Here is a 46,991-nt window from a genome sequence, read left to right on the forward strand (position 1 = left end):
CTTCGCCTTCTTGGCACACTACAACTCACAACTTGGAACTCGGAACTGATTCTTTGTTCTTTCCAACCCCCTGCCTGCTGCCACGTTCAAGCAGCACTACGCCGCGTGGGAGCTATCCCCAAAGATCGGTGTGGTAGTTCTCCCTCTTGAGCCTGAATTTAATCTGGAAGTCAACGATTTCTTGCCACTTGAGAGCACTGGTTGTTGAAACGAAGCTTACCATTTCGCTTCCGATTCCGAAGACGGGCTCTATGCTTTTTTCTATACTGGAGTTTTTTATCACGTTGTAGTCAAGCCTGTAGTCGCCAATTATGGCATGGTCTTCGTACATCTTTGCCTTCACACTCTTTCCGTTAAAGACTACTTCATCTTCAATCGGGAAGGAAAGACCCATGTTTCCCGGCATTATCTTGTCGTGCAGCTGAATGACTTCATTCACAGTTGGTTTCGTCCAGCTCTTTCCACAAGAGGAACAGGAGAACCCCGATCTGAAGCTCTTAATTGATGCGATTGCTCCACAACTAGGGCAGCGCCAGATTAACTTCTCTATGTGCTTGTAGTTTCTGTATGGCAGTTTGAAGGTGGGATCTTCTTTGCCCAAGAAGTTCATGACCTTCTCTTCAAGTTGAGGATCATCTGCTTCAATGGGGTTTCCAAATTCAACAGTCGAAGTACCAATAGAGAATGTTTTCGACCATCTTGGCCAAAGCCGCTGAACTCCGAAGAACTTCACAGGGATTATGGGTATTTTCAACATCCTGAAGAGTTTCCATATCTCCTTTTTTGTATGAAGAGGCCTCCCATCCCACGATCTTGCCGCCTCCGGTGCAATTCCGAGAGGGACTCCCTGTCTTATGGTGGAAAGCATCTGTCGAATTGCAGACGTATCGACGGCGTATCGCCTTACCGGAATTACTGCCAGCCAACCCAGCAAGCCCAATCTGTCGACATAGATTGCAGTGGCGACGAATCTAATGTAACGCCACGTGGAGTAGAAAATCAATGGGCCGTCAAAATGCGTTTGGTGCGCCAATGCGATTACAAATGGCCTTCTATCTCGCAAGACTTTTGTGTTCTTCACTTTAGAAGGCAAGATGAAAAGAATTACCAGCTTCACAACGAAGGAAGCCACAATGAACTGCCAGGGGATAGATGTTGATTTGTCAAAGGGAATTTGCTTTCCAGCTTTGGGAATCATGAATGGAAGTTTTTCTTTGTACTCACTGTAGCCAGTTACTCTCTTAGATGTAAGGTATTCTTGAAGCAACGAGTAAATAACGGCCAATGCACCGATTACGGAGACATATAGCACTCTCCAGTAATCGCCACAGAGGAATCCCATGCCGAAAAGGAAGAGAATGAAACCTGCGTTAAACGGATGGCGAACAAATCTATAAGGACCACTCTGAACTGTAGTTTCCGGTCCAAAAGAAGTGGTTGGAAGTCTTCCAGACCAGTAAAAGACGACCAGCGCAGAGTACACGGACAAAAGAAGTGATCCTGCGATAATTACTGATGCGATAACGGTAATCGCTACTGGTGAAGAAAAAGGCGCTCCGCCGAAAAGAAGAATGGGGATTACGATCCACATTATCGCGAGTTCTATAGCTGACATAATGAGCTTCATCTCAACCCCTCCACTCTGAACACTGCCCCTCCATCTTTACAGTTCTCTGCATTGATTGAGAGCCTTAGAACTTTGCATATCTTGCCGGCAATCGAAAGACCTAGCCCGTGACCTTCCCCACCTCTTGAAGTGTCGCTTCTGTAGAACCTGTCAAACACCTTGTCTAATTCGTCTTCATTTATCCCTTTTCCATAGTCTCTAACATTAAGTGCACCATCTGAGAATGTGATCTCTATTGGGTGATCGCCGCCGAACTTCACTGCATTCTCCACGAGCACTTTAAGAACAATCTTAAGGAGGACTTTGTCCGTTTCGACTTCAATGTTCGGAACATCAACCTTGAATTCGACCGATTGGAATGAAGGAGTTCCCAGTATGAGTTCATGTATAAGCTCCCGTAGATTGAAACTAGTTACCTGGATTTCCATGCTGGGTCGCGAGAGGAATAGCAAGGACTCGGTGATAGTCATCATTTTGGCGGCAGTATCGTAAATACTGTCAGCAGCTTCTTTTACAACTTCGGGATCTTGAGATCCCCAGCGCTGAATCAGTCTCGAGAAGCCGAGGATAGCGGTGAGAGGAGAACGAATTTCATGTGCTATGTCTGAGGAAAACTGTTCCTGCCTGCTGTATCCGTCCTGAATTCTGTCTAAGGCTCTGTTGAGATCCCCTTTCATTTCGGCGAGTTCGGAGGTTTTTGGATCACTCTCGAGCCTCCGTGAAAGGTCGTCCAGAGTTATCTCTTTCAGCAGGCGCGAGGTTTCCTTAAGCGGTTTGGAAACTCTACTTCCAAGAAGGAATCCGCCAATTACCGAAAGTACTATTCCAACGAACAGCGATAGAAGAAGAGTAGTCGACAGACTCTCGAGGAAGAAATCCAGGTCATCCATTCTCGCGCCCAGGATAACCTTCTCATCGCCGTTCCAAAAACCGTAAAGAAGATAAGAGCTTCCCTCCAATCTTGTACGGACGTATCCATCTACATCCGGCACAGAAGCTAGCTCTGTAGGATTCTGGACCACAGTGTTGTCGACTCTTACATAGAATTCAGTAGTTCCTCTGCCGATTGACATTCTGCCCATCCCAAATCTGTAACCCTTACCCATAGGAGAATCCATGAAGATCCTCCGCATCTCTGCAGAGTAATTGCGTATGAAAACATTTTCCGAAACTCCGTACACGAACAGGGCGGAGACACATAGTATGAAGACAACAAGTACTACCGAGTAGATGGCTACCTGCGTCGCAGTCGAAAGCTTCTGCTTATCTGACAACGTAGCCAGATCCCCTTACCGTCTTGATTATTTCGCCGCTCTTTCCCAATTTCTTGCGAAGGTAATTGATATAAACTTCAACAACGTTTGGATTACCCCAGTCCTCGCTTCCCCAGACCTTTTCAAGCAATCTATCTTTCGACATGACAATTCCGGCATTTGACAGCAAGACAGCCAGAAGATCGAACTCAGTTTTGCTCAACTGAAGTTCTTCCCCTCCTAGGGTGGCTTCTCGCGACTGAAGGTCAAGGGTTATCTCATGGTAGCTTATTCTTTCCCCTTTTCCCTTTCTCCGGAGAATAGCTTCGATTCTAGCTAGAAGCTCCTCAATAGCAAACGGTTTAGGCAAGTAGTCGTCTGCGCCGCTCTTCAGGCCGCGTACACGGTCCTTCACTTCGCCTCTTGCAGTAAGCATTATTACGGGTAGATCGGTCGAAACATACTCCCTGATCTCTTCGAGTACCGAGAAGCCGTCGATTCCCGGAAGCATGACGTCGAGAATCAGAAGATCAGGAAGTTCCTTCTCAAGATACTTCAGTGCTTCCTTCCCATCACCCAAGACTTCTATTTCATACCCCTCGTGGCTTAACTCCATGCGGAGCAGTTTCGCAATATGTACATCGTCTTCTACAGCTAAAATCCTTCCCTTCACTTCTTCACTCCTCTATCTCTCAACATGTACGACGAAGTCCCACCGAATATCATACCTGCCGTCATAAGCAGCAACCCTATTACCTCCATTTTACCCGGAATCTCTCTCAGTATTATCATCGCGAAGAACAAAGCAAATGCCGGTTCGCCAACATAGATAAGTGATGCGCCGACTGATCCGAGAAATCTCTGGAATCTCAGCTGTACTGCCACGGCGAAGATAGTAGCGAATACCGCCGAGAAGAGAGCGACAGTGACTATCGATCCGCTTACCCGTACCCCGCCATCGACAAAAGGAATGAGGATCAGATTAACGATAATGACTACCACAAACTGAGGGACCAGCAGCTCCATCTCTCCTGAGTCTTCTCTTTCTGTGAAATACGAGATGAATACTACATGCAGAGCAAAGGAGATTGCACAAAGGGTTGTGAGCAAGTCGCCAAAGTTGAAACCGGCTTCCGGCGTCGTCAAAAAGTAGAGTCCAACGAGAGACACAGCGAGCGCAAGAATCTGATACCTGTTGGGAATACGCTTTTCCACAACCGGGCCGATTATCGCTACAAGCCCGACGTAGAGAGCGGTAATAAAGGCGCTTTTCGATGCTGTGGTGTGAACAAGTCCCCAGGTTTGAAACACATAACCGCCCGAAAGAAAGAGCCCGAGAATCAGTCCCTGAGTGAAGCTTCTTCTCGAAAGCCTTATTCCCAGCTTCTTCCTTATGGGGATGAGTAGCAAGAGAGCAAATGAAAAGCGAAGAGCATTATAGAAAACAGGGGAAAGCCCTTCCAGTATGTTCTTCTGAACTGGAAAGGTCAGTCCCCAGAATGCAACAACGAGTAGTAAGTTGACGTATGCCTTTGACTTCTGCTTCATCAAAGAAAGAATTATCCCTTTCGGGACACTCTTAGTCGCCTGCGCTAAGTACTATTGCGATTACAATTCCCGCGATCAGCACTCCGATTATCGAGAAGAGTATGATGTTGTCCGTTTTCTTCTCTTGCTCTGTCTTCTCAGTTAATCTGAAATCGACCGAAGTCGTCATGTCTCTGTTGATGTAGACATTCTGTTTGGAATCGTGGTAACCCCACTTGGAGACTGTTACCGTATGGCTTCCAACCTTCTCAAAATCTCTGTAAGGTGTGTCACCGGCATACTGTCCATCCACATAAACCTGACCATCGGGGATCGATGTAACTTCCAGATAACCGTAAATGTAATTTGGCAAGAGCGAGAACTGAAAGTTGCTTGAACCAGGTTGCACGTTTATTGTTGCCGGTCCGTATACGAGGTTCCTGTCTGTGTAGATGTATACCGAGTGCATACCGGCCTCCAAAGTTGTCGTGACCGGTGATTTTCCCATGAATATTCCATCGACATAGACATTTGCATCCTTTCTGTCTGCACTGATTGTAGTCCTAACCGTGAAAGGCACATAGCTGTTATAGAAGTAAGTATAACCTATCCCCCAGCTTGTGTTGAAGACAGGGTCAATCGCAATCGACAAATTGTTCACGTTCTGACCCAAATATGGGAATGGATATCTATCGAACAGAGAAAACACATTCCCTAAGAAATTCAGGGGAGAAGTCGATGCAACGACTACTATCGTCTCTCTTCCTCTGTTTGATTCGACCTGCAGATTGTATTTTGTGGTCGCCTTATCCGTCGGTAGAGTGTAGGTCCTTCCACCCTGGACGTAGTTGTCCTGATCATAGACATTTGGAAAGAGAACCTGGACCTGCCCCGACTGATCGATATCCAGAACAGCCACATAGGCGCTTCTGTCAACGGAGAAAGACAATCCGAGCGACTCGCCACCGTAGTAAGTTGATCCGGTACCCTTGTTCAAGGTTACGTTTACATTGATGCTAGCTCCTGACCTGTTCAGGAACATAAGTCCCTGAGGGTCATAAGCGACTGACGTGGCAATAAGAGAAACACTGAGAGCAATAATCGCAATAAGCAGTACTTTCTTCACGCTAATCCCTCCTTATCCCTTTAGGCTTTCTATTGCATCGGTGATAACGCCTGTTGATTTCGAAAGTTCCTGAATTTCCTCTTCTGAAAGTCCAACATGCAGTATTCTTTCTACTCCACTTCTCCCTGAATACTGGGAACGCTGAAAGGCACATCCTGCATACCTTCAAATTCCCTGTGTACAGATGAGACTGTAAGGACTGAGTGCTGATCGTTCGGAATAGTGGAAAGCACCTTTGATACAGCAAGCCCTATTCCGTAGTATGTTGAACCCTTCTTTTCACTAACACGATAAGCAGCGCTTCGTGTCTCTTCAAACAGTTTTTCAAACAAAACGTCTTCGCAGTTCCCGCAGAACTCCTTTATCGGAATACCTGCGATGTCGACATTCGTCCGGTTAACGATCTCAGTATCACCGTGTTCACCAATAACATATGCGTGAACGTTTCTCGGGTCAAGTCCACAGTGGTCGGCTATGCTCTGTCTTAGTCTTGCCGTGTCCAAGGTAGTACCGGAACCGATGACTTTGCTCCTGTGAAAGCCAGATATCTTCCAGGCAACTCATGCGAGTATGTCTACCGGATTCGAGACGACCAAAATAATCGGCTCTTTGCTGAATGAAAGTACTCATCGACTGCTCTCTCAACCATTTTTGCGTTGTTCTTTAAAAGCTGGAGACGACTCTCCCCTTCTTTCTGTGGCCTTCCGGCGGTAATAACAACAACATCGGAATCTGCCGACACATCGTAACTTCCACCGGATATCTTCACCGGTCTCACATACGCATTTCCATGACTCAGGTCCATAGCCTGACCCACTGCAAGTTCTGTATTTACATCAACAAGCGCTATCTCTCTTGCAATTCCCTTTATCATTGTTGCATACGCAATTGACGAACCTACCATTCCGGCTCCGATTATCGAGACTTTCATCTATCACCTCCCGACAGGAGTTCATCAAACCAATGTCGGAATCGTGATTCAAGGTTCCGCTTCTCCACCTTCTCGACTATCTCTCCCTTGAGAAAAATGACTCCGCCGGATGCAGTGCCGGCGATCCCAATGTCCGCATCTTTTCCTTCCCCAATTCCGTTTACAACGCATCCCATAACGGCTACAGAAATGTCATCCTCGATATTCCCTACCCAACTCTTCACTTTCCTTGCAAGAGACTCAACATCTATTTCGGCTCTTGCGCACGTCGGACAGGAGATCACGTCAACTCCCTTTCTTAGCCCAAGTGAACGAAGAATGCTCAAGCCTACTTCGATCTCCTGAACGGGGTCTCCCGACATCGATACTCTTATGGTGTCTCCAATGCCTTTCAGCAAGAGTGTGCCAATACCAATAGAAGACTTTACGGTTGAATCAAGCCCGAAACCTGCCTCTGTAACTCCAAGGTGAAGCGGATAATCGGTCTTCTCGAACAGGTATTCATTTGCACTCACAGTCTCTGATACCGATGAAGACTTAAGAGAAATCACAATGTCCTCGAACCCTGCACTCTCAAGTATTCTTACTTGCGCAAGAGCGCTCTCTGCAAGAGCGGTGGGTTTGTCGTACGAACCAAAACTTCGGTCGAGAGAGCCAGAGTTTGCGCCAACTCTTATTGGAACACCGAATTCTTTAGCAACCTTCACTGTCTCCCGGACCTTCCATTCCTGACCGATATTTCCCGGATTTATCCTTACCTTTGCTGCACCGTTCTTTACGGACTCAACTGCGAGTCTGTAATCAAAATGAATATCTGCAATTACAGGGATTTTGCTTGATGAGCAAATCTCTTTGATGGCCTGTGCTGACTCAAAATCCGGAACGGAGACTCTTACAAGATCACACCCGGCATCTGTAAGCCTATCGATCTGCTCGAGAGTTGCAGGAATGTCGATTGTCTTGGTATTTGTCATTGACTGAACCGAAACCGGATTTCCGCCACCGACCAAGACATTCCCAACTCTTACGATTCTACTCATAACCATCTGCCGATATCGATGAACGTAATATAGATCATGAACCCCATGAGTATCATGAAGCCAATCACATTGATTAACCCCTCAATCTTCGGATCCAGTCTCTTTCTGGTAATTATCTCAAGCAAGGCGAGCAACATCCTCCCACCATCCAGCGCGGGGAAGGGAATCATGTTTATCACTCCGAGGTTGAGCGAGATGAAGCCCGCGAGGAAAAGAACTATCCTCGGCCCAAGGCTCACTGCCTGGTCAACTATTGTTACCAGTCCAATAGGACCGGTGAATTCGTTGATGTTCGCTCCTCCAGTGAAGAGGCTGCCAACAACCTTCACCATGGTTATTAGGAGATCGTTTGCCCACTGAACCCCGAGAACTGCGGCCTCAACCGGGCTATCTGGATACCAGTAATCGCTTCCCTGAGAAAAGGCACCGACCTCACTCACGAGAGCAATCATTTCGTTCTTGGTCATCGTTAAGTCAACTACCTGTCCATCCCGTTCCAGGGTAACGACAAATTCTTCAGGGAAGCCGTATCTAGCGAAGGTAGTCTCTCTTCCTGTGAACTGAATTAGAAGTTCGTTTGGTTTCAAGGAGAGGAGCTGACTCATGGTTGTAAGATCATAACTTGTCTCGGTTGTCATCCCGTTTACCGAGACAAGAACATCTCCCTTCCTGAACTGGCCGAAATCAGTTGCAACTATCGGTTTGAAGTTTGCATAGTAGATCCCCATTGCGTAGCGTTCCTCTGTTGGCGAATAAGTCAGAAGCGTGCCCGAGAGAGTCGTTCCATCAGAAAAACCAAGTTTTACAGTGCTTTCGGGCGAAAGCACACCGGCGTACCCAACGTAGTCGCCGTTAAATGCTGCGCCGTTGATTGTGGAAAGGGCTGCACCAGGTTCACCCGTAGTATTACCGATCACNNGCGAATAAGTCAGAAGCGTGCCGGAAAGATTCGAACCGTCGGCAAAACCAAGTCTGATAGTGCTCTCAGGAGATAGTATGCCGCCGTATCCAACGTAATCGCCGCTGAACGATGCTCCGTTTATTGAAGAGAGAGCATCGCCAAATTCACCTGAGACATTGCCGATCACAATGAAGGCCTCTTGAGGAAGCATTTCTGGGATTAGAGTTATTTCGACTTCTCTGCCTTCCCTAATAACTACTAGATCTATTTTCTCGCCCCTCACAACGGCTTCGCTAAGTCTTGTATTGTCTAGTAGAGTCTTACCATTTACTGAGGCGATCCTATCTCCGGGAAGCATTCCGGACAGTGCTGCAGGAGAACCAAGCTCGACCTTGTCGATCTTGACTTCCTGAAAGCCCCAAACTACTGCTACCAGAGAGAGTATGAGAAAACCCAGAAGCAAAGAAAAGGCCGGACCGGCGAAATAGATAATGAATCTCTGCCAGGCCGGCTTGTTCTGTATCTGCTCGTTATCCGGAACGGAGGAGTCTATAGCATCTAGGTCTTCTCCGGCAGGTCTCACGTAACCGCCAATTGGAAATGCGTTTATCCTGAATGTAGTCTTCTTTCCTTTTTTTGACCAGAGCTTTGGACCCATTCCTATGGCGAATTCTAGAACTCTCACTCCAAAAACCCTCGAGAACAGGTAGTGACCGAGTTCATGAACAACCACTATCCCCGTTAGAATGAGAAGAAAGTACACTATTGCTAATAACATCTATTCACCTCTTCTTGAGCCAATCTTCTTGCCAGAACGTCAATCTCGATAATTTGACTGTAATCGACCGGATTTAGATCATCTGTTCGGGCAACCGTCCTTTCAATTATATTGTAAATGCTCCCAAAAGGCATCCTACCCTTCATAAAAGCATCGACTGCTATCTCATCTGCAGCATTATAAGCGATTTGCTTGCTGACAGTTCCACAAATCTCTCTCGCAAGTGTCAGAGCGGGAAATCTCTCTTGCTGCAGTTCTTCCAGGGCAATTGGTATGCCGGCTATCCTCTCTTCTCCGAAAAGATGGTGGTGCGCTGGATAAGTCAGAGAATATGCAATCGGAATTCGCATGTCCGGGCGCCCCACATGAAGTTTCATAACGCCATCATTGTACACAACACCGGCATGAACAAAACTGTTTCTACAAATATAAGTATCAATTTCGCTCGATTCGAATCCAAAGAGATATTTTGCTTCAATTACTTCGAGTCCCTTGTTAACCATTGAAGCGCTATCAACGGTTATCCTGTTTCCCATAGACCAAACAGGGTGTTTCATGACATCTTCACGGCTTGCTTGGTGAATCCTTTCTTTCGGCCAATCCCTCAGGGCGCCGCCAGATGCGGTTATCAAGATTCTCTCAGGGCGAACAGTACCGTCAAGAAGCTGAAAGAGGCCGCTGTGCTCTGAGTCGACCGGGATAAGCTCTACCCCTCTGTCGGCACATCTGTCCGGAAGAAGATTACCTCCACAAACGATAGACTCTTTGTTCGCAAGACATAGTCTGCTGCAAACTTCAGCCGCCTTAAGGCTGAATCTCAGTCCGGCCGCTCCGCTGACCGCAAGCATCACATAATCCGGGCGGGACTTTTCGAGCATCGTTTCTATCCCCTCTTCGCCTTGGAAAAAGGTTGTTTCCGGAAAGGAATCGACTAGATCCTCTTTTTTTTCAAGAGTGGCGGCGAACTTGGGATGAAATTCTGAAAGCTGTTTAGAAAAAGAGACGAAATTGTGGCCACTGGAAATGGCCACAATTTCGATTTCTTCAATCTTATCTACTATTTCGAGTGTCTGTGAACCTATAGATCCGGTAGAACCAAGAACAGCCAACCTTTTTTTCATGACTCAAACTTCTTTTTTATCTCGGCCGGTTCTCCAGAAGTATCTTCAATTATCTTTTGAATCTCTGATTGGGAAAGCGCCATAATCTTCTCGACTTTTTCGGGCACGTTCTGTCTTTTGCCCGGGACGCATTTGTCTGCGTTCTCTTCCTTGTTCGCGACCTTTATGGCAAAGGCAGCACAACCGGGTGATCCACAGATTCCGCAGTTTATGTTTGGAAGAATCGCAAAGACCACAGCAGCTCTAGAATTCTCTTTCAGTTTTCCCTTGTAACTGTCGATTTCTTCCTGAGTCGGTCTTTTTGGTTTTGGCGGCGCTGCTTTTACTTCTTTTCCGGAGACAGCGATCAGTTTTTCCAGTGTCTTTTCCGCATCTTCCTCTGCCTCTTCAAAGAGAGCAGTGAGCTTGTCGACATCCGTGTCCATGATTAGCTTCAGTTTTTCAGGTACGCCGGATCGCTTGCCCGGAATACATCCATCCAGCGGGGCTTTGCCTTCGGCGATAGCTTTTGCAAAAGCCGAGCAACCGGGGAAACCACAAGCGCCACAGTTGACGCCTGGCAAAGAGGCTTCGATGAGTGTGATTCTAGGATCTTTCTTGACCGCAAACTTCGCAGAGGCGAAAGCTAGAAAGACACCTGCTCCTATGCCAAGTATGGCCATAAACAGAACTGAATAGACTACTGTCATACACACCGCCTCACAGTTTCACGAGGCCCTGGAAACCCATGAAGGCCATCGAGAGCAAACCGGCTGTGATCAACGCAATGGCAGTGCCCTTGAAGGGCTCCGGAATTTCGGAGAGCTCCATTCTCTCTCTTATAGTTGAGAAAAGAATTAGCGCGAGGGCGAAACCAAGTCCGGCGCCGGCGGCATTAACTATTGTCTCGAGCAGCGTATAGTTCTGCTGAACATTCAGAAGCGCCAGACCGAGAATTGCGCAATTGGTAGTTATTAGGGGGAGAAATATCCCCAGCGCATCATAAAGTGACGGACTGGCCTTCTTCAGGAAGATTTCTACAAACTGCACCAGTGTTGCAATAATCAGGATGAACACTATTGTTCTAAGAAAAGGAATACCGAGCGCGTCAAGCGCGATGTTCAAGAGCCATGTGATTATTGAAGCCATGATCATTACAAATGTAACGGCTATGCTCATTCCAACAGCTGTATCTGTCTTCTTCGAAACACCGAGGAACGGACATATTCCTAGAAATCTAGATAGAACGAAGTTGTTTATTAGAATTGCTGAAAGAAATATGAAAACCAATCTGGTAGCCATCAGTCAACCCTCCTCATTTTGCTGCCTTCTTAGGTTTGCTACGCCTTATTCCAAGGTAGTTGAAGAATGCGGCAAGCATTCCCAGAGCAATGAATGCACCTGGAGGGAGTATCATGGCAAACATCTTCACATCCGAAAGGTGGTAGTTGAAGATTGAGCCATTGCCGAGAAACTCTCTTACTGAGCCCAGCAAGACCAGAGAGGCGGTAAAACCAAGTCCCATTCCGAGCCCATCCAGGAAGGATCTGAAGACACCGTTCTTTGAAGCAAAGGCCTCTGCTCTACCGAGAATGATACAGTTCACCACAATCAGAGGGATGAACAATCCCAGAGTCTTCCAGAGATCATAGATGAAACCATGCATCAGCATATCGATCATAGTTACAAAGGAAGCAATTATCACAATGTACGAAGGGATTCTGATCTTGTCCGGAATGAACTTCCTTACGAGAGAGATCGTAATGTTCGACATTGCTAGAACGGCAGTCGTTGCTAGCCCCATGCCAAGACCATTCTCAGCGCTAGTCGTAGTGGCTAGAGTCGGACACATTCCCAGAACCTGAATGAAAATCGGATTCTGCTTGAAGATTCCGTTTGTGAGGACTTTGAACTTAGATTCAGCCATTATCGAACACCTGCCTTTTCCAAGAACTCGGATATAGCATTTAGTGAGAATGCGACGGCTCTTGGAGTTATCGTCGCTCCAGTCATCACGTCACTTACTGTGACTATTCCGTCTTCTTGCTTTCTAATCTCTATCTGATCTCCTGAGGGAGTCACTCCTGCGTCTTTGTCAACCCTTACGCCCTTGTCAAGGCCCTTAGTAGCTATAGGGAAGAACCTCTGCTGGACGACATCGTTAGCAATATTGGCTCCAAGTCCTGGGGTCTCTTGCGAGTACTCGAGAACTTTTATTGCGTTAAGGCTAACTCCGTTTGGTCCACTGACGAAGGCAGCCATCGTCTTAACATCTCCGCCATAACCGACCGCGATTCCTATTGCTACGTATATTTCGCTGCCGTCTTCCTTGACAAACTTGTATGCAGGACTTTCAACCTTTCCCTGTGAACTTGTTGCCGTATAGATTATGCCTTCCGATGAGTCGAATCCGGCGGGAAACCATTCAAACTCCGCCAGTTCGCTGGCAGTCTCAGGGATGTTTTCTGCTGCTATAAGCAACTCTCCAGTCTCCGCATCTGTAAGGACTTCTCGGATAGCCTTTAGTTTTGCGCCTAATTCCGCATTGGCGATGGGCTCCTTAACGACAGTATAAACTACCGAAAGAACCAGTGCGGCAATAATAGTAATTACCATCAGAGTAATGCCCGTCTTCAAGTATTCACGCATTGCTCTTCACCTTCTTTGGCTTTCCAAATATCTTGGGCTTGGTCCCCATATCTATTAGAGGCACGAAGGCATTCATCACCAGAATTGCGAATGAGACACCTTCCGGATAACCTCCGAATAACCTGATGATCATAGTCACAGCTCCACAACCTATTCCGAAGATAATGTGCCCTTTGATAGACATCGGGCTAGTCACCATATCTGTTGCCATAAACAGAGCTCCAAGCATGAGACCGCCGCCAAAGATGTGATAAAGAGGCGAACCAAAGCCCGGATTCACCGCATAGAATATCGAGGCCATTATCGCAACCGTTCCGACGTAGGCAATGGGGATAAACGGTGCCACTCTCTTTCTTAACAACAACCAGCCAAAGCCCAATAGAAGCAGCAAAGCGCTGACTTCCCCGATCGAGCCGGGGATTGTACCGAGAAACATCTCTTGCAGAGAGAAGACTCTTGGTGCTCCCTGTTTCAATATGGCCATTGGCGTTGCAGTTGTTTGCATATCGAACGGATTGAACCATGTTGTCATCTGAACGGGGAACGAGATAAGAAGAAAGACCCTTCCGACCAGTGCGGGATTGAAGAAGTTCTTTCCGAGACCCCCAAATACTGCCTTCGCGATTACTATTGCAACAAAGACACCTATCAGTGCCTGCCACCACTCGACAGATACTGAAAGGTTCAGTGCAAGCAACAATCCCGTGACGGAGCCGCTAAGATCGGGTCTGAAGCTCTTTTTCTGTCTTACGAATCTCATCACGATGAATTCAAGAGCCTCTGCGCCTAACGTACACACAAGGATAAGAGCGAGGGCCTTCAATCCGAACGAAACGACTGCCCAAACTGCAGCCGGAGAAAGCGCTATCAAAACGTCCAGCATTATCTTACGAACGTTGTCTTCTGATCTTAGATGAGGTGCTGCCATCATTGAGAGCTTCACTTCTTCGCACCTCCCTTCAAACTTCTGTAGACCTTCTTATGCAGTTTGAAGTTCTTGACTAGATCGATCTTTGCAGGACAGGCGTAGGAACAGCTACCACACTCAATGCAATCTAGCAGGCCGTTCTCCACTTGAATGTCGTACAATCTGTTTGTGCCGTAGAGATTGAGGAGAAAGGGTTGGAGGTTCATTGGACAAACAAAAGTGCATTTCCCGCATCTTATGCATGGAAACTCTTCTGTTGGTTTGCTCCTGAGAAGCAGGGTTATCCCGGAAGTGCCTTTGACCGTAGGTACATCAGTCTTAGGAACCGTCATTCCCATCATAGGACCACCGAAGACGGCTCTTTCCACTGATTCCTGCACGCCTCCAGCATATCTGATCAACTCATCCGCCATTATCCCGATTCTCGAGACCACGTTTACGGGTTTCTTGATTCCTTCACCCGTAATCGTCACGCCTCTTTCGACAAGAGGGCGGCCAAGTTCGACTGCCTCATAGACAGAGAATGCAGTTCCAATATTATCGACTACAACCCCTACATCTAGGGGAAGCCCGCCTGAAGGAACCTTTCTTTTCGTCAGCGCGAATATTAACTGCTTTTCGGCTCCCTGTGGGTATTTTGTTCTTAGAGTCTTCACCTGTATCGAAGTTGACCGGACCGCCTCTTTCATCTTCTCTATCGCCTTTGGCTTATTGTCTTCAATTCCAACGATAGCTTCTTCAACGTTTAGTGCACGCATCAAAGCGAGGATTCCCCTGACTACTCCCTCAGAACGCTCGAGCATGAACCTGTAATCAATGGTAAGGTAAGGTTCACACTCTGCGCCGTTTATGACAAGGAGATCGATTTTCTTATCCTTCGGAGGGGACAGTTTGACGCTGGTCGGAAACATTGCGCCGCCGAGCCCAACAATACCTGCAGACTTAACCCTTTGCACGATCTCTTCGGGTAAAAACTGATCGAATGGTTTTGCTGGCTGAAGCAGGTCCCACTCATCTTCTCCGGTCCTATCTATGACAATCGCATCGTCAAGTTTTGCAAGAGTGGGATGATAATACTTGGCAATCTCTTTAACCTCGCCTGTTAGAGGAGAATGGAGATTTGCAGAAATGAAGCCGCCAGCTTCGGCAATTAGCTGGCCGGTTCTGACTCTGTCTCCAATACTTACAACAGGCTTTGCTGGGACTCCGGCGTGATTAGCAAGAAAAACATAAACCCTTTCAGGAGGCGGTAGAACACTTAGCTGACAATCTTGGGAAAGTTCTTTTTTCTCTGGCGGGTGCACCCCTCCTCTGAAGGTAGGCAACCTCATTTAGTTATCACCTCTCAACCTTAATCAATAGATGTTTGCCTTTCTGGGATCCCGAATATCATGAAAGTGACTGCGACTCAAAATGGAAAAAGCGATTGATATTATCAAACAAAAGGAGCGGATCGCTCCGCTCCTATTATAGTACAATGTTTGCGTCTTAACTTAATCTAAAACTACTTTCTGGTTATCCTTCCGCTATCGGCGTAAGCGGTTATCGGGCTTATCTCTCCAACGAACTCAACCACTACATCTGCCAGCACGAATCCGGTGTCGTAACCGGAGAGTCCTGCAAGGACCGTATAGCCGTCACCGCCAGAGGCAAGGTAGTTATTTGTAGCAACTTTGTACACCTTATTGTCATCAATGGGAGCTCCGTTCACAAGAATATCCTTGGCCTCGCCATTCTCTATTACATAAGTTACTCCGCTTACCTGAGCCATCGCTCCCTGCCCTGGTTCTCTGGTTGCCGTGTACTCCAGAAGATCTCTGAGGGCTGTCCCCGGTACATCAACAACGTAAAGTGTATTTCCGAACGGGAGTACTGTAAGAATGTCACGATATGTGATCGGACCAGCCTGAATCGAAGCTCTGATACCACCGGAATTGGTTATTGCAAGGTCCGCTCCGGACTTCCACACCATCGCGTCACAGATCAAGTAACCGAGGTTTGTGTCTTGGGCTCTAACTACTCCCCTGTCACCCTCAAGCTTGATCGTTGTTTCACCGACAACTATGCCAAGAGCTTCTCCTCCGGCCTTCTTGAAGTAATCAAGAACAGTTGCCACTGCGAAGTCAGGTTTTATCTCTTCTGCCAGGACAGGAAGATTCCTGAAAGAAACGAAGATTACCGTTCCGTCGACGATTTCCAGATCGAGCTTGCCCACATTCTTTGCCCATTCTCCAGCAGAAACGATAATTGTTTCGTTGATTATTTCAGGTCTTTCATAGAAAGTGTGGCTGTGTCCGTCAACAATAACATCGATTCCGTCAACCGCCTTGGCAAGCTCCCAGGAATTCGGGCCCGCAAGAACCGGATTGCTTCCCATGTGTGTAAGAGCGATAATTATATCCGCCTGGGCCTCCAGAAACGGTATGATTTCCTTGGCGATTTCTATGACATCCATCCATTCGTAGTCCTTGGCGTACAAGTATTCAAGGATTTCAGTCTCCTGAGCAGTGAATCCTACTATTGCAACCTTTATTCCGCCAACTTCCTTGATAATGTATTCCTGGAAGGCCGGTTCTCCGTCCTTGTAGATATTGGCGCTGAGGAACGGGAAGCTAGCAATGTCCATCTGCTTAGCAAGTACCGATGCGTCGTTGTCAAATTCGTGATTTCCGATAGCCATCGCATCGAGTTTCATAAGGTTCAGTGAAACTATGTCTGGAGCTGCATCCTGCAGGTCCGACTCTGGAACACCGGTGTTCATGTCACCTGCGTGCAAGAAAAGAGTGTTGGGATTCTCCGCTCTAGCCTGGTTGACCAGAGTGGCTACGGCCGCAAGCCCGCCGAACTCGCCCTCTGGCCAAATGTGTCCATGAGTGTCGTTGATATGGACAATCGTAAGTCTCTGAGCCATGACAAATACGGCCATGACTAACAGTAGGGTAATCAAAAGAACTTTTTTCATACTTCTACCTCCTTATAGAATATCGGTGATTTCTCCAATTAACTCGAAATCGAAGTGCCTATCTCCTTCACTTATATGGTAATTGATTATTTCTATTTCTGCGCAGTTTGAAGAGACAGTTCTTGAGCTTTTTGTAACCAGGAAACCGTTGAGTTCCGTTTCGGCCGGCTCTGCAAGATACAACGATTTCACAGTGAGAGCCAGTCTGAAATACCAAGAACCAAGGCGCCTCGCATTCATTATTGTCTCTAGGGGAACAAGCGATGTAACAATTGTCGTACAGATTATCAGTATAGCTATCAACAACGAAAAATAAGCTACTCCTTTGCCTTTATTCTCTGGGCGAGATGGTCTTGCCGCCAGCCACATCTCCCTCGAAGTCCTCCTCTTTAACGTGATTGAGAACTGCGCTGTTTCTACCTATCTTAAGATTCTCGGGAATGATTACGTCCGATCCGACAACGACAATACCCGAATCATATATGTGTGGTTGAGATTCGTGTGGCACTTCGTCTCCATAACCAACAACCACCCCATCTCTAACTGTCGTTCTCTCTCCAATTATCCCCTTGTCTATGACCACATTGCTTCCAATTTTGGAGTTTGTCATAATCACAGAATTCTTAACAACCGAACCTTCTCCGATCTGCACGCCTTGGAAGATAACTGAATTCTCTACTCGACCGTAAATCTCTGCCCCTTCGTTAATCAGGGAGTTTCTGACATGAGAACTGGTTCCGACGTAAGCAGGGAGATACTCTTCCGTTTGGGTGTAAAACCTCCAGGAAGGATCGTGGAGGTTCAGTGGAGGAATAGGCCGTGTTAGCTCTATGTTTGCTTCCCAGAGAGATTCGATCGTACCGACGTCTCTCCAGTATCCTTCGAAGACGAAAGCGAAAAGCCTTCCAGCGTTATCATGTACGATCTTCGGCAAGATGTTCTTCCCGAAATCATTGTCACTCTCGGGATCCTTTTCATCTTCGATTAACCTTTCTCTAAGGAACTTCCAGTCAAAGACGTAAATCCCAAGAGAGGCAAGATCCGACTTCGGTTGTTCAGGCTTCTCCTGAAAGTCGACTATTTTGTTTTCAAAATCCGTTATCATCATGCCGAATCTATTAGCTTCAGACAGCGGAACACGCATACATGCTACTGTTCCCGTGGCACCTTTCGAGAGATGATAATCGATCATTTCGTTGTAATCCATAGAGTAGATGTGGTCGCCAGAAAGGACTACAACAATTTCTGGGTCGTAATCATCGACAAAATCAATATTCTGGAATACGGCATTTGCCGTTCCCTTATACCAGTTTGAATCTCCCTGAGCGATGAACGGCGGGAGAATGACTACCCCCCCATCCTTTCTGTCAAGATCCCAGGGACGACCTATTCCGATATGCCTGGAGAGAATGTGAGGCCTGTATTGAGTAAGCACACCAACTGCGTAGATTCCAGAATTCACGCAGTTACTAAGTGCAAAGTCGATTATCCTGTACTTGCCTCCAAAAGGCACCGCCGGTTTTGCAACCTCATCGGTTAGTAATCCCAGTCTTGTACCCTGTCCGCCAGCTAGAATCAATGCTACTACTTTTTTGGCCATACAATCACCCGCCCTATATTACGCCGTGTTTTTCGATCACTGTGGGCTCTTCGCTCTCACCAACGAAACTTCTCCCAAGCCTAACTGTGCAGTACTTGTCCATAATTACGTTTTCTATGTAAGCGCCTTCTTCGACGAGGCAGCCCTCAAGGAGAACTGAGTTCTTAACGGTTGCCCCTGCCATAACTCTAGTATCTCTGAACAAGACTGAATCTTCGATTCTTCCTCCAATTACGCATCCATCTGCAATGACTGAGTTGTTCATAGATGCCGTTCCGGTGATCTTCGGAGGTGGAAGATCCTTTAGTTTCGTAAATACTCTACCGTTCTCGTAAAACAACTCTCGTCTGATCTGAGGATCCAGGATATCGAGATTTGTCTTGAAATAGCATTTCTTGCTCTGCTTGATATCCCGCCAATACCCGTTGTATCTGTACTCTCTAACATTTAGCGAAGAGAGATTAGGAGAGATAATACCCTTAACAAGCTCGTTATAGCCGTTGGGAACCGCTGAGTAGAGAAGTTCTCGCAAGAGGAACTTGTTTACGAAGTAAACACCAAGAGCAACGCAGTCTCCCTCATCAGGGTTCTCAGAGGCATTTTCCTTCTCTATCCACTTTATTACTCTTCCGTTCTTGCATATGACTCTATCCATACCTTTCATACCACATTCACCATTCTTGTTTCCTGTTAGGACGGTTATGTCGGCCACCGTATCGAGATGATACCTGAATATCTTGGTAAGGTCAGTCTTGAAAATATGATCTCCAGAACCAATCAGTACCGAGTCTTCGTTCCCTCTCCGAAGTATGTCTATGTTCTGGAACAGAGCATCTGCAGTTCCCTTGTATCCCATGGAAGGATTATACGGTGAGTAGTAAGGCTGCAGAATGAAAAGACCGCCCTGTTTCCTGTCAAGATCCCATTCTTTACCGGAACCTATGTGGTCCATTAGGCTTCTAGGGCTGTATTGAGTAATAATGCCAACCTTCGATACCCCGGCATTGATCATATTACTGAGCGTGAAATCGATGGACCTGTACTTTCCGAAAACCGGTAGTGCGGCACTTGTACGAACTTGCGTAAGGGAACTCAAGTACTCACCTCGTCCACCTGCCAGGATTATTCCGAGAACTTTCATATGATCACCGCATTCCAGATCTGGATGCGATCTTCCTCCCTTCATCTCGAATTTGTTAGTCAGTACTCCATTAATGGTAAATTGGTCATGAGAGAGACCCCGGGTAAAGACAACTCGCCTACGCCGTCCAGATAACTCTGCATAAAATGGACAGCCTTGTCGAAGGCATCGCTGTAAAGTTCTTCAAAGGTCTTTTTACTCTCCCATCCAGCTATACTGTGAAACCAAGGTTTCATTTCCAGATTCAGCGGATCTGTATGAGTGTCTTTGAAAAAAGCCTCTTCCGGAGAGCCTTCCTTGATGCTGAATCTCTTGAGAATGATGCCCAGTCTGGAACGACCGTATATCCCCGCGAAATACTCGTTCATAGAGTTTATTGCCTTCTGGATAGAACAACCTTTCACTCCGTAGTACTCCTCAGCAATCGCTCTGTAAAGATCTTCTAGAGCTTCAGGTAGAGACTTGGAAAACTCGGCAGTCGGATCAAGGTCAAGAATAACTGCCTCTACTCTGTTCTTCAGTATTACTTTGTCTATCATTGTCTCAAGCTGCCGATACTTATATCCATTTCCCGCACGGGCGACAATATAATGATTAACGGTTGCATCGAGAAAGTAATGGCATATCACCCCGAGAGAGTAGAAGCGAGAGATCTCTTCGGCTCTTCTGCAGACCTCTTCGGCAAAATCATCACATCTCAGCGTATGAGAAAATCTCCAGAGAGAAAACTCCGGATCTTCTCTTGAGCAATACTGTCCAGGATCAGTAAAGAGGCACCCAAGATTGAACTCCTCTCTTTTGTCGGCTTCAAGATCGAGTCCTATTTCTTCCAGAACATCTTTTCCATACATGATATGAGTCCAGAAGCCGGGCAAAAAACTCACTCCTTCTCTACGAAGCCCCACAGACACTTCAAATAAAGGCTTTCAGGAACCTCCAAAAGCCACGGATGATCAGGTGACTGCAGAGTGATCGCCAAATGCGAAAACCTCAAGCCTCTTCTTTCTGTTGATCTTCTTACAGACTCTACTAGATGCTCAATCCCAATATTGTAGGCGCAAGTGCAGAGGCCGAGGATTCCCCCATCCTTCATTAACGGTAGCGTGCTCTCTACTAGCTTTCTGAAAAGTGAAATTCCATGCGGAAGCTCTTTCTTATGCTTAACAAAGGATGGCGGATCCAATACTACTATATCAAAATAGTCATTCTTTTCAAATTCATTAAGGAAGGCAAGAACATCGCTCTGGACTAACTGCAGCCGGTTATCCACCTTGTTCACTACGGAGTTCAGTCTTGCCCTTTCTAGATCTTCTTCCGACTTGTCGACACAAATCGCCTCTGCTCCGGAGAATGCCATGTTGAGTCCAAAGCCGCCCGTAAAAGAGAAGAGATCTAGCCCCTTTTGAAGCGACAGCTCCTTAGTAATCTTTCTGCAGAATGCTCTGGAGTCTCTTTGGTCAAAGAAGAATCCGGTCTTCTGGCTGTTCTTGACATCTACAAGAAATCTTAGGCCGTTTTCCTCAATTTCGATTGAGTCCGGTACCTTCCCGCAAAGCAGGCCGGTGTTTCTCTCAATTCTGTCGTCCACACCCATCTCAAAGTCGCTGCGTTCGTAGATTCCCATCGGGCTCAGAAGATCTGAAAGAAGGGTGACGATCATTTGCTTTCTTTCCTGCATGATCAGATTTCTGAACTGCACTGCTAAAAAATCGCCGTATCTGTCAACTACAAGTCCAGGAAGTCTATCCCCCTCGCCATGGATTAGCCTGTAGTAAGGTGTATCGAACAGCCTGTCTCTTTTCTGCAAGGATTTATTCAGAAGCTTTCTGAAGAAAGCCTCTCCCAGTTCTTCATCATGATTAGTTAGAACCATTATCGACCTCGTTGAACCAGGGTTGAAGAAGCCTTTCCCCAGGAACTCGTAAGTAGAAGAGAAGACATTGACTTCGCTTACTCTATCTGCAGAGCCTTCAAGAGAGAGGATTTCATCTTTGAAGATCCACGGGTAAGAATTCAACACCTTTCCTTCCTTTCCTTTTTTTATTTGCGCAATTAGCATCAGAGCTGCCCTTCAATCAACAGAGAATAGTCAAGAATCTCAGTTTTGTCAAAGAAGATATTCGTTTCGCGAATTGCACTTTCAATACTGTCTGAAGCGTGGATGAGGTTCTTTCTGACGGAGACGCCGAACCTTCCACGAATACTTCCCGGGTCTGCCTGGACCGGATCGGTTTTCCCGATGAGGATTCTCAATCTCTGAACGGCATCCTCACCTTCAAGAACTATTGCCACAACTGGGCCAGATTGTATGAAACCGAGCAAAGGTTCGTAGAAGTCTTTCCCGGCATGCTCCCTGTATAGTTCTCTAGCTTTAGACTCTGAAATCATAAGCATTTTGAGAGCTAATATCTTAAGACCTTTTTCCTCGATTCTTCTGATTATCTCTCCTACGAGGCCTCGCTGAATAGCGTTTGGCTTCAGATAAGCAAATGTTCTCTCCATAATACTTCCCTCCAATCAAATTCGTCATTCATTGCTATAATTAAAACATGGAGTGGTTCAACGGAGTAGTTAGCGACAGACTTGCCCGATTCTTGGCTCGAAATTCGGGAATAAGCGTGACTTTGGTAGGCAGAGACAGCGAATACTTGAAGACTTCGGCTTTGTCATTGGTCGAGTCCGATCCAAAATGGAACAGAAAGAGATATATTGAAGATTTTCTTCTTATAGAGCCTGAGAAAGGGAACATCGGAATTGACAGAGTGCGGGATATTGAAGAGATGATGCTCCACAAGCCTTCGGGAGGCAAGAGAAAGTATGTATTGGTCCATCAATGTGAAAAGATGACAGATGAGAGTGCAAATGCCTTCCTAAAAATACTCGAAGAGCCTCCCTGTTTTGCAACGCTGATAATGACCACTACTTCATGGCAGTCTCTTCTTCCCACAGTAAGGAGCAGAACGGTCTCTGTCGTTGTTGATGTTCCTGAAGAACTGATAGGTAAATTGAGAGATAAGTATGGGAATAGCGTATCGAGAATCTACGCATGTGCGCGACAGAACTTCTCTGTTCTTCGGTTCTTTCTTGATCAGGAAGTCGAGTCCATAGACTGGGGTTCGATGGAGGTTCCTTCAGACCTCAACGGACTGGTTTCTGTACTGTCTGAGAGTGAAGTTAACGAGCCGATAGATATTGTTAGACGAAGAAGAGCATTTGCTGCTCTCTGCAGAAGCATCGTAGAATCTGACAAATTCTTCACAACCTTCAGAGAAATCTCGCCTCTATTCATTGGGCAGGGCTCATTTGAAAGATCGCGTGAGCTCGTTGAAGTAGCCAGAAGCATACTGAGAGATGTAGTAATTCTATCGGCAGATACTTCCAGTAACTCTGTTGTAAACCTCGATCTGATAGAATGGCTAGTGAGTTTCGTGCCGGGAAAGGAGATCCTGGCAGATTTTGCTTGGTGTGACAGGTTCCTTAGACAGAGGACCTCATCTCAGAACTCGAATCTCGTTTCATTCAGAGCTCTGTACTCGGTTTCGAGGAGCCTCGTAAGAAGAGAAAACGGAGGTAATTAAGATGCCTGAAATATATGGAACTGTATATGGAGTCGAGTTTCATTCTGTTGGCAAGCTTTATCAGTACACATCTAGTGAACAGCTCCTAAAGCAGGGAGATCGTGTGCTTGCAATGAGTGAGTTCGGACTGGATGTGGGTAAGGTCATGTATGGACCAGTTGAGATTCGTATAGATGACTCAAAGGAAGAGCTGAAACCGATCGTTAGGGTAATGACTGATGAAGACTGGGAGACTCATGCAAAGAACAAGGAAGAGGCCGAAGCTGCTATGAATACCTGCCAGGAGCTGATAAAAAAGCACTCGCTTCCTATGAGATTGCTCGAGGCGAGATATATGTTTGATCGCTCAAGAATAGTCTTCTATTTTGGTGCCGACAGCAGGGTCGATTTCAGAGAGTTGGTGAAGGATCTTGCCAGGGCATTCAGAACGAGGATAGAGCTCAGGCAAGTTGGAATAAGAGATGAAGTTAAAATGACCGGCAGCCTCGGGTTGTGCGGCATGACAGCTTGCTGCGCCCGCTTCTTGAGACAGTTTGAGAGTATAACGCTCAAGCATGCGAAGAAGCAGCAATTGCTGATAAACCCTGCAAAGATATCCGGTAGGTGCGGAAGACTGCTTTGCTGTCTATCCTATGAACAGGAGCTCTATGAAAATGAGTTATTGGATATCCCTGATGAAGGATCTCTTGTCGACTATGAAGGAAAGACTTGCAAGGTTCTGACGGTGAACATCTTCATGAAAGTGATCACCCTGGTTGCAGATGACGGCCAGATGCTCAAGGTTCAGTTTGATGACTTTAGAATGAGCCAGAGATCTATTATTCAGGACACAAATCCCGATGAGCTAATAAAGAATAGAGACGAGGATATTTCGATTGACGGTTGAAGTGTGAATGGAGGTTGGATATGGCGCGTTTGCTGACGAAAGATGAGATTAAGAGACTAGAAAACCTTGGAAGAGTGTGCAGGGGAGACATCATAAAGATGACCACAGTTGCAAATTCCGGTCATCCGGGCGGTTCAATGTCATCGATAGACATATTCCTATCCGTTTATGATTTTGCAGAGAAAGATCCGAAGAACCCCTACGATCCCGAACGCGATAGGGTTGTTGTAAGCCACGGTCATACATCTCCCGGGGTATATGCGACACTTGGGAGATTGGGTTTTATAGACATTGACGAGGCAATTGCCGGATTCAGGCATCCCGGATCGATATTCGAGGGTCACATCACAAGAGGGATTCCTGGCGTAGAATGGACTACAGGAAATCTTGGGCAGGGGTTGTCCGTAGGTGTTGGCATGGCCCTTGCTTCGAAAATCAGAGGGAAAAACAACAGGGTGATAGTAGCCATGAGTGATGCCGAACAGGCAAAAGGTCAGGTGGCGGAGGCAAGAAGAACGGCCAAGAAATACGAGCTCAATAACCTTGTTGTTGTTGTCGACTACAATGATGCTCAGATCTCCGGAAAAGCGAGCGACATAATGTACGTGGACATTAAGGCAAACTATCTTGCTGATGGATGGAAGGTTATAGAGGTCGACGGCCACGACTATGCCGAGCTCAATGAAGCTCTCGTGGAAGCGTTCGATTCAAAAATCCCCGCAGTCATAATTGGCAGAACAGTTATGGGAAAAGGTGTTTCCTTCATGGAGGGTGATGTTTCGTATCACGGCAAACCTCTGGATATGGAGAAGGCCGCCTCTGCGCTTGCCGAGCTTGGCCTTGAAAGTGATATCGAAAGATATGTCGAAATGAGGAAGGAGCTTCCTTCTTATCATGAACATGTGCGCCCCATAGACGAAGTGGTAAGACCGGTCACGGGAGATTCGATAGTTTATCCTGTTGACAAGAAGACCGACAACAGATCGGCCTTTGGAAGGGCTCTCGCAGATATTGGAAAGCTGAACAAGGGAAAAGTTCCGATGATGGTTGTTGATTGTGATTTGAAACCCTCAACGAAGGTAAACGAGTTCGAGAAGGTCTGGCCGGAGAACTTCGTTCAGATTGGAGTTCAGGAACATAATGCGGCAACGGTTGCCGGTGCTGCGTCCGTATGTGGTGTGCTTACTTTCTTTGCAGACTTTGGAGTCTTTGGAATCGATGAAACCTACAATCAGCAACGGCTGAACGACATAAACAAAGCAAACGTCAAAGTTGGGGTGACCCATGTGGGAATAGACGTGGGAGAAGATGGAAAGACTCACCACTGTATTGATTACATTGGGGCCTTGAGGAATCTATTTGGCTTCAAGCTGATCGTACCGGCAGATCCAAATCAGACGGACAAAGCTGTAAGGTATGTGAGCGCGACTGAAGGAAACTTCGTCATCGCAATGGGAAGATCTACTATGAATCCAATTTCCGATGAGAGTGGAAGAGCTTTCTTCGGCGATGGATACAAGTTTGAATATGGCAAGGTCGATGTTGTCAGGAAGGGAAAGGGTGTAACCATAGTTACGACCGGTCAGGTAACCCATAAGGCCGTTGAGGCTGCAGATAAGCTCAGGTCAGAGGGAATAGAAGTCACGGTTCTTAACGTCAGCTGCCCTCTAGAAGCGGATTTCGATAGCGTCAAAGAACACTTGTCCAAAGTCGTTATAACCGCAGAAGATCACAATGTGGAGAGTGGATTAGGCACGATTCTATCGGACTATTTGATCGACTCGAAGATAATGCCTGAGAGATTTGAGAAGCTTGGTGTAGAGAGATATATGTTCTCCGGTGATAATGAGCTGCTATTCGATCTCTGCGGTCTTTCGAGCGGCAAAATGGTTGAGAAGATCAGGAGAATTGCCCGGTAATGCTAAGCGTCGAGGAAGAAAAGCAAGTAAATGAGTTTTGCAGAATAAACGGAATTGAAGCAAACAGAGAGCTCGCTTTCAGGGCTCTCTGCCATTCCTCGTTCACCAACGAGCTCGCGCAGAACGGAGAGAGGATTCTGGAGTCAAACGAAAGGATGGAGTTTCTCGGAGATGCGGTTCTTGAACTGTCACTTGCGAAAACGCTGTTTGATGAATACTCATTGTCCGAAGGCGACATGTCGAAAATCAGGGCGATGGTTGGAAGCGAAAAAGTACTTTCCGATGTCGCAAGATTCATGAGGATAGGAGACTTCGTCTTTCTGGGAAAAGGAGAGAGGCAAATGGGTGGGTCTGATCGAGATTCTATTCTCGCAGATACGTTTGAGGCAGTTCTTGCTGCAGTCTTCTTGACAAGTGGATTTGAAGCCTCGGTCAGTTTTGTTCAGTCAAAGCTTTGCGACTATATTGATCAGGCGGTCAACGGCGAGTTGATTCTTGATTACAAGACCTCACTTCAGGAGTTAACCCAAGCTCGTTTCAGTTCTAGACCATCATATGAAACGATTCTGGACGAAGGACCACCTCAGGACAAGTGGTTCAAAGTCGGTGTTTTCTTGGATGGAAAGATTGTCGGTGAAGGAGAGGGTAGGACGAAGAAAGCGGCAGAACAGCTTGCCGCGAAGCACGCTCTTGAAGCTCTTCGTAAAGGGCTCGATAAGGCAGGTGCTGAGAAGTGAAGTACAGACATTTAGTCTCTTTTGTTTCAGAAGAAGAAAGCGACTTGATTGAGGGAATCAGCTGGAATGAAGGATTCTCTAATCTCTTCTTCGAGAAGACCGTCGACTCTGGAATTGCTCTGCATGTACTTCTTGAAGAAGGGGAGGAACTACCTTACTTCCTAAGTAAGATGGAGTTCTCCGATCTAGGGTTCACCGAACAAAAGGATTGGTTCGAGAAATGGAAAGAGACTCTGGTACCGTTCGAGCTCTGCAAAAGCGTTGAAGTCCTTCCTCTTGAGGAAGAGGAAAGAGTGGTCGATCCGAATAAGATCGGAATTATACCGGGAATGGCGTTTGGCACTGGCCTTCATGAGTCAACGAAGCTGGCTGCCTCTCTTCTTGTTGAAGCCGTTGTCAGAGGCTCTAGAGTTCTTGACGTGGGTTGCGGCACAGGTATCCTCTCGGCAATTGCTGCGAAGAAGGGCGCATCACAGGTCGTGGCGCTCGACATAGACGAGCACTCGGTAGAGAAGACCAATGAGACAGCAAGGATAAATGATGTGTGTATAGATGCAAGACAATCGGAATTTCTCTCCTCTGTAAAACCCGAAGAGCGTTTTGACATAATTGTCTCGAATATGATTGTAGAGCTTTTGAGAGAATTTGTTCTTGACCTAGAGAGTTTTCTAGATGAACACGGCACCGTAATCCTCTCGGGAATTTACAAAGACAAGTTCAGTGAGATCGGAAACCTTATTGAAGGAACCTTTCTTATAGAGAGCAGCAGGGAAGACGGAGATTGGAAAGCGATAAAATTGAGAAGAAAATAGTCTCTCTTCAACTAGGGAGAGAACTGAAGAACGACTTCAGAGTAGCCAGAGTCTGCGAATGGGGATTTCCGCAAGTTATTGAGTCCTCCCTCATTTCTTATGGAAAGCCCTTCCCGACGCTTTTCTGGCTGAGCTGCCCCTTCTTGAAGGAGAAAGTCTCCCGTCTTGAGAGCGGGGGAATGATAACTGAATTCGAGAAGAGAATCGAACGTGACGGCGATTTTGCAGACGAGTATCTCAAAGCTCATGAAGAAACCACGTTGATCAAAAAGAGAATCCTCGGTCGGTGCACTCTATCTGAATCGCAGAAGTTGCTGCTGCTTGGTAGAGGTATTGGAGGGATAAGAAATCTGAAAATGGTTAAGTGTCTTCACCTGCAGTTGGCTAACTTTCTTGGCGGTGTGAACAACCCCATTGGACGAGAAGTATGGAGTCTCTTAGAAAGAACCCGTTGTTCATCTGAGAGAGTCATTTGCAGAGAGTTGTTGAACCGAAATGAATGAACAAATACTGAACAAGGCTTCACAGCTTCCGGAAGAACCCGGAGTTTATATCTTCAAGGACGAAAAGAATGCAATAATCTACGTAGGAAAGGCAAAGAAGCTGAAGAGGAGAGTCCTCTCATACTTCAGAGAGTCGACGTGGTCTCAGAACGAAAAGGCCAGACGCATCGCCGAAGAGTCGGAGGATCTGGACTTCATAATGGTCACATCCGAAAGAGAGGCTCTGCTTCTCGAGGCCAACCTAATCTTCAGTAAAAAGCCGAAGTACAATGTATTCCTGAAGGATTCGCGTACTTATCCATACATATACATATCCGCTGAGGAGTATCCTTATATTGCGATCACGCGAACAAAGGAGCTCGAAGGCACTTATTTTGGTCCATACACGAGCGCCGGACTTGTCAGAAAGCTACTCGAATTCCTACAGAAAGTCTTCAAGATTCGCACATGCACATATGATCTCGGCAGGATAAAGAGACCCTGCTTTCTATATCATCTGAAAATGTGTTCGGCACCTTGCGTTGAAAAGGTCTCTCCTGAAGAGTATCAAGAGCAGCTTTCTGCGCTAACCGAATTCCTTGAAGGGGACACGATAAAAGTTAGAGAAGCTCTCCTCAAGAGGATGACTGTATTGTCGGAGGCTCTTCAGTTCGAAAGGGCGGCAGAAATAAGGGACATTCTGTCGTCGATGGATGACCTTTACGCCTTTCAGGGGGTTGAAGCCCCGCTAGATTTGAAGGCAGACATATTGGCCGTTTCGGCCGGGCTCGCTGCCCTGCTGCAGGTAAGGGGAGGAATGCTCTTGGGAAAGCTGGTTTTCGACTTCCCGGATGGTACTCCTATGGATTTCATTACCCAGTTTTACTACGCCAAGAAGAACAGAATTCCAAAGTCTTTAATCGTAACCGGTCTGAAGAAAAAAGATGTGAGGCAATTCAGAAGAGATTTTGATTACATTGGAGATCCCCGTGATGAGCAGGAAGAGAGACTTCTGAGTATCGCCTTCAAGAATATCGACGAAGAGCTGAAGATAAGACTTAATGCGGCTCATTCGCTGCGACAGGCTCAGCAGATACTTGGACTGAAGAGATTTCCCTCGAGAATCGAGGGGATCGATATCTCTCATACACAAGGTCTCTACACAGTCGCTTCAGTAGTAGTTTTCGATAACGGTAAGCCGAACAAGTCGGAGTACAGAAGGTACAGAATAAGCGAGCTTGAAGAACCAAATGATTTCGAAGCAATGGCAACCGTAGTCAAACGGCGATACACAAAGTACCCTCTCCCCGATCTTCTGCTTATAGACGGAGGAGAACCTCAGTTGAGAGCAGTTGAGAAGGCATTTGCAGAGATAGGGATCGAAGAATACGAGATAGTTGGACTCGCAAAGGAGTTCAACGAGCTTGTGTTTCTTGATAATCGCGACAGAGTAAGACTCAAAGAAGAACATCCGGTGTTGAGAATGATCATCTCTATAGACAATGAGGCGCATCGATTCGCAATTAACTATCACAGAGTTCTGAGGGAGAGGAGATTTCTAACTTCGAAGATAGATGATATTCCAGGAATAGGACCCAAAAGAAAGAAGGCACTCTTGAAGGCCTTTGGAAGCATCAAAGGAATCTCAAAGGCCTCTGAAGATGACCTCCGCTCTGTCTTGAAAAACAGTAAGGCGGTTGAAGCCGTAACGAGATGGGCTAGTGAAAAAAGTGGAGACTAAGCTCCACTTTCATCTCTTATCGGCAGGACAATTATTACTGAACTTTCTCTTTTAGCTCTTTGCCAGGTCTGAATTTCGGAACCTTCCCGCCAGGAATCTCGATAGCTTCCTTCGTTCTCGGGTTGACACCCATCCTGGGCTTTCGCATGGTAACTTCAAACGTTCCGAAACCTATTAGCTTAACTTCCTGGTTCTTTGAGAGTTCTTCCCCTACCACGCCGATAAAGCTATCAACTACGTCTCCGACAAGTTTCTTGGTTGCTCCAGTTCTTTGTGCAAGAACAGCGATAAGTTCTTTCTTATTCACAGGTACACCCCCTAGCTAGAATTCAGATCACAACCAAATTCTAACATTTTCTAATTGACTTCTGCAACATAGAATCATCTGAAACCGTTTGACGAAAAGGATTTCAACAAGTCAATGCTCTACAATGCCTTATGGGCGCAGGTTGTCGAAGTTGAGCACGTCCTTATGCGCCTCGATTGTGCTAGTGTAAGAAGAGAGGTCTAGAACGCCATTCCCGCTCAGAGTGAACACAATAACCTTCTCTTCTCTGTTTTTCCTTGCCTCAATTGCTCTTCGAACAGCACCTGCAATTGCATGGGTTGACTCCGGTGCGGGAACAATACCCTCCGTTGTAGCGAAGAGAAGACCTGCTTTGAAAGTCTCTTCTTGAGGGAAAGCTTCCGGAGTGACAATGCCTTCTTTCACTAATCGCGACACGAGAGGAGCCGCACCGTGATATCTGAGACCACCGGCATGAATTGCGGGTGGAACAAACTCTCTCCCAAGCGTATACATCTTCAGCAGCGGCGTGAATCCAGCAGTGTCTCCGCTGTCGTACCGATACTCGCCTTTAGAAAGCGTAGGACATGATTCTGGCTCGCAGGCAACGAACTCAATTTCCTCTCCTTCGAATACCCTCTTCACAAACGGCAAGATTGATCCGCCGAAGTTTGACCCGCCACCGTGACAGCCAAGAATCGATGAAGGCTTTTCGCCAAGGATCTCCAGCTGCTTTTCAATTTCCAGACCAATCACTGTCTGATGAAGAAGAACGTGATCGAGAACACTTCCGAGAGAGTACTTTTTCGTCTTAGAATTCAGAACGATTTCGATAGCCTCGCTAATTGCCATTCCCAAGGAACCTGAGAAATTCTTCCTGTCTTTGAGGAACTTCCTTCCGCTTTCGGTGTGTTCACCAGGGCTCGGCTCAACCTCTCCATTAAACATTCTCATCATGTGCTGTCTCATTGGCTTCGACTGGAAACTGTTTCTCACCATGAAGACTCTTACCGTCAAACCGAATTTCCTGCCCGCATACGAGAGGGCGCTACCCCACTGTCCGGCCCCCGTTTCAGTAGTTAGCTCGGTTATTCCATCGGCCTTGTTGTAATAAGCCTGCGCTATTGCCGTATTCGTTTTGTGACTTCCGGTCGGGGAGTTGCCTTCATACTTGTAGTATATCCTCGCTGGAGTGTTGAGATACTCCTCGAGAAAGGTCGCCCTTATAAGTGGACTGGGGCGGAATACCACATACTCATCCAGAACGGGCTCAGGAATAGGGACGAACCTTTCTTCACTCATTTCCTGCTCAACAATCGACTTCGCGAAGATCGCCATCATATCTGCAGGATCGATCACCTCATTGGTTGCCGGATTCAAAGGCGGATCCATCTTGAATGGTAAGTCAGCCTTTATGTTATACCAGCTTCGTGGAAGCTCCTCCGACTTCAAATTCACAATAATTCTTTTCTTCATGCCAATATACCTCCTCAAAAGTAAAGGGGCTCTCAACAATGAGAGCCCCTTCAATATGGGTTTACCCTAGTAGCGAAAGGCTAACCCCCACCGAAGGGGCAGCTCCACCACCAGAACATATTCAGTTTATTAAGAAATTGATTGACAACCATAATAATCCCTCGCTGAATTAGCTTAACCAAATATACTACTTCGGTATGTTACAAGTCAAGACGTAGGCCGACCGAATTCCACCATTGACCGGGCACGCATTGTGACTTTACCGGAGTCATATAGCATCTGCCATCGACATTCCTCAAATCGTAGGCTGATGGGACAACACCGGCAACCCCTACCCGGCCGGCCATGAGGAAGACAAAGCAAAGGCAAATGATCGAAAGCGAGAGATATTTCAACTTTTTGAGGTTCAGGGGTATCCTCCTTCCAGACAAACCGTGCTGATCGCCATGATGGTACAGTAGCATTATGAAATAAACGGAATGAAAAATAGCTTTCATCTTCGGTCACAACCATATTCATCCCTTGTTTGTCTACTATTCCTCACTTACTTGTCTTACTCCCCTGGGGGTGACCAAAGACCTCTGCTCTCGTCGAATAAAGGAGAACCAACAATTCGTAACCTTTGAGTCTGGAATGGTTCTTTCTAAAGAAAAGCGCGAGACAGCCTGAAAGGAGTGGTTGTTCAAGGATGATCAGTTGTAAAGTCTGCAAATACCATTTCTCAATTCCGCCGTTGATGTGCTAGATTGTGAAATATAGGTACTTTTTATGTTAAATGAAAGGATTGCTGACTATGAAGAAGTTTGTGGCCGCAGCTATTCAATTTGAAGCAGAACCAATGAGGGTGGCAAGGAATCTGGAAGCTGCATATCGCTGGATAACCAGGTGCAAACAAGAAACGGGAGCCTCGCTGATAGTTCTGCCTGAAAGCTTTACTACGGGTTTCACCCCGCTCGGAAACGCGAATTCGCTTTGGGATACCGTGGAACCAATTCCCGGCCGTCTTACACATGAGGGAGTGAAGTGGGCTCGTGAATTTGGGATATACTTGTGTTTCCCCACCTATGAACGCGGAAGAGAGCGAGGGGTTATATACAACAGCGCTGCTATTCTCGGCCCCGAGGGAATTCTAGGAGTATACAGGAAGACACATCCTTTCCCCACGGAGAGACTGTCGGCGGGAGGTTGGACAACTCCTGGAGTCGATCCGTTAGTTGTTTCGACACCCATTGGCAACATCGGTGTGGTGATCTGCTATGATGGGGACTTTCCCGAGTTGGCAAGAGTTACGGCTCTTAAGGGGGCGGAAGTAATCTGCAGGCCCTCGGCATTTATGAGATCCTTTGATCAATGGGAGCTCACGAACAGGGCGAGGGCGTATGACAATCATGTTTACTGGGTTGCTTCGAATCTCGTTGGCAAGGACGCAAGCGGAGCGAATTTCTTCGGCTCGTCAATGATAGTCCACCCTTCTGGAGCAAAGCTAGTTCAGGCTTCAGGGTGTGAAGAATTCGTTTCTGCCGAACTCGATGAGGATCCGATTAAGAAGATAGTTCCTGGGACGTCTAGAGACCAGATCTTCGACCACATAGAAGACAGAAACCTAGATTCGTACAGGGATATTCTTGCTGAAGGAAAAAGCGTGTTTGAACCTTCAAAACGAATTCCGTACAGGAGGAGATAATTTTGGGTAAACCCCTTGAAGGGCTTTTCGTATTAGATCTTACCCGTGTTCTAGCGGGACCGTTTTGTACGATGCTGCTCTGCGACATGGGCGCAGCTGTTGTCAAAGTTGAACGACCCGATGGGGGCGACGATTCGAGATCATTCAGCCCCTTTGTTGGTGAAGAAAGCGCTTATTTCATGAGTATAAACAGAGGAAAGAAGAGCATTACTCTCAATTTGAAGACCGAGGAGGGAAAGAAGCTTCTCGAAAGGCTGATCGAGAGATCCGATGTTCTGGTCGAGAATTTCAGACCGGGCGTTTTCGAAAGGCTGGGCTTCTCCGCCGAAAGGCTGAAAGAGATGAATCCGAGGCTCATATATACTTGTTCTTCGGGCTTCGGGCACTCCGGTCCCATGAGCCAGAGAACAGCCTATGATTTGATCATACAGGGATTGAGTGGAATCATGAGTATAACCGGTCCCGATGAACAGTATCCAACGAAGGTAGGAAGCTCCATTGCAGACATATTTTGTGGAACATTTGCGTGTATAGGAATACTTGCGGCACTTCAGAGTCGAAACAGCACGGGGTCTGGACAAAAAGTGGATGTTGCTATGCTAGATAGTATGGTCGCTGTCTTGGAGAACGCAATAGCAAGATATGCGGCAACCGGAGAGATTCCGACTCCAATTGGAAACAGGCATCCATCAATTGCGCCATTTTCTTCCTTTGAGACTCTGGATGGAATGATAAACATAGCTGTGGGAAACGATGGCATCTGGAAGAAATTCTGCAAAGCTATCGAAAGAGCAGACATCTGCGAAGATCCGAGGTTTGCGAATAACCCGTCAAGGGTGAAGAATATCGATCAGTTGATGGAGATTATAGGAGTTCAGCTTAAGAAGAAAACATCCAAGGAATGGCTCGGCACCTTTGAGGCACTGGACATCCCCTCGGGCAAGATAAACAACGTCGCCGATCTTTTTGAAGACGAGCAGATCAAAGCAAGAGAGATGATTGTCGAGGTAACTCACAGGAATGGAACTGTGAAAATGCCTGGTGTGCCAATAAAGTTCTCTGAAACACCGGCATCAATTTCCGGACCTGCGCCATTACTCGGTGAGCATAACGAAGAGATCTATTCGGGAATGCTGGGAATAAGTCTAGAGGAGATTGAAGAATTGCATGAAAAAGGGGTAATATGATTCTTCTTTATCCTTTTCAGAGAAGCGCAGATTGGGGAAACAAAGTCGAAAAGCTTACTGTAAGAAGTGCTTATAGAACGGCCTTGAACCTGATGGATCATTGCGGGAGAAGATACTCTGTCTTGCTCGACCCTGAGGACTATCTTCCAAGATCGTCATTAATTGAGGCATTTCCTCCCCTTGAGGTAGGTCAAGAGATTAGGGTCGGTATTGACGGTGCCTCTGTGGGCTTTGATCCATCTCAAATCGACGGTTTACCGGATAAGAAGCTGAGAGGCCTTTGGCTTGAATGGTTGGAGTTCATGGATGCAGAGGAGCTTAGCTGCCTTCATGAAGCTATTGATGAACCGGAGAGATTGATTGGACTTGGACCGGGGTATACACCGGCAGGTGATGACTTTTTGGTTGGCTGGATAATGGCTCTCCGTTTCACGGGTAGAAAGAAGAGCTTGTTGACAATCGAAAGAGAGATGCTTGATCGAAAAACGAGCTGGTTCTCGTCAGAAATGATAAAGGATGCTCTTGAGGGTAGATTCTGGAAGAGAGGAATCGAACTGGTTTCAGCTATTGCAGACGGCGATGCAACCCGGGTACTTGAAAAGACAGACAGTATCACAAAATGGGGTCATCTGTCGGGAAAGGCGTGGCTTGCCGGCCTTGCCTATGGACTTGAACTTGGTGAATGACTGTATTAGAGATATTGTTAGGCTTAATGGGAAAGACTAAGATAAGTCGTTCTATCGGTATCGATAGGTTTCGGAATCAGGTCGGAGCAACGGGGATTTTCTTGAATTACCTTTGTTGCTTGTGGAGGTTCAAATGAAGAGAATCGAGGTCGTGAAAGGCGAATACTACGATAGCGTCACTCTGATGCTTGTGGCTAAGGAGCTTAAGAAGATTGAGGGAGTCCATGATGCTTCGCTGAATATGGCAACAGAGGCAAACATAACCATCATGAGAGCGGCCGGGTTCGAAGTAGACACGGGTTTGCTTTCACCCGACGATCTGCTGATCGGAATCGACTACGAAAGAGAAGGGATGGAGGACATCTTCGAAAGGGCCCGTTCCTATCTTGCCTCGCCTCCCTGGAAGAAGGAAGAGAAGGACACCGAGTATTCACCGGCAACTCTTCAGGGAGCTCTCTCTGTACTTCCCGAAAGCAATCTTGCTCTCATTTCTCTGCCCGGTAGATATGCAGCAGCAGAGGCTATGAAGGCCCTCAAGAACGGTTTGAACGTAATGCTTTACTCCGACAACGTCACAATTGAAGATGAGATTGAACTTAAACGTTTCGCGGAGAACAACGATCTAATCGTAATGGGCCCGGATTGTGGTACAGCTGTTATCAATGGGAAAGGACTTGCCTTTTCTAACGTGTGCCCTACAGGTCCGGTTGGAATTGTCGCGGCATCAGGCACCGGTCTTCAAGAAGTCATGGTGCAGCTCTGCCGCCGGGATGTTGGCGTCAAGCATGGAATTGGAACCGGAGGCAGAGACGTGAAGAAGTCAGTTGGAGGAATATCATTCCTGAGAGGCATACGAGAACTGGCAAAAGATCCCGACATTTCACTGATTGTAGCCGTTGGAAAGCCGCCTGCGCCGGAAGTAAGAGAGAAGATTCTGGCTTGCCTCAAAGAAACACAAAAGAAGAGCGTGATTTGCTTTATGGGAGATGATCCTAGAAAAGATGAAGACGAACTCTTCTACACTACGGAACTTGAAGAGTGCGCAGTTGTGGCCGAGGCCCTTATAAAAGGCAGAGACGTTTCTATGGCTCGAGATAAGTTGAAGGCAGAGTACGTGAAGTTGGCCGGAAAGAGACCTGTAGGCGTGGTTCATGGAAAATATGTAAGGGGGCTTTTCACTGGCGGCACTCTCTGTTACGAAGCGCAGTATATAGCTCAGGCACACATAAATCCAATCTACGGAAATGCTCCGTTGAGGGAAGATCTCAAACTGGAGAACAGCTTGAAACCAGTCGGACACTCATTCATCGACTATGGCGAAGACGAGTTCACTCAAGGGAGATTACACCCCATGATAGACCCATCCTTCAGGGCCGAACAGGTGAAACAGCAATCCGAAGACCGTTCGGTAGCTGTCATCCTTTTCGATGTTGTCCTCGGGTATGGAAGTGCTGATAATCCTTCGTTCGACGTTGTTGAGGCAATCAAGTCTGTAAATAGAGAAACAAAACCGATATATATAGCTTATGTCTGCGGGACCGACGGGGATCCTCAAGATCTTGGCAGGCAGAGGGCCCTGTTGGAGGAAGCAGGTGTTATAGTCTGCGAGAGCAATGCAAGAGCAGCTCTTCTGGCTGCCAGTTTAGTTTCGAGAAAGGAGCGTTGACTATGTCCTTCAAAGATCTACTCGATAATGGTCCGAAAGTAGTTAATCTTGGGATGGAAAGATTCTATCTCGATCTTCAGGATCAGGAGGTACCCGCAGTGAAGGTCAACTGGAGACCTCCTCTTGCGAAGAGCTCACTGATGGATAAATTGAGAAAGTTAAGAGGTGAGGAAGTTGAATAGTATTGAAATGGCAAACTCCATCGCATTTGAAAGGCTTCTGAAAGCCGAGCCCCATATTGTAGATCTCGGCATGGCAAAAGATGTTATTCCGGACTTCAAAGAGAAGATGATACTTCATGCAGGACCGCCAATAACCTGGGACAGAATGTCGGGACCTATGATAGGTGCCGTGACCGGTGCGATCCTTTATGAAGGCTGGGCCGAAACTCCGGAGAAAGCAAGGGAGTTTGCTTCGAAAGGAAATATCTCATTTGAACCTTGCCATCATCATAACGCTGTCGGCCCAATGGCAGGGATAATATCCCCTAACCTGCCGGTTTGGATCATTGAGGAAAAGAATTCTGGAAAGAGGAGCTATGCAACGCTGAACGAGGGACTCGGTAAGGTCTTGCGAATGGGAGCGTTCAGTGAAGAGGTTATTGAGAGACTGAACTGGATGCGAGAAGTTCTGTATCCTGTCTTGAGAAGCGGGGTCCGGAAATTCGTGAACGATAACGGGGGTCTTAACCTTAAGAGTCTTATATCTCAGTCTCTACACATGGGGGATGAGCTTCATAACCGAAACAGGGCAGCTACTTCACTTCTCATTCGTACCCTCGTACCTTCTATGATTGATGCGGAGGGGAGCAACCCTGATCTCTCCAGAGTCGTTAAATTTGTGGCGGGAAATGATCATTTCTTTCTTAATCCCGGTATGGCGGCGGCAAAGGTCTCGCTCGACAGTGTTGGTTACGTCGAAGGATCGAGTATGCTCACCATAATGGCTCGCAACGGTACAGACTTCGGGATCCAGATCGCCGGAATGAAGAACAAATGGTTCACCTGCCAGGCAGCCTTGCCCGATGTCTTGCTCTTCCCTGGCTTCACAAGGGAGGATGTCAATCGAGACATAGGAGACAGTGCGATTATGGAGACTTACGGCTTAGGTGGTTTTGCCCTGGCTGCGGCCCCTGCGATCGTCCAGTTTGTTGGAGGTACGCCTCAAGATGCAGTGAACTACACAAAGGAGATGTATGAAATCTGTATAGGAGAAAACAAGCACTTCACAATTCCCGCACTGAACTTCCGTGGAACTCCCACAGGAATTGATCTAATCAGAGTTGTGGAGACAGGCATCACGCCTATCCTGGATACAGGCGCAGCTCATCGAGAGGCCGGTAAAGGGCAGGTGGGTGCCGGAATTGTTAGGATGCCTTCTGAAGCTTTTGTAAAGGCAGCGGAAGCGTTCGTCGAGGAATATTCCAAATAAAGGAGGAAGAGTATGATACCGAAAAACTGGGACAAGATCAAGATTTACGAGTTATCTCAACCGATCAGTCATCTGACACCGCCATGGCCAACTTATGAGCCGCTTCAGATCAAATTCTTCAAGAGGTTGGCTCCAAACGGTGCGAACGGTCAACTTCTTACTCACTCTAACCATGTCGGGACCCATCTGGATGGTTCGCTGCACTTTTGCACTCATGGTAGAGACATCGCAAGCATACCTCTGGACGAACTCGTTGCGCCAGGAGTTATCGTTGATCTCTCGGACATTGCAGAGGATTACGGGATCTACACATCAAAGGACATAGAAGAAAGAGTGGAAGTAAGAGAAGGCGACATCCTTATCATCAACACAGGGTATCACAAGTACGCTTACGACCAGCCTGAGGCAGACGAAGTAAGATACATGATCAAACACCCTGGGCCGACAAGAGAGTTTGCCGAGTGGTGCAAAAAGAAGAAGATAAAGTGGATAGGAGTTGACTGCGGTTCTGCCGACCATCCAATGAATACAAAGATCCGTGACTGGATGCCTGTTCAGGCGAAAGAGTGTGACCGCTATATGCAGAAGAAGTATGGTAAGTCCCTTCAAGAGATCTTCCCCGACGAGGACTACCAGCTTATGCATGTGCTTCTCTTCCCGTACGACATTATTCACGCCGAGAACGTTGGTGGAGAGATAGACAAAATATTGAACAAGAGAATGGTTATCGGGTGCTTCCCGTGGAGATTTGTCGGCGGAGAGTCTTGTATTAGTAGAATAGTTGCGTTCGACGAAGAGGAATAAATCCAACCGAAAGAGTGGCGATATGAATGCATGATTTCGTTCTGGAAAGGCCGCGCTCACTTTCCGAGGCCCTGGATGCACTTGGACGTCATGGAAAGAATGCCATAATCAAGAGCGGCGGTACTGACGTTATTGTCTGGCTACATAAATCCATAAAGGAGCCGGACTATATAATCGACCTAACGGCAATCGAGCAGCTAAAAGGAATAACGATAAACGAGGACAATGTGGAAATCAGGGCGCTCGTAACTCTTAGTGAGATTATAGAAGACAGCTCAATGAAACGTTACTTCCCTGCGCTGGTGAAGGCTTGCAGGGCACACTCGGATCCACTGATAAGGAATCGGGCAACCGTTATAGGCAACGTCTGTGCTGCGGTTCCTTCCGGAGATATGATAGCTCCTCTGGTATGCTATGACGCCAAAGTTGAAATCACAGGATCAAACGGCACCCGGAAAGTCCCGGTATCCGAATTCATAATCGGACCCAAGAAGACCTCACTGGCAGTCGACGAGGTTGTGACAGGAATAAGAATCGCCATACCCGTAGTTGAAACAAGCGGTTGCTATCTCAAAGCAATCAGAAGAGAGGCTCTGGATATAGCTCAGGCAGCCGTCTGTTGTACGCTCTTCAAGGGGGATAACAGGGAGTTCAGGATTGCCTTCTGTGCCGTATCTCCCAGACCACTGAGAGCGACGGAGGCGGAAAAGCTCCTCAATTCTTCCGGTAATATAGATGACNNTGACAGGGTTATCAAACGAGCCGCAGAGCTCGCAGCTGGAGCTGTTGATCCCATTACGGACGTGAGAGCATCCAGAGAATACAGGATCGACATGATTGCCGAACTAACGAGCAGGGCGATTTCTTGTTGTCTGGAAGGTCCCGTGGAAGAAGGTGTTCGCAGATGAAAGACAAGCATGTGACTCTGACACTCAACGGCCGAAAAGCCACCTTGATAGTCGAGGACAGAACGACCCTTCTCAATGCTTTGAGAGAATACGGTGTTACAAGCCTGAAGCGAGGCTGCGAAGAGGGAGAGTGCGGAGCATGCACGGTTATCATAAATGGACTTCCTCAAAAGTCTTGTCTTGTCCTTGCGCGAGAAGCCGAGGGTGCGGAAGTGCTAACAGTAGAAGGGCTTGTCAAAAAAGGCAGGCTTCATCCGATTCAGCAGGCCTTCGTAGATGAAGGCGCAATACAGTGCGGTTACTGTACTCCGGGGATGGTCATGACAACCTATGCATTGCTCAAGAAGAATCCGTCTCCTTCTGAGGAAGAGATAAAAGAAGCTCTCTCGGGAAATATCTGCAGATGCACGGGTTATCTCTCGATTATCCGGGCGGTCAAGAAAAGTGCCGCCATTCTCTCCGGAAAGGTTAAAGGAGGTGAGTTGCGTGAAGACGATTAAGACAAAGACAGGAATTGGGAAGTGGTTGCCAAGAAAGTATGATCTCGAGAAGGTGGAGGGCACACTTCAATTTACCGATGACCTCAGGTTCGGTCCCGAACTGCTTCACGCAGCGGTCGTACGCTCTTCTGTAGCACACGGAGAGATTCTGAAAATCGATTCTTCAGAGGCACTGGAAATTCCCGGTGTACTTAAAGTCCTGATTGGAGAAGATTTTCCACATCACTTCGGTCTATATCTAAAGGATAGAACGCCCATGGCAATTGGGAGAGCAAGATACGTTGGAGAGCCCGTTGCGCTAGTTGTTGCCGAAACCGAGCAGGCCGCGAGAGAAGGGGTCAAGAAGGTGAAAGTAACATACAAAGAGCTCGAAGCTATCTTCGATCCGGTTAAGGCAGCTACCACAAATTCAGTGCTTGTTCATCCCGACCTCCACAAATACGAGCACGTAGACTTCATTACTCCTCAGCCAAATACCAATATTGCCAACTGGTTCAGGATAAGAAAAGGAGATACCGAAGCGGCCTTCAAGAATGCGGCTCACGTCTTTGAAGAGACGATTACGTGTCCTCAGATTGCTCATGGTTATATTGAAACGCTGTGCTCAATTTGCAAGCAAGATCCCGCATCTGGAGAGATAATGATCTGGACTTCGGCGCAGTCCCCCTTCACANNCCGGCGCAGTCAGCCTTCACAGTAAGAGACATAATCGCCAAGGGGATAAAGTATCCACTGAACAAGATTCGGGTGATCGCGCCTCCGATAGGCGGCGGCTTCGGAGGAAAGGCAGGGATGACTATCGAGGCTCTCTGCCTTGCAGCAGCTATGGATGAGGATCTGAAAGGAAGGCCTGTAAAGCTTTTCATACCAAGAGAAGAAGTCCTCTTGACCTCGTGGGTCCGCCAGGGATTTGTGGCTAGAATCGAGCTTGCAGTCAGTGAAGACGGCCTGATGCAGGGTATACGCCACACATTCTGGTTTGACACGGGAATCTCTGCCGAATATGGAGCAAACCCGGTTAGAAGCGCCGGCTACACATCAATGGGAGCTTACAATATTCCGAACGTCTGGTCGGACTGCTATGCAGTTTACACAAACAAGCCATTTGGAGGTGCTTACAGAGGGTTCGGTTTGCCGGAGCTAATGAGCGCACTTGAAGTCGTGGTTGATATAGTCGCTCACAAACTGAACATAGATCCAGTTGAGTTCAGAAAGAAGAACCTTTTGAAGAAGGGGCAGACTACCTGTACCGGAATGCCGATGCATGACCATGCTCTCGACAAAATAATCGACAAGGTTGCAAAGAGCATAGATGTCCTCAAAGAAGAGCCTCCAATAAGAAAGGGCTGGAAGAGAGGGAAGGGAATCGCGCTGGCAATAAAGGCGCCCGCAATTCCCGCCGACGCTTCTTCATCAGCCATTGTCAAACTCAACGGAGACGGAACGGTTGAGGTTCTTGCCGCCACAATGGATATGGGTCAGGGAACGTATAGCGCTTATGCTCAGATAGTCTCCGAAGAACTAGGGATTCCGTATGATTGGATAAAGGTCTACTATCCAGATACACAGAGCCATCCTTACGACTGGCAAACTGTAGCAAGCAGATCCTGCTGGTCGATGGGCATGGCGGTAAAGCGAGCTGCAAGCGAGCTAAGAGAGAAGCTCCTCGCTCTTTTCTCCGAATACTGGCAGACGCCTGTCGAGACGATAAGCATAGAGCATGGAGTCGTTAAGTGTCACAAACTTGGCAAGAGCGAAAGGATTGACGAAAGAGTTCAGAACGGTTTCAAAATGCCAGACGGAATTCTGAAGGGCGGCCCAATAATCGGAAGCGGCTCATTTACACCGCCTGACTTGATCTATCCCGATCCAGACACCGGGCAGTCTCCCAAGAGTGTCGTTCACTTCACTCTTGGCGCAGTGGGAATAGATATGGAAGTCGATCCGGCGACTGGGAGAATCATTATAAACAAAGTTTGTGCGGGTTACGATGTCGGCAAAGCTATCACTCCAATAAACATCAAAGGTCAGATTGAAGGAGGAACAGTTCAGGGTCTTTCTGCCTGTCTAATGGAAGCTATGATCTACGATGAATATGGAAGATTACTCACTCCAGACTTCACGGATTACAAGATTGCCACGATAAAGGATATTCCAGGTGAGATCGATGCTTTCTGGGAAGAGACACCAGAAGAGATTTCACCTTACGGAAACCGCGGAGTCGGTGAACACTCGATGATAGCCCCTGCACCGGCAACAAACAACGCATTGTTCAGGGCGACTGGTATGCGAATTCACAGTTACCCGCTCAGCAGAGAAAGAGTTTACAAGGCTTTGAAAGCTAAAGATAAAGGTGAGACTGATTTCTGGGAATGGCCTTATGCTCTTGATCTGGCTTATGAGCGAGCTAAGAAGGAATGGTGAAATAAGAGCGTATTTTGTAAGAGATCGAAACAATCTCCAATTCATTGAAGCATCCGCCCTGCGCGGATGCTTTGTTTAGATTTCTAGTTGTCGATCTTGCTTGACAAGTTTGAAATGTATTGTATTATATTATCTATAAGCGGCTATAACCGTTGAGAAGGAGAAGAAATCTATGCCTGGTACAACTTCAGAGCCGGGGATTACAGAGTAAGACGCTTTTCTAGGACAGATTGCCTGCCCAGTCTCTTCACAGGCACTCTTCAAGTTTTTCAATTCTTAAAGCAAATATTGACAGATACCCTCATAATTGAACTATATTATTCGACGAATACTTCAAGACAGGAGGAGACGAAGTATGCCAAGGTTTGAAGAAGTAGACCTTAGACGCCCTGCAGCTGATAGAGAAGAAGAAGTACTCTCCTATTGGAGGCAAGATGATCTAGCGAACAGAAGTGTCACTGTTAGGGAGGGGAGCCCCGAGTTTGTTTTTTTCGAGGGTCCGCCTACTGCCAACGGTATGCCCGGAATTCATCATGTAATTTCGAGAACGTTGAAGGATGCAGTCTGTCGCTTCAAAACGATGCAAGGATACAAGGTGAAGCGAAAGGCCGGCTGGGACACGCATGGTCTTCCTGTGGAGATCGAAGTTGAAAAGCAGCTGGGCTTCTCTTCGAAGCAGGAGATTGAGGACTTTGGCATAGAGAAGTTCAATCACAAGTGCAAAGAATCCGTCTGGAAGTACGAAAGTCAGTGGAAGAAAATGACAGAGAGAATCGGTTACTGGATAGATATGGAGCACCCGTATATAACGATGGACAACGACTATATAGAATCTGTCTGGTGGATCCTGAAGCAGTACTTTGACAAAGACTACATATATGAGGGCCACAAAATAATGCCGTATTGTCCGCGATGCGGTACTCCCCTCGCTTCTCACGAGGTTGCTCAGGGCTATAGAGATGAGACTATTGACTCTATATACGCGAAGTTCCGACTGAAAGGAAAGGAAAACGAGTACTTCATAGTATGGACGACGACTCCATGGACGCTTCCTTCTAACGTTGCTCTAGCAGTGAATCCCAGATTCAACTACGTAAAGGTTGAAGCGATGCTGGATACCGGCGAAGTCGAATATTACTACCTGGTCAAGGATCGCCTCAGTGCTTTGCTCGGTGAAGAAGGCAATTACAAGGTTATTGAAGAACTCAAAGGCAAAGATCTTGTCAATCTCGAGTATGAACAGCTGATCCCTTTTGCCAGCGTAGACAAGAAGGCATTCTTTGTGGTTTACGGGGACTTTGTCTCTCTTGAAGACGGCTCGGGTATAGTGCATATGGCTCCTGCCTTTGGAGAAGATGACAACATACTCGGAAGGAAATTCAATCTCCCGCTTCTCCAGCTTGTCGACAAGGAAGGTAAGATAACAGAAGAAGTGAAACCGTGGGCAGGGATGTTTGTAAGGGATGCCGATCCACTCATTGTTCGTTATCTGAAGGAGAGGAATCTGTTATTCAAGAAAGAGCGTTTGACCCACTCCTACCCGTTCTGCTGGAGATGCGATACGCCGCTTCTCTACTACGCAAGAAAGTCGTGGTACATAAAGACTACAGAGTATAGAGATAAAATGATCGAAGTGAACAACACCGTGAACTGGTACCCAAAGTTTGTTGGGGAGGGCCGCTTCGGTAACTGGCTCGAAAACATGGTAGATTGGGCCCTTTCGAGAGATAGATACTGGGGAACTCCTCTAAACATCTGGAAGTGCGATGAATGTGGCAAGTTGACTTCGGTTGGATCACGAAAGGAACTGGTAGAGAGAGCGGTCGAGAACATATCAGAAGACATCGAGCTTCACCGCCCATATGTAGATGACGTTCATTTAAGATGCGAATGTGGTGGACAGATGACTAGGACCCCCGAGGTCATTGACTGCTGGTTTGATTCAGGGGCAATGCCAGTGGCCCAGCATCACTATCCATTCGAGAACAAAGACAATTTCATGGGAGAGCTATTTCCAGCAGATTTCATCTGCGAAGGTATAGATCAGACTAGAGGCTGGTTCTACTCCCTCATGTCGATTTCTGCATTCCTCTTTGGCCAGTCTCCTTACAAGAACGTTCTGGTTAACAATCTGGTTCTAGACAGGACCGGTCAGAAGATGTCGAAGTCAAAGGGAAATACTGTTGATCCGTCGGAGATAATCGAGAAGTACGGTGCAGATACACTCAGATGGTATCTGCTGGCCGTCTCGCCACCCTGGGTTCCCACAAAGTTCGATGAGGACGGGGTGAAGGACACTTACAGCAAGTTCTTTGGAACCCTGCATAGTGTATTCTCATTCTTCACAATGTACGCAAATGTTGACGACGTTGACCCTGCGAATTTCGACTTGCCTGTTCCTGAAAGGGAAGAGGTTGACAGATGGATAATGTCCAGACTGAACACTCTGGTAAAGGAAGTGACAGAGCTTCTGAACAATTATGATCTTACGAAATCAGTGAGAGCGATTCAGGACTTTGTCGTCGAGGAAGTCTCTAACTGGTATGTGAGAAGGACACGAGACAGATACTGGACCAGCGAACTCGACAACAGCAAGAAGGCAGCCTATCTCACGCTTTATGAAGTACTGCTGACCATCGCAAAACTCATGGCGCCAATTGCACCTTTCACGGCCGAAGAGATTTTCAGAAACCTTACCCACAAGGAAAAGGAGTCTGTGCATCTGGAACTGTATCCGGTTGCCGACGAGAGCTTGATCGAGCCCGAACTCGAAAAGAGAATGGCCACAGTCATGGACATTGTGACACTGGGTAGAGCATGTAGAAACAAGGTCCAGATAAAGGTCAGGCAACCTCTGCCGAAGATTCTAGTGGACGGGAATATAAGAAAGATCGTCGAGTCAATGCGCGAGCTGATCCTCGAAGAGATCAACGTCAAGAACATAGAATACATTGAAGAGCTGGGAGACTATGTGAACTATGAAGTCAAGCCGAATTTCAGAGTTATGGGTCCTAAGTTCGGCAAAGATCTCAAGTCGATCAGCAATGCCCTAAGGTTAATGAAACCTTCTGAAGTTGTCGCAAGAGTCAAACACGACGGCAAGATCTCCGTTGAAGCTAACGGAAGGCTCTTCGATCTGACGGAAGAGGATCTGGACATAAGAATACAGGAACTGGAAGGCTTTACTTTCGAGATGAGCAACGACAACTTTGTCATTCTCGATACCGAACTCACTCCCGATCTTCTGCAGGAAGGGCTTGCAAGAGAAATGGTTTCGAAGATACAGACAATGAGAAAAGAAGCCGACTTTGAGATTACAGATAGAATCACTGTAGCTTACTTCGGGCCCGATGCTCTTGTAGAAGCAATAGAGACATTCAGTGATTACATAAAAGAAGAGACGCTTTCAAACAGCGTCAATTTCCAGGAGGGACTCGATACCGGGACCGAATGGAACCTAAATGGTTACAACACCAGAATCAAGGTAGAGAGAGTCTAGACATATGAAAAAACCGGGAGCTTCATGCTCCCGGTCTCTTATTGGAATGTGAATCAGACAGTGAGCTTAACTATGATCGCCGGATCAAGAACTCTGAAAGTAAATGATTCCGTTATGAAGAGCTCTACCTCATCGTCTGTGCTGCTTTGATAACCGATTTCGAAATCTCCGCCGATTACCATCTCAAGATCGTCGTGATCCTTCGGCAGAAGAAGCGCATCTTTCAACACTCTGCTGACCACAATCTCACTTCCCAGGAAGGACTCGATTCTCTTCACCAGAGGATAACCGGAAACATGTGAGTTCAGCATAGACATAGTATCTGGATTGACCACAAGGACAAACGGTCCGTCAGTGAAGTTGTCTTTCAGAACCTGGACTGCTCTAGACAAAGACTCAATGATTTCATTTGGCTTCGATCCGAGAGGAATGGGGTCGTTTTCGCTAGCTTCAACGATTCCCTCGACTGAAGCCTTTTCGTAGCCGTTATAGATGACTCTCTCTTCAAAGAGCGCGATTTGCTTAACCGCATCTTCAAGAGGTGCAAGATCTGAATCCTTTGCGCCTCTTTCTATATCATCCATCTGCCACCGCACCAGCTTGAACGGGATTCTAGCCTCTATTAGAGGTTTTGCCTTTCTCAAGCCCACCCCGATTTCACCTTCTCTATCCAGGAGCTTCACTCTTCCTTCGGGCAGGAAAGAGTATTCCCAGCCCTTAGG

The 46,991-nt window shown here is 47.0% G+C and carries 45 protein-coding genes; 19 read left to right on the forward strand and 26 right to left on the reverse strand.

Annotated elements, in window-relative coordinates; translation table 11 throughout:
• Window positions 1–112: 112 nt before the first annotated feature.
• The 23 genes from B3N33_RS06990 to ndk form a co-directional block, all read right to left on the reverse strand.
• Window positions 113–1,627 carry a 1-acyl-sn-glycerol-3-phosphate acyltransferase gene (locus B3N33_RS06990; RefSeq protein WP_292592704.1) on the reverse strand — a complete coding sequence of 505 codons (1,515 nt, stop codon included), beginning with the start codon at window positions 1,625–1,627 and terminating at the stop codon, window positions 113–115.
• A complete protein-coding gene (locus tag B3N33_RS06995; RefSeq protein ID WP_214060711.1) occupies window positions 1,624–2,901 on the reverse strand; it encodes a HAMP domain-containing sensor histidine kinase in 1,278 nt (425 codons plus the stop codon). Before B3N33_RS06995 ends, B3N33_RS06990 begins: the two co-directional genes overlap by 4 nt.
• Window positions 2,891–3,553, reverse strand: coding sequence for a response regulator transcription factor (locus B3N33_RS07000; RefSeq protein WP_214060710.1), 663 nt, complete (start codon window positions 3,551–3,553; stop codon window positions 2,891–2,893). Before B3N33_RS07000 ends, B3N33_RS06995 begins: the two co-directional genes overlap by 11 nt.
• On the reverse strand, window positions 3,550–4,428 hold the full coding sequence (locus B3N33_RS07005) for a DMT family transporter (RefSeq protein WP_214060709.1): 879 nt from the start codon (window positions 4,426–4,428) through the stop codon (window positions 3,550–3,552). Before B3N33_RS07005 ends, B3N33_RS07000 begins: the two co-directional genes overlap by 4 nt.
• Window positions 4,429–4,459: 31 nt before the next feature.
• Window positions 4,460–5,533 (reverse strand): DUF4384 domain-containing protein, encoded by a 1,074-nt coding sequence (locus tag B3N33_RS07010; RefSeq protein WP_214060708.1) that lies wholly within the window; start codon window positions 5,531–5,533, stop codon window positions 4,460–4,462.
• Between the two features lie 110 nt (window positions 5,534–5,643).
• Window positions 5,644–6,036, reverse strand: coding sequence for a hypothetical protein (locus B3N33_RS07015; RefSeq protein WP_292592706.1), 393 nt, complete (start codon window positions 6,034–6,036; stop codon window positions 5,644–5,646).
• A 71-nt stretch (window positions 6,037–6,107) separates the two neighbouring features.
• Complete coding sequence (locus B3N33_RS07020) at window positions 6,108–6,464, reverse strand: lactate/malate family dehydrogenase (protein ID WP_292592708.1); 357 nt, start codon at window positions 6,462–6,464, stop codon at window positions 6,108–6,110.
• Window positions 6,461–7,504 carry a flavodoxin-dependent (E)-4-hydroxy-3-methylbut-2-enyl-diphosphate synthase gene (ispG, locus tag B3N33_RS07025; RefSeq protein WP_292592710.1) on the reverse strand — a complete coding sequence of 348 codons (1,044 nt, stop codon included), beginning with the start codon at window positions 7,502–7,504 and terminating at the stop codon, window positions 6,461–6,463. Before ispG ends, B3N33_RS07020 begins: the two co-directional genes overlap by 4 nt.
• Window positions 7,501–9,183, reverse strand: coding sequence for a site-2 protease family protein (locus B3N33_RS07030; protein WP_292592711.1), 1,683 nt, complete (start codon window positions 9,181–9,183; stop codon window positions 7,501–7,503). The genes ispG and B3N33_RS07030 overlap by 4 nt, the downstream gene beginning before the upstream one ends.
• Entirely contained in the window at window positions 9,174–10,304 is a 1,131-nt protein-coding gene (dxr, locus tag B3N33_RS07035) for a 1-deoxy-D-xylulose-5-phosphate reductoisomerase (RefSeq protein WP_292592712.1), read from the reverse strand. The genes B3N33_RS07030 and dxr overlap by 10 nt, the downstream gene beginning before the upstream one ends.
• Window positions 10,301–10,993: an RnfABCDGE type electron transport complex subunit B gene (locus tag B3N33_RS07040; RefSeq protein ID WP_099829342.1), complete on the reverse strand. Its 693-nt coding sequence runs from the start codon at window positions 10,991–10,993 to the stop codon at window positions 10,301–10,303. The genes dxr and B3N33_RS07040 overlap by 4 nt, the downstream gene beginning before the upstream one ends.
• 10 nt (window positions 10,994–11,003) lie before the next feature.
• Window positions 11,004–11,585 carry an electron transport complex subunit RsxA gene (gene rsxA, locus B3N33_RS07045; protein ID WP_099829341.1) on the reverse strand — a complete coding sequence of 194 codons (582 nt, stop codon included), beginning with the start codon at window positions 11,583–11,585 and terminating at the stop codon, window positions 11,004–11,006.
• A gap of 13 nt (window positions 11,586–11,598) precedes the next feature.
• On the reverse strand, window positions 11,599–12,210 hold the full coding sequence (gene rsxE, locus B3N33_RS07050) for an electron transport complex subunit RsxE (RefSeq protein WP_165775344.1): 612 nt from the start codon (window positions 12,208–12,210) through the stop codon (window positions 11,599–11,601).
• Window positions 12,210–12,932, reverse strand: coding sequence for an RnfABCDGE type electron transport complex subunit G (locus B3N33_RS07055; protein WP_214060079.1), 723 nt, complete (start codon window positions 12,930–12,932; stop codon window positions 12,210–12,212). Before B3N33_RS07055 ends, rsxE begins: the two co-directional genes overlap by 1 nt.
• Entirely contained in the window at window positions 12,925–13,875 is a 951-nt protein-coding gene (locus B3N33_RS07060) for an RnfABCDGE type electron transport complex subunit D (RefSeq protein WP_214060078.1), read from the reverse strand. Before B3N33_RS07060 ends, B3N33_RS07055 begins: the two co-directional genes overlap by 8 nt.
• On the reverse strand, window positions 13,872–15,191 hold the full coding sequence (rsxC, locus tag B3N33_RS07065) for an electron transport complex subunit RsxC (RefSeq protein ID WP_292592715.1): 1,320 nt from the start codon (window positions 15,189–15,191) through the stop codon (window positions 13,872–13,874). Before rsxC ends, B3N33_RS07060 begins: the two co-directional genes overlap by 4 nt.
• A 173-nt stretch (window positions 15,192–15,364) precedes the next feature.
• The gene (locus B3N33_RS07070) at window positions 15,365–16,822 is read right to left on the reverse strand and encodes a 5'-nucleotidase C-terminal domain-containing protein (protein ID WP_292592716.1); all 1,458 of its coding nucleotides are present in this window, start codon (window positions 16,820–16,822) and stop codon (window positions 15,365–15,367) included.
• Between the two features lie 12 nt (window positions 16,823–16,834).
• Window positions 16,835–17,191: a hypothetical protein gene (locus B3N33_RS07075; RefSeq protein WP_292588143.1), complete on the reverse strand. Its 357-nt coding sequence runs from the start codon at window positions 17,189–17,191 to the stop codon at window positions 16,835–16,837.
• Window positions 17,154–18,422, reverse strand: a complete 1,269-nt coding sequence (locus B3N33_RS07080) for a glucose-1-phosphate adenylyltransferase (protein WP_292588145.1) — start codon at window positions 18,420–18,422, stop codon at window positions 17,154–17,156. Before B3N33_RS07080 ends, B3N33_RS07075 begins: the two co-directional genes overlap by 38 nt.
• Before the next feature lie 13 nt (window positions 18,423–18,435).
• Entirely contained in the window at window positions 18,436–19,563 is a 1,128-nt protein-coding gene (gene glgD, locus B3N33_RS07085) for a glucose-1-phosphate adenylyltransferase subunit GlgD (protein WP_102818945.1), read from the reverse strand.
• Window positions 19,564–19,622: 59 nt separating this feature from the next.
• Window positions 19,623–20,438 carry a zinc dependent phospholipase C family protein gene (locus B3N33_RS07090; RefSeq protein ID WP_102818946.1) on the reverse strand — a complete coding sequence of 272 codons (816 nt, stop codon included), beginning with the start codon at window positions 20,436–20,438 and terminating at the stop codon, window positions 19,623–19,625.
• Between the two features lie 5 nt (window positions 20,439–20,443).
• Window positions 20,444–21,622 carry a class I SAM-dependent rRNA methyltransferase gene (locus B3N33_RS07095; protein ID WP_112109498.1) on the reverse strand — a complete coding sequence of 393 codons (1,179 nt, stop codon included), beginning with the start codon at window positions 21,620–21,622 and terminating at the stop codon, window positions 20,444–20,446.
• Window positions 21,622–22,065, reverse strand: coding sequence for a nucleoside-diphosphate kinase (gene ndk / locus B3N33_RS07100; RefSeq protein WP_099829330.1), 444 nt, complete (start codon window positions 22,063–22,065; stop codon window positions 21,622–21,624). Before ndk ends, B3N33_RS07095 begins: the two co-directional genes overlap by 1 nt.
• A 47-nt stretch (window positions 22,066–22,112) precedes the next feature.
• On the opposite strand from ndk, the gene B3N33_RS07105 reads away from it, so the two are divergent.
• From B3N33_RS07105 to uvrC, 7 genes are read left to right on the forward strand one after another with little or no spacing between them, the layout of a single operon-like run.
• The gene (locus B3N33_RS07105; RefSeq protein WP_214079405.1) at window positions 22,113–23,141 is read left to right on the forward strand and encodes a hypothetical protein; all 1,029 of its coding nucleotides are present in this window, start codon (window positions 22,113–22,115) and stop codon (window positions 23,139–23,141) included.
• A gap of 1 nt (window position 23,142) precedes the next feature.
• Window positions 23,143–24,027 carry a PSP1 domain-containing protein gene (locus tag B3N33_RS07110; RefSeq protein ID WP_214079404.1) on the forward strand — a complete coding sequence of 295 codons (885 nt, stop codon included), beginning with the start codon at window positions 23,143–23,145 and terminating at the stop codon, window positions 24,025–24,027.
• Window positions 24,028–24,047: 20 nt separating this feature from the next.
• Window positions 24,048–25,946 (forward strand): transketolase, encoded by a 1,899-nt coding sequence (locus B3N33_RS07115; RefSeq protein ID WP_214079403.1) that lies wholly within the window; start codon window positions 24,048–24,050, stop codon window positions 25,944–25,946.
• Entirely contained in the window at window positions 25,946–26,683 is a 738-nt protein-coding gene (rnc, locus tag B3N33_RS07120; RefSeq protein WP_099829326.1) for a ribonuclease III, read from the forward strand. Before B3N33_RS07115 ends, rnc begins: the two co-directional genes overlap by 1 nt.
• Window positions 26,680–27,495, forward strand: coding sequence for a 50S ribosomal protein L11 methyltransferase (locus tag B3N33_RS07125; protein WP_214079402.1), 816 nt, complete (start codon window positions 26,680–26,682; stop codon window positions 27,493–27,495). The genes rnc and B3N33_RS07125 overlap by 4 nt, the downstream gene beginning before the upstream one ends.
• Window positions 27,465–27,998: a DUF501 domain-containing protein gene (locus B3N33_RS07130; protein ID WP_214079401.1), complete on the forward strand. Its 534-nt coding sequence runs from the start codon at window positions 27,465–27,467 to the stop codon at window positions 27,996–27,998. Before B3N33_RS07125 ends, B3N33_RS07130 begins: the two co-directional genes overlap by 31 nt.
• Window positions 27,991–29,718 carry an excinuclease ABC subunit UvrC gene (gene uvrC, locus B3N33_RS07135; RefSeq protein WP_214079400.1) on the forward strand — a complete coding sequence of 576 codons (1,728 nt, stop codon included), beginning with the start codon at window positions 27,991–27,993 and terminating at the stop codon, window positions 29,716–29,718. The genes B3N33_RS07130 and uvrC overlap by 8 nt, the downstream gene beginning before the upstream one ends.
• 34 nt (window positions 29,719–29,752) lie before the next feature.
• On the opposite strand, the gene B3N33_RS07140 is transcribed toward uvrC, so the two are convergent.
• Together B3N33_RS07140 and B3N33_RS07145 are read right to left on the reverse strand one after the other, a co-directional pair.
• Window positions 29,753–30,025, reverse strand: coding sequence for an HU family DNA-binding protein (locus tag B3N33_RS07140; RefSeq protein ID WP_099829322.1), 273 nt, complete (start codon window positions 30,023–30,025; stop codon window positions 29,753–29,755).
• Window positions 30,026–30,154: 129 nt separating this feature from the next.
• Window positions 30,155–31,480 carry a TrpB-like pyridoxal phosphate-dependent enzyme gene (locus B3N33_RS07145; protein ID WP_292592719.1) on the reverse strand — a complete coding sequence of 442 codons (1,326 nt, stop codon included), beginning with the start codon at window positions 31,478–31,480 and terminating at the stop codon, window positions 30,155–30,157.
• 793 nt (window positions 31,481–32,273) lie between these two features.
• Here B3N33_RS07145 and B3N33_RS07150 point away from each other — a divergent pair.
• The 12 genes from B3N33_RS07150 to ileS all read left to right on the forward strand — a co-directional run bounded on the left by B3N33_RS07150 (window position 32,274) and on the right by ileS (window position 46,269).
• The gene (locus tag B3N33_RS07150) at window positions 32,274–33,164 is read left to right on the forward strand and encodes a carbon-nitrogen hydrolase family protein (protein WP_099829320.1); all 891 of its coding nucleotides are present in this window, start codon (window positions 32,274–32,276) and stop codon (window positions 33,162–33,164) included.
• A 2-nt stretch (window positions 33,165–33,166) separates the two neighbouring features.
• Window positions 33,167–34,351 (forward strand): CaiB/BaiF CoA transferase family protein, encoded by a 1,185-nt coding sequence (locus B3N33_RS07155; protein ID WP_099829319.1) that lies wholly within the window; start codon window positions 33,167–33,169, stop codon window positions 34,349–34,351.
• Window positions 34,348–35,037, forward strand: coding sequence for a DUF2877 domain-containing protein (locus B3N33_RS07160; RefSeq protein WP_214061308.1), 690 nt, complete (start codon window positions 34,348–34,350; stop codon window positions 35,035–35,037). The genes B3N33_RS07155 and B3N33_RS07160 overlap by 4 nt, the downstream gene beginning before the upstream one ends.
• 133 nt (window positions 35,038–35,170) lie before the next feature.
• Entirely contained in the window at window positions 35,171–36,703 is a 1,533-nt protein-coding gene (gene fdrA / locus B3N33_RS07165; RefSeq protein ID WP_292592721.1) for an acyl-CoA synthetase FdrA, read from the forward strand.
• A 2-nt stretch (window positions 36,704–36,705) separates the two neighbouring features.
• Window positions 36,706–36,885 carry a hypothetical protein gene (locus B3N33_RS07170; RefSeq protein ID WP_103134321.1) on the forward strand — a complete coding sequence of 60 codons (180 nt, stop codon included), beginning with the start codon at window positions 36,706–36,708 and terminating at the stop codon, window positions 36,883–36,885.
• Window positions 36,869–38,134 carry a DUF1116 domain-containing protein gene (locus B3N33_RS07175; RefSeq protein WP_214079397.1) on the forward strand — a complete coding sequence of 422 codons (1,266 nt, stop codon included), beginning with the start codon at window positions 36,869–36,871 and terminating at the stop codon, window positions 38,132–38,134. The genes B3N33_RS07170 and B3N33_RS07175 overlap by 17 nt, the downstream gene beginning before the upstream one ends.
• A 12-nt stretch (window positions 38,135–38,146) precedes the next feature.
• Window positions 38,147–38,938 carry a cyclase family protein gene (locus B3N33_RS07180; RefSeq protein ID WP_099829314.1) on the forward strand — a complete coding sequence of 264 codons (792 nt, stop codon included), beginning with the start codon at window positions 38,147–38,149 and terminating at the stop codon, window positions 38,936–38,938.
• Window positions 38,939–38,964: 26 nt separating this feature from the next.
• Entirely contained in the window at window positions 38,965–39,846 is an 882-nt protein-coding gene (locus tag B3N33_RS07185) for an FAD binding domain-containing protein (RefSeq protein WP_292592723.1), read from the forward strand.
• Window positions 39,843–40,346 (forward strand): (2Fe-2S)-binding protein, encoded by a 504-nt coding sequence (locus B3N33_RS07190; protein WP_099829312.1) that lies wholly within the window; start codon window positions 39,843–39,845, stop codon window positions 40,344–40,346. The genes B3N33_RS07185 and B3N33_RS07190 overlap by 4 nt, the downstream gene beginning before the upstream one ends.
• 52 nt (window positions 40,347–40,398) lie before the next feature.
• The gene (locus B3N33_RS07195; protein WP_422655900.1) at window positions 40,399–41,046 is read left to right on the forward strand and encodes a xanthine dehydrogenase family protein molybdopterin-binding subunit; all 648 of its coding nucleotides are present in this window, start codon (window positions 40,399–40,401) and stop codon (window positions 41,044–41,046) included.
• A complete protein-coding gene (locus B3N33_RS07200; protein ID WP_292592728.1) occupies window positions 40,947–42,770 on the forward strand; it encodes a xanthine dehydrogenase family protein molybdopterin-binding subunit in 1,824 nt (607 codons plus the stop codon). The genes B3N33_RS07195 and B3N33_RS07200 overlap by 100 nt, the downstream gene beginning before the upstream one ends.
• 355 nt (window positions 42,771–43,125) lie before the next feature.
• Window positions 43,126–46,269, forward strand: coding sequence for an isoleucine--tRNA ligase (gene ileS, locus B3N33_RS07205; protein ID WP_292592730.1), 3,144 nt, complete (start codon window positions 43,126–43,128; stop codon window positions 46,267–46,269).
• Between the two features lie 53 nt (window positions 46,270–46,322).
• Here ileS and B3N33_RS07210 read toward each other — a convergent pair.
• Window positions 46,323–46,991, reverse strand: a 669-nt coding sequence (locus B3N33_RS07210) for a family 1 encapsulin nanocompartment shell protein (protein ID WP_292592732.1), incomplete at its 5' end; no start/stop codon positions are given.

Source organism: Mesotoga sp. UBA5825 (genome assembly GCF_002432955.1).
Classification (GTDB): domain Bacteria; phylum Thermotogota; class Thermotogae; order Petrotogales; family Kosmotogaceae; genus Mesotoga.

Excerpts from the sequence above, each read along its gene's own strand:
- B3N33_RS06990 (WP_292592704.1), bottom strand. The coding sequence starts at position 1,627 with ATGAAGCTCATTATGTCAGCTATAGAACTCGCGATAATGTGGATCGTA.
- B3N33_RS07005 (WP_214060709.1), bottom strand. The coding sequence starts at position 4,428 with ATGAAGCAGAAGTCAAAGGCATACGTCAACTTACTACTCGTTGTTGCA.
- B3N33_RS07020 (WP_292592708.1), bottom strand. The coding sequence starts at position 6,464 with ATGAAAGTCTCGATAATCGGAGCCGGAATGGTAGGTTCGTCAATTGCG.
- ispG (WP_292592710.1), bottom strand. The coding sequence starts at position 7,504 with ATGAGTAGAATCGTAAGAGTTGGGAATGTCTTGGTCGGTGGCGGAAAT.
- dxr (WP_292592712.1), bottom strand. The coding sequence starts at position 10,304 with ATGAAAAAAAGGTTGGCTGTTCTTGGTTCTACCGGATCTATAGGTTCA.
- B3N33_RS07040 (WP_099829342.1), bottom strand. The coding sequence starts at position 10,993 with ATGACAGTAGTCTATTCAGTTCTGTTTATGGCCATACTTGGCATAGGA.
- rsxA (WP_099829341.1), bottom strand. The coding sequence starts at position 11,585 with ATGGCTACCAGATTGGTTTTCATATTTCTTTCAGCAATTCTAATAAAC.
- rsxE (WP_165775344.1), bottom strand. The coding sequence starts at position 12,210 with ATGGCTGAATCTAAGTTCAAAGTCCTCACAAACGGAATCTTCAAGCAG.
- B3N33_RS07055 (WP_214060079.1), bottom strand. The coding sequence starts at position 12,932 with ATGCGTGAATACTTGAAGACGGGCATTACTCTGATGGTAATTACTATT.
- rsxC (WP_292592715.1), bottom strand. The coding sequence starts at position 15,191 with ATGAGGTTGCCTACCTTCAGAGGAGGGGTGCACCCGCCAGAGAAAAAA.
- B3N33_RS07070 (WP_292592716.1), bottom strand. The coding sequence starts at position 16,822 with ATGAAAAAAGTTCTTTTGATTACCCTACTGTTAGTCATGGCCGTATTT.
- B3N33_RS07075 (WP_292588143.1), bottom strand. The coding sequence starts at position 17,191 with ATGTGGCTGGCGGCAAGACCATCTCGCCCAGAGAATAAAGGCAAAGGA.
- B3N33_RS07080 (WP_292588145.1), bottom strand. The coding sequence starts at position 18,422 with ATGGCCAAAAAAGTAGTAGCATTGATTCTAGCTGGCGGACAGGGTACA.
- glgD (WP_102818945.1), bottom strand. The coding sequence starts at position 19,563 with ATGAAAGTTCTCGGAATAATCCTGGCAGGTGGACGAGGTGAGTACTTG.
- B3N33_RS07095 (WP_112109498.1), bottom strand. The coding sequence starts at position 21,622 with ATGCTAATTGCGCAAATAAAAAAAGGAAAGGAAGGAAAGGTGTTGAAT.
- ndk (WP_099829330.1), bottom strand. The coding sequence starts at position 22,065 with ATGGAGAGAACATTTGCTTATCTGAAGCCAAACGCTATTCAGCGAGGC.
- B3N33_RS07105 (WP_214079405.1), top strand. The coding sequence starts at position 22,113 with ATGGAGTGGTTCAACGGAGTAGTTAGCGACAGACTTGCCCGATTCTTG.
- B3N33_RS07110 (WP_214079404.1), top strand. The coding sequence starts at position 23,143 with ATGCCTGAAATATATGGAACTGTATATGGAGTCGAGTTTCATTCTGTT.
- B3N33_RS07115 (WP_214079403.1), top strand. The coding sequence starts at position 24,048 with ATGGCGCGTTTGCTGACGAAAGATGAGATTAAGAGACTAGAAAACCTT.
- rnc (WP_099829326.1), top strand. The coding sequence starts at position 25,946 with ATGCTAAGCGTCGAGGAAGAAAAGCAAGTAAATGAGTTTTGCAGAATA.
- uvrC (WP_214079400.1), top strand. The coding sequence starts at position 27,991 with ATGAATGAACAAATACTGAACAAGGCTTCACAGCTTCCGGAAGAACCC.
- B3N33_RS07145 (WP_292592719.1), bottom strand. The coding sequence starts at position 31,480 with ATGAAGAAAAGAATTATTGTGAATTTGAAGTCGGAGGAGCTTCCACGA.
- B3N33_RS07150 (WP_099829320.1), top strand. The coding sequence starts at position 32,274 with ATGAAGAAGTTTGTGGCCGCAGCTATTCAATTTGAAGCAGAACCAATG.
- B3N33_RS07160 (WP_214061308.1), top strand. The coding sequence starts at position 34,348 with ATGATTCTTCTTTATCCTTTTCAGAGAAGCGCAGATTGGGGAAACAAA.
- fdrA (WP_292592721.1), top strand. The coding sequence starts at position 35,171 with ATGAAGAGAATCGAGGTCGTGAAAGGCGAATACTACGATAGCGTCACT.
- B3N33_RS07170 (WP_103134321.1), top strand. The coding sequence starts at position 36,706 with ATGTCCTTCAAAGATCTACTCGATAATGGTCCGAAAGTAGTTAATCTT.
- B3N33_RS07180 (WP_099829314.1), top strand. The coding sequence starts at position 38,147 with ATGATACCGAAAAACTGGGACAAGATCAAGATTTACGAGTTATCTCAA.
- B3N33_RS07190 (WP_099829312.1), top strand. The coding sequence starts at position 39,843 with ATGAAAGACAAGCATGTGACTCTGACACTCAACGGCCGAAAAGCCACC.
- ileS (WP_292592730.1), top strand. The coding sequence starts at position 43,126 with ATGCCAAGGTTTGAAGAAGTAGACCTTAGACGCCCTGCAGCTGATAGA.